Annotated in this window: 56 protein-coding genes, 1 tRNA gene and 1 pseudogene (2 of these 58 running past the window's edge); 15 read left to right on the top strand and 43 right to left on the bottom strand. The window is 42.7% G+C overall.

Translation table 11 applies throughout. The features are described from left to right. Nucleotides 1-102 carry the start of a sn-glycerol-1-phosphate dehydrogenase gene (locus KSP24_RS14935; RefSeq protein WP_216975599.1) on the bottom strand. Its footprint begins 1,050 nt before the window's first position, so 102 of the gene's 1,152 nt are visible here — the first part of the coding sequence; the start codon lies at nucleotides 100-102; its stop codon lies beyond the left edge, outside the window. Nucleotides 103-270: 168 nt separating this feature from the next. Between KSP24_RS14935 and KSP24_RS14930 the strand changes: the two genes are divergently transcribed. After that, nucleotides 271-474: a hypothetical protein gene (locus tag KSP24_RS14930; protein ID WP_216975597.1), complete on the top strand. Its 204-nt coding sequence runs from the start codon at nucleotides 271-273 to the stop codon at nucleotides 472-474. Nucleotides 475-583: 109 nt separating this feature from the next. Here KSP24_RS14930 and fabV read toward each other — a convergent pair whose 3' ends face one another. Both fabV and KSP24_RS14920 read right to left on the bottom strand, forming a co-directional pair. Then, on the bottom strand, nucleotides 584-1,762 hold the full coding sequence (gene fabV, locus KSP24_RS14925; RefSeq protein WP_216975595.1) for an enoyl-ACP reductase FabV: 1,179 nt from the start codon (nucleotides 1,760-1,762) through the stop codon (nucleotides 584-586). 211 nt (nucleotides 1,763-1,973) lie between these two features. Further along, the gene (locus KSP24_RS14920) at nucleotides 1,974-2,330 is read right to left on the bottom strand and encodes a winged helix-turn-helix transcriptional regulator (RefSeq protein WP_216975593.1); all 357 of its coding nucleotides are present in this window, start codon (nucleotides 2,328-2,330) and stop codon (nucleotides 1,974-1,976) included. A gap of 197 nt (nucleotides 2,331-2,527) precedes the next feature. Between KSP24_RS14920 and KSP24_RS14915 the strand changes: the two genes are divergently transcribed. Further along, nucleotides 2,528-3,058 (top strand): NAD(P)H-dependent oxidoreductase, encoded by a 531-nt coding sequence (locus tag KSP24_RS14915; protein ID WP_040101681.1) that lies wholly within the window; start codon nucleotides 2,528-2,530, stop codon nucleotides 3,056-3,058. A gap of 97 nt (nucleotides 3,059-3,155) precedes the next feature. On the opposite strand, the gene KSP24_RS14910 is transcribed toward KSP24_RS14915, so the two are convergent. Beyond that, nucleotides 3,156-3,240: transfer RNA gene (locus tag KSP24_RS14910), tRNA-Leu, on the bottom strand. Between the two features lie 381 nt (nucleotides 3,241-3,621). Here KSP24_RS14910 and KSP24_RS14905 point away from each other — a divergent pair. Then, on the top strand, nucleotides 3,622-4,062 hold the full coding sequence (locus tag KSP24_RS14905) for an N-acetyltransferase (RefSeq protein WP_040101682.1): 441 nt from the start codon (nucleotides 3,622-3,624) through the stop codon (nucleotides 4,060-4,062). Between the two features lie 97 nt (nucleotides 4,063-4,159). Here KSP24_RS14905 and KSP24_RS14900 read toward each other — a convergent pair whose 3' ends face one another. Both KSP24_RS14900 and KSP24_RS14895 read right to left on the bottom strand, forming a co-directional pair. Continuing rightward, nucleotides 4,160-4,669 carry a GNAT family N-acetyltransferase gene (locus KSP24_RS14900; RefSeq protein WP_216975591.1) on the bottom strand — a complete coding sequence of 170 codons (510 nt, stop codon included), beginning with the start codon at nucleotides 4,667-4,669 and terminating at the stop codon, nucleotides 4,160-4,162. 70 nt (nucleotides 4,670-4,739) lie between these two features. Continuing rightward, a complete protein-coding gene (locus tag KSP24_RS14895) occupies nucleotides 4,740-5,255 on the bottom strand; it encodes a hypothetical protein (RefSeq protein WP_216975589.1) in 516 nt (171 codons plus the stop codon). A gap of 295 nt (nucleotides 5,256-5,550) precedes the next feature. On the opposite strand from KSP24_RS14895, the gene KSP24_RS14890 reads away from it, so the two are divergent. Both KSP24_RS14890 and KSP24_RS14885 read left to right on the top strand, forming a co-directional pair. Beyond that, on the top strand, nucleotides 5,551-6,078 hold the full coding sequence (locus KSP24_RS14890) for a hypothetical protein (protein ID WP_216975587.1): 528 nt from the start codon (nucleotides 5,551-5,553) through the stop codon (nucleotides 6,076-6,078). Between the two features lie 270 nt (nucleotides 6,079-6,348). Further along, on the top strand, nucleotides 6,349-6,846 hold the full coding sequence (locus KSP24_RS14885; protein ID WP_216975585.1) for a hypothetical protein: 498 nt from the start codon (nucleotides 6,349-6,351) through the stop codon (nucleotides 6,844-6,846). A gap of 113 nt (nucleotides 6,847-6,959) precedes the next feature. Here the strand turns inward: KSP24_RS14885 and nspC are convergent, their stop codons facing one another. The 7 genes from nspC to KSP24_RS14850 form a co-directional block, all read right to left on the bottom strand. Further along, nucleotides 6,960-8,099, bottom strand: coding sequence for a carboxynorspermidine decarboxylase (gene nspC, locus KSP24_RS14880; protein ID WP_016819677.1), 1,140 nt, complete (start codon nucleotides 8,097-8,099; stop codon nucleotides 6,960-6,962). An 8-nt stretch (nucleotides 8,100-8,107) separates the two neighbouring features. After that, a complete protein-coding gene (locus KSP24_RS14875; protein ID WP_013370430.1) occupies nucleotides 8,108-9,307 on the bottom strand; it encodes a saccharopine dehydrogenase family protein in 1,200 nt (399 codons plus the stop codon). 314 nt (nucleotides 9,308-9,621) lie between these two features. Next, nucleotides 9,622-9,882: a bacteriocin immunity protein gene (locus KSP24_RS14870; RefSeq protein ID WP_216975583.1), complete on the bottom strand. Its 261-nt coding sequence runs from the start codon at nucleotides 9,880-9,882 to the stop codon at nucleotides 9,622-9,624. A 158-nt stretch (nucleotides 9,883-10,040) separates the two neighbouring features. After that, on the bottom strand, nucleotides 10,041-11,921 hold the full coding sequence (gene htpG, locus KSP24_RS14865) for a molecular chaperone HtpG (protein WP_040101687.1): 1,881 nt from the start codon (nucleotides 11,919-11,921) through the stop codon (nucleotides 10,041-10,043). A 181-nt stretch (nucleotides 11,922-12,102) separates the two neighbouring features. Next, nucleotides 12,103-12,726, bottom strand: coding sequence for an SMI1/KNR4 family protein (locus tag KSP24_RS14860; protein WP_013370427.1), 624 nt, complete (start codon nucleotides 12,724-12,726; stop codon nucleotides 12,103-12,105). A 156-nt stretch (nucleotides 12,727-12,882) separates the two neighbouring features. Next, nucleotides 12,883-14,196, bottom strand: coding sequence for a WD40 repeat domain-containing protein (locus KSP24_RS14855; protein ID WP_216975581.1), 1,314 nt, complete (start codon nucleotides 14,194-14,196; stop codon nucleotides 12,883-12,885). A gap of 52 nt (nucleotides 14,197-14,248) precedes the next feature. After that, nucleotides 14,249-14,722: a hypothetical protein gene (locus KSP24_RS14850; RefSeq protein WP_216975579.1), complete on the bottom strand. Its 474-nt coding sequence runs from the start codon at nucleotides 14,720-14,722 to the stop codon at nucleotides 14,249-14,251. 132 nt (nucleotides 14,723-14,854) lie between these two features. Here KSP24_RS14850 and KSP24_RS14845 point away from each other — a divergent pair, with 132 nt between their 5' ends. Next, nucleotides 14,855-15,985, top strand: a complete 1,131-nt coding sequence (locus tag KSP24_RS14845; protein ID WP_058829367.1) for a phosphodiester glycosidase family protein — start codon at nucleotides 14,855-14,857, stop codon at nucleotides 15,983-15,985. A gap of 130 nt (nucleotides 15,986-16,115) precedes the next feature. Here KSP24_RS14845 and KSP24_RS14840 read toward each other — a convergent pair whose 3' ends face one another. After that, nucleotides 16,116-16,568: a DUF6386 family protein gene (locus KSP24_RS14840; protein ID WP_216975577.1), complete on the bottom strand. Its 453-nt coding sequence runs from the start codon at nucleotides 16,566-16,568 to the stop codon at nucleotides 16,116-16,118. Between the two features lie 223 nt (nucleotides 16,569-16,791). Beyond that, complete coding sequence (locus KSP24_RS14835) at nucleotides 16,792-16,890, bottom strand: hypothetical protein (protein WP_014599622.1); 99 nt, start codon at nucleotides 16,888-16,890, stop codon at nucleotides 16,792-16,794. Between the two features lie 723 nt (nucleotides 16,891-17,613). On the opposite strand from KSP24_RS14835, the gene KSP24_RS14830 reads away from it, so the two are divergent. Further along, nucleotides 17,614-17,952, top strand: coding sequence for a helix-turn-helix domain-containing protein (locus KSP24_RS14830; protein ID WP_058712638.1), 339 nt, complete (start codon nucleotides 17,614-17,616; stop codon nucleotides 17,950-17,952). 166 nt (nucleotides 17,953-18,118) lie between these two features. Here the strand turns inward: KSP24_RS14830 and KSP24_RS14825 are convergent, their stop codons facing one another. From KSP24_RS14825 to KSP24_RS14735, 19 genes and pseudogenes are all read right to left on the bottom strand, one after another. Further along, nucleotides 18,119-18,373, bottom strand: a complete 255-nt coding sequence (locus KSP24_RS14825) for a YciI family protein (RefSeq protein WP_016819666.1) — start codon at nucleotides 18,371-18,373, stop codon at nucleotides 18,119-18,121. Nucleotides 18,374-19,273: 900 nt separating this feature from the next. After that, on the bottom strand, nucleotides 19,274-20,656 hold the full coding sequence (locus tag KSP24_RS14820) for a lanthionine synthetase C family protein (protein ID WP_058712041.1): 1,383 nt from the start codon (nucleotides 20,654-20,656) through the stop codon (nucleotides 19,274-19,276). Nucleotides 20,657-20,672: 16 nt separating this feature from the next. Next, nucleotides 20,673-22,538 carry an ABC transporter ATP-binding protein gene (locus KSP24_RS14815; protein ID WP_058712042.1) on the bottom strand — a complete coding sequence of 622 codons (1,866 nt, stop codon included), beginning with the start codon at nucleotides 22,536-22,538 and terminating at the stop codon, nucleotides 20,673-20,675. Next, a complete protein-coding gene (locus tag KSP24_RS14810) occupies nucleotides 22,538-25,723 on the bottom strand; it encodes a lantibiotic dehydratase (RefSeq protein ID WP_216975575.1) in 3,186 nt (1,061 codons plus the stop codon). The genes KSP24_RS14815 and KSP24_RS14810 overlap by 1 nt, the downstream gene beginning before the upstream one ends. A 448-nt stretch (nucleotides 25,724-26,171) precedes the next feature. After that, complete coding sequence (locus KSP24_RS14805) at nucleotides 26,172-26,339, bottom strand: hypothetical protein (RefSeq protein ID WP_216975573.1); 168 nt, start codon at nucleotides 26,337-26,339, stop codon at nucleotides 26,172-26,174. A 193-nt stretch (nucleotides 26,340-26,532) separates the two neighbouring features. After that, nucleotides 26,533-27,300, bottom strand: a complete 768-nt coding sequence (locus KSP24_RS14800) for a hypothetical protein (RefSeq protein WP_058712045.1) — start codon at nucleotides 27,298-27,300, stop codon at nucleotides 26,533-26,535. Nucleotides 27,301-27,312: 12 nt separating this feature from the next. Then, nucleotides 27,313-28,146, bottom strand: coding sequence for an ABC transporter permease (locus KSP24_RS14795; RefSeq protein ID WP_058712046.1), 834 nt, complete (start codon nucleotides 28,144-28,146; stop codon nucleotides 27,313-27,315). Next, entirely contained in the window at nucleotides 28,143-28,871 is a 729-nt protein-coding gene (locus KSP24_RS14790) for an ABC transporter ATP-binding protein (protein WP_058712047.1), read from the bottom strand. The genes KSP24_RS14795 and KSP24_RS14790 overlap by 4 nt, the downstream gene beginning before the upstream one ends. A gap of 156 nt (nucleotides 28,872-29,027) precedes the next feature. Beyond that, the gene (locus KSP24_RS14785; RefSeq protein WP_081317837.1) at nucleotides 29,028-29,201 is read right to left on the bottom strand and encodes a gallidermin/nisin family lantibiotic; all 174 of its coding nucleotides are present in this window, start codon (nucleotides 29,199-29,201) and stop codon (nucleotides 29,028-29,030) included. Between the two features lie 184 nt (nucleotides 29,202-29,385). Then, the gene (locus KSP24_RS14780; protein WP_254207831.1) at nucleotides 29,386-30,042 is read right to left on the bottom strand and encodes a response regulator transcription factor; all 657 of its coding nucleotides are present in this window, start codon (nucleotides 30,040-30,042) and stop codon (nucleotides 29,386-29,388) included. A 221-nt stretch (nucleotides 30,043-30,263) separates the two neighbouring features. After that, a pseudogene (locus tag KSP24_RS14775) lies at nucleotides 30,264-31,231 on the bottom strand (transcriptional regulator); the annotation flags it as partial. A 1,127-nt stretch (nucleotides 31,232-32,358) separates the two neighbouring features. After that, nucleotides 32,359-33,498: a serine hydrolase gene (locus KSP24_RS14770; protein WP_058829362.1), complete on the bottom strand. Its 1,140-nt coding sequence runs from the start codon at nucleotides 33,496-33,498 to the stop codon at nucleotides 32,359-32,361. Nucleotides 33,499-33,823: 325 nt separating this feature from the next. Beyond that, a complete protein-coding gene (locus KSP24_RS14765; protein WP_216975571.1) occupies nucleotides 33,824-34,963 on the bottom strand; it encodes a 5-methyltetrahydropteroyltriglutamate--homocysteine S-methyltransferase in 1,140 nt (379 codons plus the stop codon). 124 nt (nucleotides 34,964-35,087) lie between these two features. After that, nucleotides 35,088-35,990 carry a LysR family transcriptional regulator gene (locus KSP24_RS14760; RefSeq protein WP_013370387.1) on the bottom strand — a complete coding sequence of 301 codons (903 nt, stop codon included), beginning with the start codon at nucleotides 35,988-35,990 and terminating at the stop codon, nucleotides 35,088-35,090. A gap of 134 nt (nucleotides 35,991-36,124) precedes the next feature. Next, nucleotides 36,125-37,534: a glycoside hydrolase family 1 protein gene (locus KSP24_RS14755; protein ID WP_216975569.1), complete on the bottom strand. Its 1,410-nt coding sequence runs from the start codon at nucleotides 37,532-37,534 to the stop codon at nucleotides 36,125-36,127. Nucleotides 37,535-37,606: 72 nt separating this feature from the next. Then, complete coding sequence (locus KSP24_RS14750; protein WP_216975567.1) at nucleotides 37,607-39,487, bottom strand: beta-glucoside-specific PTS transporter subunit IIABC; 1,881 nt, start codon at nucleotides 39,485-39,487, stop codon at nucleotides 37,607-37,609. A gap of 182 nt (nucleotides 39,488-39,669) precedes the next feature. Continuing rightward, nucleotides 39,670-40,527 carry a BglG family transcription antiterminator LicT gene (gene licT / locus KSP24_RS14745; RefSeq protein WP_025676280.1) on the bottom strand — a complete coding sequence of 286 codons (858 nt, stop codon included), beginning with the start codon at nucleotides 40,525-40,527 and terminating at the stop codon, nucleotides 39,670-39,672. A gap of 244 nt (nucleotides 40,528-40,771) precedes the next feature. Continuing rightward, entirely contained in the window at nucleotides 40,772-41,107 is a 336-nt protein-coding gene (locus KSP24_RS14740) for a carboxymuconolactone decarboxylase family protein (protein ID WP_025676279.1), read from the bottom strand. Then, nucleotides 41,104-41,490: a tautomerase family protein gene (locus KSP24_RS14735; protein WP_064963214.1), complete on the bottom strand. Its 387-nt coding sequence runs from the start codon at nucleotides 41,488-41,490 to the stop codon at nucleotides 41,104-41,106. The genes KSP24_RS14740 and KSP24_RS14735 overlap by 4 nt, the downstream gene beginning before the upstream one ends. Before the next feature lie 112 nt (nucleotides 41,491-41,602). On the opposite strand from KSP24_RS14735, the gene KSP24_RS14730 reads away from it, so the two are divergent. Next, entirely contained in the window at nucleotides 41,603-42,511 is a 909-nt protein-coding gene (locus tag KSP24_RS14730) for a LysR family transcriptional regulator (protein WP_216975566.1), read from the top strand. A gap of 103 nt (nucleotides 42,512-42,614) precedes the next feature. Here the strand turns inward: KSP24_RS14730 and KSP24_RS14725 are convergent, their stop codons facing one another. The 4 genes from KSP24_RS14725 to KSP24_RS14710 all read right to left on the bottom strand — a co-directional run bounded on the left by KSP24_RS14725 (nucleotide 42,615) and on the right by KSP24_RS14710 (nucleotide 47,300). Then, a complete protein-coding gene (locus KSP24_RS14725; RefSeq protein WP_216975564.1) occupies nucleotides 42,615-44,543 on the bottom strand; it encodes a PTS fructose transporter subunit IIABC in 1,929 nt (642 codons plus the stop codon). Between the two features lie 67 nt (nucleotides 44,544-44,610). Beyond that, nucleotides 44,611-45,522 (bottom strand): 1-phosphofructokinase, encoded by a 912-nt coding sequence (gene pfkB, locus KSP24_RS14720; protein WP_040101700.1) that lies wholly within the window; start codon nucleotides 45,520-45,522, stop codon nucleotides 44,611-44,613. 2 nt (nucleotides 45,523-45,524) lie between these two features. Beyond that, nucleotides 45,525-46,271, bottom strand: coding sequence for a DeoR/GlpR family DNA-binding transcription regulator (locus KSP24_RS14715; protein WP_013370378.1), 747 nt, complete (start codon nucleotides 46,269-46,271; stop codon nucleotides 45,525-45,527). A 357-nt stretch (nucleotides 46,272-46,628) separates the two neighbouring features. Further along, nucleotides 46,629-47,300 (bottom strand): O-methyltransferase, encoded by a 672-nt coding sequence (locus KSP24_RS14710; RefSeq protein WP_040101701.1) that lies wholly within the window; start codon nucleotides 47,298-47,300, stop codon nucleotides 46,629-46,631. Between the two features lie 126 nt (nucleotides 47,301-47,426). On the opposite strand from KSP24_RS14710, the gene KSP24_RS14705 reads away from it, so the two are divergent. After that, on the top strand, nucleotides 47,427-48,314 hold the full coding sequence (locus KSP24_RS14705) for a LysR family transcriptional regulator (RefSeq protein WP_058829354.1): 888 nt from the start codon (nucleotides 47,427-47,429) through the stop codon (nucleotides 48,312-48,314). Between the two features lie 87 nt (nucleotides 48,315-48,401). Here the strand turns inward: KSP24_RS14705 and KSP24_RS14700 are convergent, their stop codons facing one another. Further along, nucleotides 48,402-49,484, bottom strand: coding sequence for an ankyrin repeat domain-containing protein (locus KSP24_RS14700; protein ID WP_216975562.1), 1,083 nt, complete (start codon nucleotides 49,482-49,484; stop codon nucleotides 48,402-48,404). 205 nt (nucleotides 49,485-49,689) lie between these two features. Here KSP24_RS14700 and KSP24_RS14695 point away from each other — a divergent pair, with 205 nt between their 5' ends. The 3 genes from KSP24_RS14695 (at nucleotide 49,690) to KSP24_RS14680 (ending at nucleotide 52,783) form a co-directional block, all read left to right on the top strand. Next, nucleotides 49,690-50,364 carry a Crp/Fnr family transcriptional regulator gene (locus tag KSP24_RS14695; protein WP_216975560.1) on the top strand — a complete coding sequence of 225 codons (675 nt, stop codon included), beginning with the start codon at nucleotides 49,690-49,692 and terminating at the stop codon, nucleotides 50,362-50,364. Nucleotides 50,365-50,439: 75 nt separating this feature from the next. Then, nucleotides 50,440-51,252: a DNA alkylation repair protein gene (locus tag KSP24_RS14690; RefSeq protein WP_216975558.1), complete on the top strand. Its 813-nt coding sequence runs from the start codon at nucleotides 50,440-50,442 to the stop codon at nucleotides 51,250-51,252. A gap of 394 nt (nucleotides 51,253-51,646) precedes the next feature. Then, nucleotides 51,647-52,783 (top strand): hypothetical protein, encoded by a 1,137-nt coding sequence (locus tag KSP24_RS14680; RefSeq protein WP_216975557.1) that lies wholly within the window; start codon nucleotides 51,647-51,649, stop codon nucleotides 52,781-52,783. A gap of 124 nt (nucleotides 52,784-52,907) precedes the next feature. Here the strand turns inward: KSP24_RS14680 and KSP24_RS25295 are convergent, their stop codons facing one another. The 4 genes from KSP24_RS25295 to KSP24_RS14670 form a co-directional block, all read right to left on the bottom strand. After that, nucleotides 52,908-53,210, bottom strand: a complete 303-nt coding sequence (locus tag KSP24_RS25295) for an ABC transporter substrate-binding protein (protein ID WP_254207823.1) — start codon at nucleotides 53,208-53,210, stop codon at nucleotides 52,908-52,910. After that, entirely contained in the window at nucleotides 53,204-53,932 is a 729-nt protein-coding gene (locus tag KSP24_RS25290) for an ABC transporter substrate-binding protein (RefSeq protein WP_254207822.1), read from the bottom strand. The genes KSP24_RS25295 and KSP24_RS25290 overlap by 7 nt, the downstream gene beginning before the upstream one ends. Next, complete coding sequence (locus KSP24_RS25285; protein WP_254207821.1) at nucleotides 53,911-54,888, bottom strand: AraC family transcriptional regulator; 978 nt, start codon at nucleotides 54,886-54,888, stop codon at nucleotides 53,911-53,913. Before KSP24_RS25285 ends, KSP24_RS25290 begins: the two co-directional genes overlap by 22 nt. 230 nt (nucleotides 54,889-55,118) lie before the next feature. Further along, on the bottom strand, nucleotides 55,119-55,997 hold the full coding sequence (locus tag KSP24_RS14670; RefSeq protein ID WP_013370372.1) for a radical SAM/SPASM domain-containing protein: 879 nt from the start codon (nucleotides 55,995-55,997) through the stop codon (nucleotides 55,119-55,121). A gap of 176 nt (nucleotides 55,998-56,173) precedes the next feature. Between KSP24_RS14670 and KSP24_RS14665 the strand changes: the two genes are divergently transcribed. The 3 genes in view from KSP24_RS14665 to KSP24_RS14655 are tightly spaced (each overlapping or abutting the next) and all read left to right on the top strand, a layout consistent with a single transcriptional unit that may run on beyond the window. Then, entirely contained in the window at nucleotides 56,174-56,968 is a 795-nt protein-coding gene (locus KSP24_RS14665) for a helix-turn-helix domain-containing protein (protein ID WP_216975555.1), read from the top strand. After that, complete coding sequence (locus tag KSP24_RS14660; protein WP_216975553.1) at nucleotides 56,949-57,614, top strand: GNAT family N-acetyltransferase; 666 nt, start codon at nucleotides 56,949-56,951, stop codon at nucleotides 57,612-57,614. The genes KSP24_RS14665 and KSP24_RS14660 overlap by 20 nt, the downstream gene beginning before the upstream one ends. Next, a protein-coding gene (locus tag KSP24_RS14655; RefSeq protein ID WP_216975551.1) for an alpha/beta hydrolase family protein crosses the window boundary here: on the top strand, nucleotides 57,598-57,671 show its start. The gene runs 931 nt beyond the window's last position; the window shows 74 of its 1,005 coding nt (coding positions 1-74); the start codon lies at nucleotides 57,598-57,600; its stop codon lies beyond the right edge, outside the window. The genes KSP24_RS14660 and KSP24_RS14655 overlap by 17 nt, the downstream gene beginning before the upstream one ends.

The raw sequence follows: 57,671 nt of genomic DNA, 5'->3' as shown, positions 1-57,671 counted from the left end.
ATCCCGTACCTCGATAAACAATTCAACCTTTCGGTGAGGATGATCAGCGTTACTAGCCTGCGCCTCTTCGTTCCACAGTTTGATTTGCTCATTCATATTCATTTCATCAGCCTCCTGAAAAAGGAATAATTTGTACAAGAATGATCCATACTAATAAATAGATTCCGTTTGAAAACGATTACTATTTAATTGTACGCACAAGTGTAGGTACAAGTCCAGAAAAAACGTACAAGTTACTATTCAATTCAACCATTCGAAAGGAACATGATTATGAAATTTGGAACGGACATTGCCTGCGCACTCGGGTTACTGGCAGGTACAACGTTTGGCAGTGGGATTGCTTTTTTGTTCGGTTGGCAAGCTTATCGCGCACTGACTTCTGTCACGGTTTTTGGCATTGCAGGGATTATCATTACTATTGCCGTTTTTCGCTTGCTGCACCGGAAGTTGCTTTCTACGTCTAATTCTCGATGAAATTTGTTGGTGAACCAACCCATTTTTATTTGCCTGCATACATAAAAAACGGGTCTCACAAGCCATCGCAGCTTGAGAGTACCCGTTTTTGACTTGGAACCTATTTTACTTAATTCGTGTGAACTTCTGGATCAATGTCCAATTCATAATCAATTTCATCAAATCCGAATCCAAACAATTGAAGGAAATCCAGACGGTATTGTTCAAGATCACCCAGTTCGGATACGTTTTCGGTAGTGATCTCAGACCAAGCCGCTTTAACAGCTTGCTGCACATCCTCTCTCATTTCCCAGTTGTCCAGACGAATGCGTCCCTCTTCGTCCGTTTCCACAGTGGACCCACTGTATAACGTCTCGAACAGACGTTGCGCCTGCTCAATACATCCCTCATGCAGTCCTTTTTCTTTCATGACCTTAAACAGTAAGGAAATATACAGAGGCACTACAGGGATAGCCGAACTGGATTGTGTAACCAAAGCTTTATTCACTGAAACGTAGGCCTTCCCATGATAAGACTCCAGTTGCTTTGTTAAAGTATGCGCTGTGGCTTCCAAATCATTTTTAGCTTGGCCAATGGTTCCTTTACGATAGATAGCCTCCGTAATTTCAGGACCAATATACGAGTAAGCCAGTGTGGTTACTCCTTCAGCCAGCAGATCAGCTTCTTCCAACGCTTTAAGCCATAAGGACCAATCTTCGCCACCCATGACTGTGATGGTGTTCTCAATCTCTTCCTGCGTAGCTGGTTCCAATGTGATTTCCGATACAACACCCGTATTCGTATTCACCGTTTTATTCGTAAACGGCTGTCCGATCGGCTTGAGAACGGAATTAAAGGTTTCACCTGTATCTGGATGGGTCCGCCGTGGTGAGGCGACACTATACACGATCAGGTCTACCTTGCCCAGTTTTTCCTTGACCAGCTTTAACGTCTCCTGCTTAATTTCATGGGAAAAAGCATCTCCATTAATGCTTTCCGCTATGTAGCCAGCCGCTCTGGCCGCTCTTTCAAAGGCCACTGTATTGTACCAGCCTGCCGATGCTGTGCGTCCCTCTGAAGCAGGACGTTCAAAGGATACTCCTATAGTGTCAGCTCCCATACCAAAGCTTGCAGCAATGCGGGAAGCCAGTCCATAGCCTGTGGATGCTCCGATCACGAGTACCTTTTTAGCTCCTTGTAATGCTGTGCTGTCTTTGATGTAGTCGATTTGACGATTAACATGAGCCGCACATCCTACAGGATGCGCTGTCGTACATATGAAACCACGTATTTTCGGTTTAATAATCATTGCAAGGGTCCCCCTACTTTGGCATTCATTTAATATTGATGGAATGGTTGTCCAGTCATAACTATATTACAAATCAGCTTGTGGCTCAACATATAACATAGTACTTGAAGGCAACCGATCCTATAACAGCCATTCCCCAACTACCTACTCTATGACAAAAAAGAAAATCGCCGTAAACATCATAGTCTCCAGCGCTCTTTCACTCCGCTATTCATTTTGACTCATTCTCTAGCAACTTCACATCTTCTCCTTGCTGTTGTCTTTTATTGATATTTGCTCTTCCCCAGGTACACATTAAATCAATTATTTCATTTGCTGTTATACCATATTCCGTTATATAATACTCCACTTTTGGAGGCATTTGATTATACACATGTCTGCCAACGATGCCATCCTTCTCAAGTTCACGAAGCTGCTGTATAAGAACCTTTTGAGAAACGCCTGGTATACTACGCTGTAATTCACTTGTCCTCTTTCTACCAGCCATTAATAAACATATGATTAAGGATTTCCACTTACCTCCGATGATCTCAAGTGTTGCTTCTATGCCTAAATTATATTGTTTCATACGACCACCTTTTCACCGCTAAAATAACTAAGTTGATCCAATTAATTCTATAGTCACATATCTTTACTCTAAGTACCATGCACACTTTCAAGTAACTATATTACTTTATTGTGTGTATTTACTTTTTTTATAGCGTACAGAATAATAAGACGTATCCCCAAAAAGCAAATGATGCTATGTAAGAAAGGTGATTTATGATGAAGACTCTCGTGATTTTAGCACATCCGAATATTGAAGATTCCAGAGTAAATCAAAGATGGAAACAAGAATTGCTTCAATATACCAATGAAATTACAATTCATGAAATTTATAAAGAGTATCCAAACTGGAATATTGATGTTTTGAAAGAACAAAAGTTACTTGAAGCACACAACAATATCATATTTCAATTTCCTTTATATTGGTACAGTTACCCTCCTCTGTTAAAAAAGTGGTTTGATGATGTTTTTACGCATGGATGGGCTTATGGTTCAAAAGGTGATAAGTTAAAAGGAAAGAAGCTAGGGATCGCCATGTCGATTGGCGATAAAAAAGAAAACTACTTATCTACTGGTTCCGTTACCTTTACGGTAGATGAAGTTATAGCACCTTTCAAAGCAAGCGCAGTACATGTTGGCGCCACGACATTACCCTATTTCGCTGTCTTTGGAGCCTCGTTTCAAGCAAGTGATGAAGACATTAACCAAAGCGCAAAGGACTATATTAAATATATATTCCAGTATAAATAAAATGGCTGTTTTACAACACGCATCTTAACCATATAAAAACAGGCTCTTGGTGGCATCCAGCCAATCCAAGAACCTGTTTTTATATGGTTAGGTATAATGCGGTCGAGAGGACTCGAACCTCCACGGGGGGTTAGCCCACACGGACCTGAACCGTGCGCGTCTGCCAATTCCGCCACGACCGCATACTATGTATTGATGGCAACTTTTTTAATCACCGTAATTAAGATTATATCTTGCATAGAATTTAAAAGCAAGCCATTTTTATATTATATTTTCTATGAATAATACTAGCAAATATAATAAAACCACTGGATATCACCAACCAGATATGGTAAGATGAACGCATCAGGAAAGGAGGTGCGTCAACATCAATAATCACATGTTGAGCGTATCCCTTACCCGGTCCGTTATTCTCTAATTTACAGAGTTGACGGAGGCGCGGGATACGGATCAAGGTTTTAATTAAGCGCCACGGGTAGAAAGGCCGTCTACGGACGGTCTTTTTTATTTCAGTATCATACTTAGTATAGATAAGATTACATAATGTGAAAAGAGGCGTTACAATGTCAATTAGATCTGCGAAAGTAGAAGAGTTGAAAGAACTGGTAGCCATCTGGCTGGATGCTTCTGTAGAAGCCCATCATTTTATTGCTCCACAGTATTGGAAATCTCAAGCTGCCGAGATGGAGTACAAGTACCTTCCCCTCGCTCAAAACTACGTTATCATACAGGATGATCATACGATTGGCGGCTTCGTTTCCATGTTGGATGGATACTTGGCTGCTCTGTTCATACGTGTTGATTCTCAAAGAAAAGGCTATGGCAAGCTACTATTAGATTGGGTTAAAAAGCAGCATGACGAAATTCAATTAAAGGTGTATCAGTCCAACACGAAAGCATTTAACTTTTATACTAAAAATGGATTTACCATTCAAGCGGAATCTGTGGATGCCGAAACTGAGGAGAAGGAATTTGTGATGATATGGACTAAACATTCATACTAATGAAGCACCCTTTAACTTTTTAGAGCAAAGGCTCCGCTCCCGTATCCATACGGCACAAGCAGAGCCTTTTACTTTTATCTACTAACTGTCTAGTCCCTTATTTAAGCCCATAAACCTCGGTATATAAAATCTCTTTAAAAGGAGCAAACGCCGATTCAGCCAACGCATATGGATAGCTCATAATTTGAAGCCGCAGATCCGCCTGTCCTTCTCTTAGAGGGGGCTGTACATATTCAAAATGGTTCAAACGGAACCCCAATCGTTCGTAAAAACCGATTCTTCTTCGTGACCATTCATCCACTGGCGGCTCAACCTCTAACACTACTGGCTGATCAGACCGTGAGACAAATCTACTCATAAGCTTTTTGCCTAATCCGCCACCTCGTATACGGGAATCTACCGCAATATGCTCTACAAACCAAAAATGCGCGAATTCCCAACCTGCCAAGAAAGCCACTATGTTCCCCTGCTCATTCTTTTCAGTCATGATGCGATAGCTAGGATGTTTTAGCAAAGCCTTTTGAGCCTCAAACGTCCTGCATTCTGATGCTGGAAAAGAAGACTCCATAATCGCATATATTTCAGAAAAATCGTGTTCATTTATCATATATCCCTAGCTCCTTTATCTCTAAATTCCCCAAATGACAGGCTGTCTTTATTAAGAGGAAAAGGGATGTTTAGATCTTGTTTAATTCCGTAAGCGTCAGCAACATATGTTCCAACAACTCTGGAATATCCTCCATCTGATCTTCGTTAATTTGCCTGGAAAATTGGAGTTCAATCCTATTATGGTATGTAGATGTCTTCTCTCCGTAAATCTGACTTAGCGTCTGTACTGGTCGAAGTTCAGGCTTCCAAATTTCGGCCAGTATTTTTTCAATCCGGCTGCATTGTGTCTCAATATCTCGAATCTTCATATCAAAATACAGCAATAAGCTACATCCCGGAGTTTGATCTTCCATTTCCAAAATTTCTGCAGCCAGGTTGTTTAAATCCATTTTTAGTTGAAGTTCTGCCGTCACACCCGGCTGTTCTCTCAGACTGAACTGTACACCAAATTCACGCGACATTACCGACATTTCCAATCTATCGATTCGCTGTGTAATGTTAATACGTGAATCCAGATTATCCAGATCATAAACCGCATTTTCCATAGCCACTTTTAAATTATCAAAAACGGTCGGGTCGAACACTTTTCTCACCCCCAGTTGTTGAGTATAACATAGCTTGTGTTACTCCTAAAATAGGATGCCCCTTTTCACGAAAGTATATTAAGACGGAATTCTATAGTATACAGTAAGTTGGCTAACTCTTAATTGAAAATTAGTGAATAAATTTGTAAAAACTCATAATTGTGACAAAAAAATATATATTTTGTTTATTGTTACATTTTTATCACAATTTACTGGAACATACTATATAATAATGGATGGGATTAGTAAGTATATTATATAAATCCCAAAATAAAAGAAGGGAAGAGATGATTAAATGAAAAAGGCAGTTTTTTCCACACTAGGTCTTGCATTTCTATTAAGCACATCCACCGCCGTTGCATCTGCTCAAGAAGCTCAAGAAGTAGCACCCGCATTACAAAAGGAATCTATCCAGCCTTCTAATTCTTGGTACGCCGACACAGAGCCTAATAACTGGTTTGATGAGATTACCAGTGAAATAACAGTAGGAGATGGAATCGATATCTATGGGAGCTTAGAAAGAAAAATCCCTGGAGGATATGCAGGCTATTATGACTTTGTCGATTATTATAAGTTTACAGCTTCTCAGTCTGGATTCTACGAATTTAATATTCAAGGAGAGATATATCCCAAAGCATGGATGAGGCTTAGTGTGGCTGACAGTAATGGAAGCGTCAAAAGAAGTGCAGAAGAGCGTCAATACCGTTTAGGTTTAAATCTTAAAGCTGGAGAAACTTACTACTTGTTAGTAGAAGCAACTGATGCTGACGTTGGTCAATTGTTTGACTATAGAGTTTTTTCTACGATTAAACAAATCAATTAGTAGTAAAGTTGAAGTATAACAAAAAACGCGATCCTTTTTACTGAGTTTACATCTTTGAACCCCTATTATCTTACGGCAAATATAGCTATATCGTCGTAGAAGAACTGACGGTTTTTTACGTTCATACCTTCTTCGTCTTATGGCTCGTTTGTACCTTCTACTTATTTTGTGTATATCCTTTTCTATTGAAGGATATATAAATAGTTCAAAAATAATTACTGATATATTCATATAAGAATATAACCCTTAAAAAGAGAGGTGTTTTATTTTATGAAAAAAATGTTGTTAGCTTCATTAGGTCTTACACTTATGCTGAGTACTACTACTGGTATCGCTGTAGCCGAAGAAACAAATCCTACAGCAAACAAGCAACTAATTGCTGTTCCAACCCTTACTGGAAATGAACAGGAACCAAATGGCACCTTCGAACAAGCTAACCCTTTTTTTGTAGGTGATTCTATCATTGGGACCCTTGGTAAAGAAGGAGTTCCTGGAGTCTGGGAAGCCTATGATGTATTTAAATTTAAGGCTTATGAATCGCAAAAAGTTCATTTTACAATTCAGGGAGACAGATACTCTGATTCCTGGTTGCAAATGACTGTTTATAATAGTAATCATCATAAATTGAGTCGTTCAAGAGACGATCAATATTTTTTAGATGTAGAATTTGAAAAAGGTAAGGAATACTACCTAGTCGTCGAAGCACCAGGACTTGAACCTTACACAGGCAGAGCGTTCTTTTATAAAGTCTCTACTGAACCTAACTAAAATTATGTATTTACTTAGTAGCTTAGATAATCAATAAATACTAATTACAAAAGCCGTGCCCCTATTTCAGGGACGCGGCTTCTTGTGTTAAGTCACTTTACATTATTTATTCTTTACGACAAACGCGAGCTAAAGTCCTCGTAGGAGAACTGACGGATTACCTTGATGCCCTCTTCATCGTTGTAGCTGGCGATGGCTGGCAGGTTGACTCCGTTGAACATATGGTTTTTGACCATCGTATAATGGGCCATGTCGCAGAATACAAGCTTGTCTCCCGGCTTCAATGGCTCTTTAAAGGAATAGTCACCAATCACATCTCCAGCCAAGCACGTAAGCCCTCCAAGTCTGTAAGTATGTGCATACTCACCAGGCTTGCCAGCACCAATGATATTCGGGCGGTAAGGCATAGCCAGCACATCAGGCATATGACATTCAGCCGAAGTATCCAGAATGGCAATGTCCATTCCGTTTTTCATCGTATCCAATACGGTTGCAACCAGATATCCGGTGTTCAGAGCGATAGCTTCGCCTGGCTCAAGATAAACTTGCACACCGTATTTATCCTGAAAATATTGGATACAGCGTACCAGTGTGTCCAGATCATAGTCTTCTCTGGTAATATGGTGACCGCCGCCAAAATTGAGCCATTTCATTTGCTTAATGTATGGCCCGAATTTCTCATCCACGACTTTAATAGTGCGCTCCAGCGTATCTGAATTCTGTTCACACATCGTATGAAAATGAATACCGTCCACGCCATCCAGATCCTCAGGTCTAAAGTTAGCCAGAGTCACACCCATTCTGGAGTTGTTGTAGCAAGGATCATACAGCGGCGTTTCGATTTCCGAATATTCCGGATTCACTCGAATGCCGATATCGATTTTTTTGGAAGTTACGCCTTGCACTCTGCTTTTGAAGCGTTTCAGTTGATCAAAGGAGTTGAAAACAATATGGTCAACATACTCCAATAGCTCATCAAATTCACTGTCAACATAAGCCGGTGCGTATACGTGAACCTCCTTGTCCATTTTTTCGCGACCGAGTCTTGCCTCGAACAACGAACTGGAGGTTACGCCTTTTAAGTATTTGCCAACCAGAGGAAAGGTCGAAAACATCGAAAATCCCTTAAGAGCAAGCAGAATACTGCAACCTGTACGCTCTTGTACGGAATTCAAAACCTCAAGGTTTTTGACAAGAAGTCTTTCGTCAACAAGATAACAAGGTGATGGGAGTCCGGTAATATCAATATTCATCGCAGACCTCAATCAAGCAACGTTGGCGAAAAGTTCTCTTGCCATGGCAATCCGTGTTTATTTAGTGCTTCCATGAATGGATCTGGATCGAATTCCTCAACGTTGTAAACGCCTGGCTTTTTCCAGAGACCTTTGATGATAAGCATTGCACCGATCATGGCAGGTACACCTGTTGTATAAGAAATGGCTTGGGAGCCAACCTCTGCATAACATTCCTCATGATCACAAACGTTGTAAACATAATAGGTTTTCGGCTTTCCATCTTTCACGCCTTGGATGATGCAGCCAATGTTTGTTTTGCCTTTTGTTCTTGGTCCCAGAGAAGCCGGGTCCGGCAAAATAGCTTTCAGGAATTGCAGTGGAATGATTTGTTGTCCTTCATAATCAATAGGCTCGATCGAAGTCATGCCTACGTTTTGAAGTACGTTCAAATGATTCAGATAATTGTCCGAGAACGTCATCCAGAAGCGGATTTTTTTCACGCCTTTAATATTCACTGCAAGAGATTCCAGTTCCTCATGATACAAAAGATATATATTTTTCGGTCCAATTTCAGGCAGGTCGTATACTTTTTTCTCAGAAAGTGGCTCAGTTTCAATCCATTCTCCGTTTTCAAAGTAACGGCCTTTCGCTGTAATTTCACGAATATTGATTTCCGGATTAAAGTTAGTTGCAAAAGGATATCCGTGGTCCCCTGCATTTGCATCCACAATATCAATCGTATGAATTTCATCAAAATAGTGCTTTTGAGCATATGCCGTAAATACTCCAGTCACACCTGGATCAAAACCGCTGCCCAGCAGAGCTGTAATTCCTGCTTTTTCGAATCTTTCTTTGTAGGCCCATTGCCAGCTGTATTCAAACTTCGGCGTATCCGGCGGTTCATAGTTCGCCGTATCAACGTAATGAACACCTGTCTCAAGGCAAGCATCCATTATCGTCAAATCCTGATAAGGGAGAGCCACATTGATAACTACATCCGGTTGAAAGCTTCGAATCAAGTCAATGACCATGTCGGTGTTGTCAGCATCAAGCTGAGCCGTTTGGATCTTCGTACGACCTCCACCCAGCTTCTCTTTAAGCGCATCGCATTTCTCAACAGTTCTGCTTGCGATACAAATTTCTTCAAATACATCTGGGTTTTGGCAACATTTATGCACCACAACGCTGGCCACGCCACCGGCGCCAATAATCAATGCTTTTCCCAAAATAAATAACCTCCTTATTCCATACGCTAATCGCTATTCATTCTTGCAAACAAAATGATTATAAAGACATCCCACCAAATAATCAAGAAAAACGACAATTTGCTGTGTCAAAATTCACAGGAGCATGTCACAAAAACTTTACAAATCCCAAAATTATGCATAAATTCTTTGTGAAGCGAGCCAAAAGCAAACATTTCCCCATACATTACAAGGAATCCAACACACCTTTAATGGAAGTTTTCTTGAATATAATGCTCATGTCTTAAAGAAATCATATTATCTTATTTTTGAACAAAAGACCACCCCTCCGCGTCCTATGAAGAAGATTCATTGGGTGGTAAAATAATGGGCTGATAGGCTAATGCTTCATCTACAATCTCTGCCGCACTCAAATCACGGTCATCCCAATAAATCAAATTACTAATCCCCGGATGAGGTGTATTTTGCATGACTTCAGTCAGCATGCTGTCAAGTTCCTCCTCCGTTCCCTCGCCTCTGATAATTTTGTCCACCAACTGTATAAGCTCACTTCGGTTTAACTTTTGGAGTTTCAATGGGTTTCGGTCCAGACTCATACAATCGCCCTCCTAGGTATGGATTATAGTCAACATAGTGTTGTAGCCTTACACTTCTAGTGTAAGCACTATACGACCTATTATGGAGCTTTAAGAAGTGTCATAATAAATAAAGCCGCCCCCGGTACGGGAACGGCTCTATATCGTAATAAAGCATATTAAACCATGATTTTGCAAATATCGTTCGTGAATTCAACCGGATCTTGCAGCGGCAAGCCCTCGATCAGCAAAGCTTGATTATACAGTAATGCCGTATAGAGGTTTACCTTCTCCTTATCCTCGGCAAAGGCTTCTTTCAAAGAGTTGAACACCGCATGGTTCACGTTGATTTCCAGCACTTTATTCGCTTTGACATCAGCGTTATTCGGCATGGCGTTCAAAATTTTCTCCATCTCAATAGTCACTTCGCCGTCTGCGGACAGACATACCGGATGTGTTTTCAAGCGTTTGGAGGCTTTTACACTGGATACTTTGCCTTCCAGCAAGCCCTTCATGTACTCGAACAACTCCTTGTTGTCGTTTTGTTCCGCTTCAGTTTCTTTCTCATTTTCGTCAGATTCAATCCCCAGATCGCCACTCGATACGGATTTGAATTCTTTCTCTTTATAGCTTAAGAGCATTTTAATAGCGAACTCATCAATATCATCAGTGAAGTACAAAATTTCATAGCCTTTATCGGCCACTAATTCGGTCTGCGGCAGCTTTTCAATACGCTCGTTGGACTCCCCGGAAGCATAATAAATATACTTTTGATCCTCTGGCATACGAGATACATATTCGTCCAAAGTAACCTGTTTTTTCTCTGTAGAAGAGTAGAACATAAGCAGATCTTGAAGGGTTTCTTTATGTCTGCCGTAATCGTTGTAGACACCAAATTTCAATTGTCTGCCAAATGATTTGTAGAATTGATCATATTTCTCCCGATCATTTTTGAGTAGTGTCAATAGCTGGCCTTTAATTTTACTTTCGATATTTTTGGCAATCAGCTTCAACTGACGGTCATGCTGCAGCATTTCTCTCGAAATGTTGAGTGACAGGCTTTCGGAGTCAACCATACCTTTCACAAAGCTAAAATAATCCGGCAGCAGGTCAGGAGATTTTTCCATGATCAGTACACCGTTGGCATACAACTCCAGCCCTTTTTCATATTCCTTGGAGTAAAAATCAAACGGTATGTTCTCAGGAATAAACAGAATAGCTTGGTACACTACCGCGCCGTCCGCGCTGACATGGATATGCTGGAGCGGCTTGTCGTAGCCATAGCGTTTTTCCGCGTAGAAGTTTTGATAATCCTCGTCGGTTAGCTCGCTTTTATTTTTTCTCCAGATGGGCACCATGCTGTTAATACGCTGTTCTTCTTTGTAATCCTCAAACTCGTTGTCGCTTCCTTCTTTCAGACGTTTGCCTGTAACATCCATTTTAATCGGGTACCGGATAAAGTCAGAGTATTTTTTAATAAGCGCTTTTAAACGGTACTCGTCCAAATATTCGTCGTAGGACTCATCCTCGGTGTTTTCCTTGATTTTCAGTACAATCTCGGTTCCGACCTCGTCCTTCTCAGCCGCCTCAATGGTATAACCGTCAGCACCTGTTGATTCCCATTTATAAGCCGTATCGCTTCCCAAAGCCTTGGTAGTTACTGTAACTACATCTGCTACCATGAAAGCTGAATAGAAGCCGACGCCGAATTGACCGATGATGTCATGACCATCCTTGGACTCATTTTCATTTTTGAATGCCAATGAACCACTTTTAGCAATGACGCCCAGATTATTTTCCAGTTCTTCCTTGGTCATCCCAATCCCGGTATCACGTAGCGTTAGCGTTCTATTATCCTTATCGGCAATTACTTTAATATAATAATTTTCTTTGTCAAAGACCAATTGATCGTCTGTCAGTGCTTTGTAATAAATTTTGTCAATCGCATCACTTGCGTTGGAGATCAGCTCTCTTAGGAAAATTTCCTTTTGAGTGTAAATCGAGTTAATCATCATTTCGAGCAGACGCTTGGACTCAGCCTGAAACTGTTTTTTCTCCATTCGGATATCTCCTTTCAAATATAAACCTATGTAAGGCCAGCGGATAAGAGCTATGCAAACGATTCAACTTTGTTAGCACTCCCACCATTCGAGTGCTAGCCTACCTTTTTTATAACATTCCTCATTTTTTATGTCAATATCTTGCTTAACCTGCACAGTAAAATTACATTTCAGGAAATCGCTAGTGTCTGATCTGCTTAAACATAACGTTAAACAGTTCGACAGAGGATGGAAACAGCCCCTGCACATGAGGAAGCAGATTACTCCTGATCCGTAGCTCATCCTCATCCAAATGCCTTAGATCCTCATGAAAGAACCAGACAATAGGATAATCTCCGTCCTTATGTCTGCTGCCTGCATTTAAACACACAGGACCCTGATTGTCTTCTGCAATTGCAAATGGAATATAGCCTGCTGACAGCAAAGGTGACCATTGATCGATCAAATCATAAAATGCCTTTAAGCCATGACCTATCGGCAGACGTGGAAACTCTACAAACGTACAATCGCTCCAGTATACTCCCGGAATAGATTCATTATCGAATTGTAAAGATACATAATGGTAGGACATGATAAAATTCCTCAGCAGAGGCGGCAATTCAAAATGGTATTTTTCTTCCATATCCCGAACTTCCTGTTCTGTAATCTGTGAAGGAATAGGTTTCCACTTGATCCATCCCTCCTCATCGACGTTCCCATCACGCATTTCGAACGGTACATTTTCTTCCACATCCATAAAAAAGGCTTCATTCATCTGTGCAAATAACTCCTTCATGGATGTGCGAATATCCGCTTTCTTGTCCATGTTCTCACACCTCTTTCCTTTTTATTCCCATTTTGCACCATAGGTGTATGCCTCATGCGTCTTTATATGAAAATAGCATTGCAATCATATACCACTACTCTTTTTATGTTCAGCTTATCAGAACTTGCTTTTTTCACCATTTGCGGAATATTAGTATTACCAGCGCAATGGCTCATAACTACGCCAGAGCAACCAACGCTCTGTCTCGTGAATTGGAGCAGTGCCAATGCTATATTCATCCTTTGAGCCACTCTGCAAATCAATCAAATGAAGCATACCGCCATACGTCCCAACCGCCAGCATGCCTTCATCAGGTGTAACTGCCAGCCCGGATATCGTACTGCCGACAAAATAGCGCCAAAGTTCACGCCCCTCTCTATCAATAAGACGGAGATAGCCGTAGGCATCACCTAGAATAGATCCTTGTGTCAGCGCTACTGCAGCGTATACTCGCATTTCTTCATTTATTATCGGCCATTCTTCCTTATTCTGAGCAATTCCCTGCTCCACTTCGGCAATTGGCACCTGAATGGTGGCACCGTTGTAGAAATGACAGGCATTGTACCAGACATCCATATCATCTTTGGAAAATAGGGCATAATGCGGATAGCTGGAGCCTGGCTCCAATGTATGCACCGTCTTACCGGTTAAGTCCATAAGCAAATGCTCACTCATCTGGCTGCCATATGCGAGCCAGCGTCCATCCTTCGACACAGCTCCATGCGCCATATCCACAATCGTGTCTTCCAGTCCCAATTCCCTTCGTTCAGACGCCGTGGGATGAATCAATTCCACCTGATCACCAGCCAGCAAATAAACACCGTAACCGCAAACCAGCAACAGAAGCTGTCCATCGCCAAAAGGAATCACTTCATCTAATATATCCTCAGGGTGCTCCTCATCCGCCAAGCATTCCAAGTCAGGAATAGATGCTTTTAAACGGGCTTGTATATCCTTCCACTGAAAATAGGCTGTCTCTTCCCCTTGCAGATTCCGATCCGGTTGACGAACAATCCGAATCCCATTTCCACCCACCAACGCAAAATAACTCCCGTCCGGCGAACAACCTACTCGGTGCATTCCAGGGATTTGCCTGATTCCATCTTTTCCCGTCACATAGATCTGTCCGCGTTCCCGAGGGTTGCCTGCATGTAGAATGACTTCATTGCCTCCATTTATAAAAGCCATCGGCCTAACGGCTTGCAAAGCCTCCTCAAACGCTGGTGTAAGCGGCCAGGATGCAGCCGGAATCTCCTGACGTAACTGCTCTATTTCCCCGGCCTGATTTGCCTCCTGAATCATACGAAAAATATCTTCGGCTAGTTTGGAGCGTTCGTCTTGCTTTGGCTCTGGCTGCTCCTGCTGCCACTGGCTTTCCATACCGATTCTAACAAATTCATTCACGTCTGCGGCATACCTTTTTCCTTCCTGTCGCCACTGTGCCGCCATTTCATGATCCAACCAACTCATCCTGCTCCCCCCATCCAGTGTATGTATGTCTTATTTGTTCTACAGGCTTTATTCATTCTGTTAGGTGGTTCCTCACCTTCGTCAACACAGACCACAGGTCTGTCACTGCCTTTACCTCGTCATAGTCCAGATAGGCATCGCGCTTGTCGTAATATTTGACCGCCACAATCACCATCTGAAGTGTTACTGGCTTTCCAGCAGCCTTAAGAACTTCTACAACACTTTCAAAGGTGGCCAGCTCAAACCAGGTTTGAACCTGACGATCTGATATCCATATAGGAATATACTCGTCCTGCTCGTTAGTTACAGCTGTACCGTCCTCTGCACATTCCTCCAGCCAATGCTCATCCAAATAATAAATCGGTGTATGAACAGAGTCTTGATCCCATTGATCCACATTCACATATAACCAGTTATTATGCAGTTGCCCCACGCTGCCCACCAATTCCTGCATTCCTTCAAAAACACGATAAGAAGGGCGCTCCCTGCGACGGTAATCCTCAAGTCTTGTCTCATACCTGCTCATCTCCAGCCACCCCGTTTCTGTATCATCCAAACACTCAAAATTCGCGTAACATACACTTATAACTCATAAAACCCGATATAAGTACAAGCACCTCGTCCCTAGTTAAGACTACATAAGGAGATTGATCTGTTCATGAAAAGAATCACCGCACTTATCATCCTGTCCATGCTCTTACTTGTAACCCCGATCTACGCTGCTTCACCAGCACCTATGCTGGTTTATGTGGATCAGAATAACCACTCCTTCATCCCGCTTCGCCTCCTGAACAGCTATGAAGGGATCACGCTCAACCTGAACCCAGCGGACAAAAAAATAGAAATAGCGCAAGGCAATACCCGGCTTACCTTATTTACGGGACAAACTGTTGCTAAAGTAAATGATCAAACGATTCGTTTGCAAAATGCACCTTTTACCGATAACGGCGCTACCTATGTACCCTTGCAGTTCATCAACCAATATCTAAATCTGCAAGTCTTATGGCAAAAAGAAACCTCAGCTGTGCGAATTACGCAGGGTACGAAGTCTGTTACGCTTCCGGTACTTACCGGCAAGCTACTCGGAAACACTACCCCCATCACGACAGCTCATAAGAGCTTCAAGGTTGGATCTCGTACCTTTTCCGCTAAGGTGGTCACCATCTCCATGCTCCATCCCAAGGTAAGTTTGGACGTAGCACTGGCAAGCGATACCCTTGGTAAAGTGGAGGACTTAAGCAGTCTTGCCAAACGCAATCAAGCGGTTGTAGCCATTAATGGCACATTCTTTGACGCTTATACCAAAAGCTCCTACAAGACGCCTTACGGCTATCTGGTCAGCCATGGCAAGCTGTTGAAAAAAAGCTCCGGTGACCAACGTACCGTCTTTACCTACGATGCTAACCATTTAGCCAAGCTTGTGTCGGGTTCTGCCTTTGAACAACAGTTAAGTCAAGGCAGCGTCGAAGGTGCTCTTCAAGCTGGACCTCGTCTGGTTACGAACGGTCAGGTTTCCCTAAATGTCAAAGCCGAAGGCTTCAAAGACCCTAAAATATTAACAGGCGGCGGCGCCCGCAGCGCACTTGGAATTACTAGGGATCATAAGCTGATCCTCCTGACTACAAGCGGAGCGACCATTCCGCAGCTCGCCCAAATGATGAAGCAGGCTGGCGCTTATCAGGCCATGAATCTGGATGGCGGTGCTTCCAGCGGATTGTACTACAACGGCTCTTACCTCACCACACCCGGCCGCCAGATCAGCAACGCTATTATTGTAAAGTATCAATAGACGAATAAAGGGCTGTCTTCACGGATATGTAAGCCGTGGGGATAGCTTTTTCTTTTTTCCCAGTCACGGTTATTATGGCTCCCCTGTGTTCGAGCGGTTTGTCTGATCCGTTACGGTTTGATCCTGCAACCTACAATCGAACCAGGCTGGTAAAGCTGTTACTGCCTTCGCCTCCTTTTTTAAAAGAAAGATAAATACGGTGGTTTTCTCCTCTGCTTGCCAAGCATTCATAAAGTCCGGGTTGCACAGACAGGAATGACCCTCCCCATACACAATCAGGTTCTAACTCACCACCTGTGGCTTCCTCTCCTGCACCAATAAATATGTTCCCTGAAGGAACCTTCAAAAACAGCCGCACCGTCGGCTGCTCGATATGATCTGTTATCACAACCTCATACGTCCCATCCGCTCCCAGGTTCAAGAAAGCAGCGTTTCCCGCATTTAACTCCCCCAGCTCATCTGCTTCGATAGACCACCAATCCGGCTCATCGTTCAAGCGATGCTTCAGAGCTTGCGTATCAAATAGGCAAAGAGTCGCCGTGTCTGTCGTAAATTGAAATGGACTGATTGCCATGTTCATCATACAATCCTCCTGATAATAGTCAGCGAATTTCCGTTTTCCCACGTCTTCCGCTATCCGTATTGCTATAGATTTGAGGGAAATTATCCCTGTATGTAAAGTATAACAATGCTTGTAGAACCAGACAACATACTAGAGCCACCATCCATTCTGCATTAAAAAAGCCCTCCCTCACGATGTCGTGAAAGAGGGTCGCTTTGTAAGTTTGAGCGATGCTAACCTAACGTTAGATCAGAAAAGATTTGGTGATAATCACCAACAAAATGAACAATACCAAAATCGCGCCTGTGGATGTCCATGCTCCACCGTAACCTACTTCACCCATGTCTAAATCCCTCCTTGCGTTAAAGCTTACTCTTATCGTATGTAGAAAAGTGGATAACGATCGGGCGAATCGGCAAGTTTATTTGCCATGGAGGAGATTCTTAGAAAATGGACTGATACGTTTCGGATGAATCAGTTATGACTCGGGATGACAACTGGCAGAGAATGTCGTCGGATCTACGCAACAGCCTGCTCACATCTTTCTGCTTCATCTTTTGAATGAGCGAGGTTTCTAGCTGGGATGAAAGAAATTGAGTGGTGCCTATAAATACAACAATATCCAATCCGGGGTTGGTGTCAGTATGTAATAAGTGCAACAAATCCGCCATGGACAAGAGTCCCGGAGGGAAAATACTATTAGTTTCTTTCATATATAGAGCTTTTACCATGGAGGTTAACGCCCTGTCACAGAGGATAATGCAGCATTGGAGTTGGTTATGCTTGTACAGAATTTGGGCTAGTTTCATGTGGTATTGGGATAGCGTGTGGAAATCGGTTATTGAATGATGTAGGTGTTGTACAGGTCTGGATGGTTGAGTGGGACTTGGAATACAGGTAAAAGAGCTTCTTTCATATCTATTCCTCCAGAGAATTTCAAGAATAGTCTTATTATACTCTAAAATAATACTTATAGATATAATTAATAACGAATATACGATTCTTAATCTCATGTTTACCAAAGAAAATCTTGTCTACGCTTTTTAGTATGAAGGGGTGTAGATGTATGCTGGACAAAGAAGTGTTAAAGCTAGTTGGGGCTAGAATAAGAGTTTTACGCAAAGAAAAAGGCCTCTCGCAAGAAGCACTTGGGGAAAAAGGCGGATTTCATTTTACATACATTGGGCAGATCGAACGTGGAGAAAAGAATGTTTCCTTGATAAATGTAGCTAAAATCGCAAAAGCACTAGACGTAAACTTAGTTCAGTTGTTTTCATATGTAAGCGAGGACCCCAAAATTGTGGAGTCTGATGAAGATATTATAGAAATTATTACAATGCTCAAAAAATCGAGTCCAGAAAAGGTACGTTTGGCGAGGAATGTGATACGGGAGATTATCAACTAAGAAGATTCTCAAAAATTGTGAGAGCAATCTCTTGGGAAATAAAAAAAGGACCATACTTTTCATTTTCAGAAAATCATAGTCCTCATTTTTTATTCAATACCAAAAAGGCACATTAGTTATTTGTCATGACCTTCTTAGATGGATTATCACTCTTTGCAGATGAACTTTAACGCAACAGCCATTCCTTTATTGTCAATGTAGAAGAACCATTTTGAATGAGCGGATCTAAATTCCCAATCTTTGTCGCCTCCTCAAGTGACGCTGCTTTTATTAAATAGGCTCCTCCCGTTCCATCGCTAAATGGACCATACTTTTCAAGAGCTCCCTCTTTCTTTAACTTTTCCAGATGGTCATAGTGCCCTTTGATATCATCAGTATTGAACTTGTTTGTTCGTGTAGTGATTAATAAAAAGTAATTCATTGATTTCCCCTCCATATTTCCCTTGTAATAAAAAATATCTGGCGTTCCTTTAAGAAGATATTACAGCGTTAGCTATTGTAATAAAAGTCCTTAAAGATGAAATGCAACTATAAGGGAATTTGGTCAATTTTAGTGGCTTTAACCAGTTGAGTACGCAAAGCGTGCGAAACAAAAAACCACCTGATGCAATCGTTATAATAGGAGTGTTCAAGCTACTATGTATAACGAAAGGAGAAGGTGGTTTTTGTGGCACAAAGCAGAGATGGCATGGCACATACCAAGTGGATGTTTGAGGCAACCATTAGAAAGTATATTCAAGAGCAGGAAAACCAGAGGCTTATAGCCTCAGAGCAACCACCCGTCTGACGGGTGGTTATGATTTGAAAACGTACCTACAGCACCTATAAAATATGCACTATTCTCTAGTAGTCTAAACGTCTTATTCACTACCACATTTTTCTTCGCTCATCGAACTAGGGTTTGTCTTCTAAAACAAGCTGAGATTCTCAAGGAAGAAGATCTGAAAACGGCGAAAGCGTATCACTTGAGCTCATTTTCGAAGTTATGGAAGCAGGAAACGCCTGAGAAAGCGAAAGTGTTTTGGGATGACTGGTATTTTTGGGCGACACATATGCGCCTTCTCAGTATTTAATGCGAAGGAGCTTTCGGGACCATAATACCAGCCCATAATCTCGTGAAAACCCATAAGAGGAATGTCCGTAATATACAGGAGTACTGCCTCTTTTCGACGTTGTCCCTCAACATTCTACGAATGCTTGAAAGCTCTAGCCAGACCAATGAAGAATCACATCGTTTGTGAACATGCATAAAGGGTCTGAAGATTTTTTCACGGACCCTTTTGTCATCAGTCCTGGCGGTGTCCGGTGGTGTGGTGTTAACCTATCGTATCAACAAAGCCTGATCCCAATCCGGGCTTTCCTCGCAAAGCAAAGAAGCTAGCACAAGTGCCACGCCCGCGGCACCCGTCAAAAAGCCCGCTTCATCCACTTGCTCATACTTGCCATTTACAAAATATTCATCATAATAACCAAACTTCGACTCTGCCGCATACTTATCCAGCACAGCCACAACTAGTTCATCACGAATCGCACCAAGCTTCACATGACCCGTATCCGAATACATACGTTGAACCATATGAAGCAGGCCTCCTATACCGTGACACAAGGTAGAGGCGGTGAGTCCTCCCATGGTCTGGATGCGATTCTCAATGTCTACATACGCCTGCAACCCAATTGCGCTCCATTCCTGATTATGCATCGCTTGCCCAGCTAGCCAGATGGATCGTGCAATCCCAGGCACCCCATAGCACCAGGAGTCCCACGGGTCTCGGATACTGCTCGGATGCAATTCACCCTGAAGTACCTCTTCAACAGCGACTCGCCCCGGCCATAACGTTCCTGCTTCACCGCTCACTCGCCATCGACATATCCACTCGGTGAGCCGCCGCAGATCTGCACGCATCGCTTCTGTTGTCATGCCCTGCAATTGCGATAGACTCAGAAAAGCCAGCGGTCCTGAGATACCATGGGATAGGCCCAGGTTAAAATTCCCATTTGGATACTGCACCTTTTCATGTTCGAGGAACTGATTCGCAGACAGGATATGCCAAGCAGGGATCCGATGTCCTTGATAATCTTTTTCCCCGCAGAAGATATGGAATACTTCAACAATCCGTTGCCAGATAATCTTCATCTGCGGTCGATCTGAGAAAGCCAACACAACTCGTGCAATTCCTGTCAAACCTTCGATTGTATCGTACTGACTAATACGCAATTGCCCTTCTTCCCACTGGTTTTTGCATATCTCTACATAATTTAACACAGCTTCCTCGAACCAACTAGCCAGTGTATCTAGCATGCCTTGGTAGCGCGTATTCTTTCGTGACAGAGCACGAACGCCTAGCAAAATACCCGCTAACCCACTGTATAGAGATAGAGTATGAATACCTTGCTGTTCGATTACCTGTTGGATCTTTTGCAGGTAACTATGCCCTACCATATCCCAACCGTTATCAGGATATAACTGATCCAGTTGTCCCATTAATACACAAATACCCGTAAATCCACCCGAGAAGCTTGTGTCTGACCATCGTGCTACCTGTTTCCCTTCAATCACTTGCCCAGGAACCTGCTTCATCTGGGCACGTACTTGATCAGGATCCTTATAACGCTGCACAATCGCCTGCAACACTTGTGCTACTTGCTTCCTAACTTCCCCACTTAAGGGGATCCATTGTGTCGATACCGCACTTGCCGCTTTCATCCTCAATCATCTCCTTCTAATTCACCGCAACTTCTTCTGCAAATGAACTTGCTTGCACTTGATACATCTGCGCATATACCCCACCTAAACGTATCAATTCAGCATGCGATCCCTGCTCAATGATCCGGCCGTCCTCCATGACTAAAATCTGATCGGCTAGACGCGCTGACGAGATACGATGTGTAATGAAAATCCCTATCGTGTCTCTCATTAAATGCATGAACAATTGTAGTAAGTCTCGTTCAGCCAATGGATCCAAGAACGAGCTCGGCTCGTCTAGAATATATACATCCGCACTTCGCAGAATGGCTCTTGCAATTGCAATACGTTGCCACTGTCCGCCCGAAAGTTGATGTCCTTCATCGAACCATTTGCCAAGTTGTGTATCGAGACCGTTTGGCAAATTCGCAATCACTTGGTCAATAGCTGCAACTTTGGCTGCATCCATCAATCGCTCATCTTGTTCGAGTTCAGCCAATGAGCCGAAGCCAATATTATGGCGAGCCGACATTTCATAGTGAACAAAATCTTGAAACACAACCCCCATACGTTCTTGGACTTTTTGCAGATCGTAGTCGAGAACATTACGGCCATTGACTTGGATGGTACCACGATAATCCTTGTACAATTGCATTAACAGCTTCATGAGTGTGGACTTACCCGAACCATTCTTCCCTACAATAGCCACAGTCTGCCCCTTCTTGAATGTCACATCCACTTCTCGAATCGTATCCGAATCTTGTCCTGGATAAGCGAAAGATACCTGATTGAACGAAATCTGTGTAATCTGGACACTTGCATTTGCGTGACACGATAGCTCTGTTGCACTGGGCAACTGTTTCTGTCGATTAACAGGATCCGACGTAGGCAATTGCAAGAACAAGAGCAACTGCTCCATGTAAAGATTGTTCTGTGAGAACTGGACAAGCCCCTGAATAACCCCATTCATCTGGTTCTGCGTGAGCATAATCGCCTGGATATACCCATACAAACTCCCGATCATCATCACTCCTATAAATGTCTCGTGAATTGCAAGCCCAATTAACCAGAACAAAGCTACCATTTCTAACATATCGTACAGAAAAGTAACTCGAATTCGCTTCAGTAATATGCGACGATCCACAAGGAAGAAGCCATGCAACAAATCGCGGTATCGGTTTAACAAGTAAGAACCCAGTTGGAATATTTTCACTTCCTTAAATGTACTATCGTTTGTTAAGAGATACGTCATGTACCACGATTCTCGATACTTCGGAGTACGATCCAAGTAGATTTGGAACTGTTCTCGATTGATTTTGAAAATCGAATAGATAGAAAACGTTGATATTATGAAAATCACGAGCACCACCCACCATTTCCACAGAACAAGTAGGATAGCAGATGAAATAAGTGTAATGATTCCAGAAGTTATGCCAGCCATCTGGCTATACAATTGATAGGGGCGATAAGTAGATTCTTGTGAAACCCTTTTTAATTGATCATTAATCGAAGCATTCTCAAAATCGGCCAATCCCAACGTGGTTGATTTCTCACAGATCATGACATTCATCGAATTGGAAATGACCGCCTGAAGGTTCCCCTCCACATAACTTTGGGCGACGTCGATGAAATTCTTAAAAACATAGATGACGATGAACCAAACAAAATGAGAAAGTACCCTGTATTCCCCTTCTTTCCATCCCACGGAAACACTATTCAACAAATTCTGTGTAACCATTAATGTCATCACAGGCACAGCGCCTTGAATGATGTGTAGCATCATACTTGGAATCATATACTTCTTATTCATGCGGAAAATCAATCGGAAGAGTTGCAGCCCATGTCGAACCGTCTTCCAGAGTGAAGCTAATTCATGCTGACATCCCTTCCAAATAAAGTTCATTAGCTCTTCCTCCAATATTGCAACAAGCTATTAAGGGCGTGACGAGCCATAATCATTACCTTACGTTCTTTATCTCGATCAACCCCAATCAAGCGGTTTAAGTACATATGAATCACACTGAACAGGATACTGTCTTTGTTGTTCATAAGAGTGCCCTGCCGCTCATGCTCAAGAAGTACTTGCTGATATCGCTTGACAGCCTCTTCCCTGTGCTGACCAATCTGATGAATCAGCTTACCTTCTTGATGCAATGGTGCTAATTCGGATGAATCCCTCCCTAACAACTGCAGGAATAAACGTCGTTCATTACGGAAGTCATCCAGATATTCTTTTACATCGAAGCGCTCATTGAGGAGCTCGTAAACCTTCTGCTCGTTGTAACCAAACTGAGTCATGTATTGTATCACACCACACACCGCCACGACCTCCTGACTTAGCTGGATCTGCTTAAATCGAAGCAACCGAACCAAATTCGCTGTGACATCGCTGTCACAAGCAAACATACGTTCCGCTAACCGCATAAGCTCAGGTCCACCATATCGTTCGATCTCTGGTTCATACGTGTCCACAACAACCTTATTTATCATTCCATCTTGAAGTAACATAGTCGTCCATTCATGGAAGATTGGGATGAACGAAGATATGTCATTACCGCTTGGCATGTTGAACCGTACTCGAATATGACGAGTTGGATCGGAGTAACGAATGAAATACGCTTGTTCAATTACACCTGCCTCACGGCATTTCTGAACAAAATCTCCCCACTGACGACCAATGAACTCATCTTGGCGACTGTCTATCCCATAGAACTTGGCATAGAACCACGATCCACCCGGCAACTGTACACGCTGCGATGCATCAACAACAGTCCGGCGAGAGATTTCTGTCTCCTTACTTACCGCCACTTCCGCTTGGGTCAGATCCATCTCTTCCGTGCGTCTAACGAGCGGGAAGACAAATTCCGCCGTCAAGGGCCCATCGCTCCGCTGGATCGGCATATCCTCGAATCCCCCTATATGCTCGATCAGCGTCACTTGACCTTTTGACTTCAAGTCTTTGCAGATCTCCTCCACATGCAGAGGATGCTCCATATCGAACAAGATACGATTATCGAATTGAGTCATATACACATACCGAGGTACTTTCCACTGCATACTAAATTCCCTAACCAGAAGCTCCAATTGCTCCTCGCTCTCGCGCTCAGATGTCTTGCCACTCAATTGTATACGCCATGTCGCTGGACTTAGCACGATGTTCCCATATCTTAAACGCGGAGTAAAGGGGGATTGATCCATTACTCCCCATTCTAATGTCGACCATTGTCGATACCCTTCCTGACTAACTTCCACCAGAAATCGGTACACATTCGGCGCACCCTGGTAGTTCAACATATGCCCAGCTGTCGGGATCACTTCGCAATTGTGCTTGCGTGACTTCAAATAAAATTTATCGTCTCGCACCCCAACCATCAAATCGGACACATGAATCTGTTGATCCTCTGGTACAGTGTGATTCGTGCCAATTCCGATTTCATAAGTGCGAAAATTTTCCGTGAGAACGACATTCGTCGATCTCGCTGCACTGGGTAAATACGAAATCTCTGCAAGCAGTTTACCTGGTGATAGGCGTTGCTCTTCCTCATGAATCTCATTGAACATGTTTTTAAACGAGACACCCATTAAATCAATAAATCGTCCGAACGTTTTCCCCGCGCCACTCGATCCAGGATTCGGTCCAAGTACCAACGTGTACTCTCCGCGATTGAGTGCTTCCCGATCCTGCACTACCATTAAAAAGTAGAGTTCCATTGACGGAGTAGGAATTAACTCACTGGTGGTTTTATCAGATTCATCCTCCAAGATCTGTTGAATCCTTTCGTTCGTGAGAACGATCTCTTGTTCACCCTGATGCATACACGAGACGAACCACTTGAAGAGTAATTGTTCACACTTCGTACTGAATGGCACACTCGGATTCTTTAACTGCCTATGAACGCTACTCGGATTTTGATAGGTGGCCGGTGGCCCTAGCCCAATCTCCTCATCCAGCAACTCCAAAATTGGTATCTCTCGATACGAGCCGTATTTCTCTATGAATTCATTGCAGTATTCCTCCAGGTGTCGGTACTTACGTGTAGAAATTCGACTAAACAATTGTGCAACTTTCTCAACATCCTCACGAACCTGATAGGGCAAGGTCACGGATCGATCTTCCAAGGACAAGTCAACCTGTACCGTCGTCTTCACCTCAGCCAAAGCATTCATCATCTGTCGCAACTGAAGTAATTGCTCCTCGCCCTGCCCAATTGATCGGTTATTGTACGAGCGAATATTCTGACGAATTTCATTGAGAGCAACCTTCCATTCATCTATACCCTCTACCCCATCCAACACAGACAGGATATGATCGAAGGGCTCTATACTCGTCGTCGGAGGTCGCAATTCCGAAACTAAGAATTCTTGTTCAAAAAGCTGCCAAATGTAGCGATGAATCGTATCTAATTCTGCCTCCATGAAAGCACTCTTAATCCGGGATACGAGTTCTAGGTACGGAATTGGATTTATACTAGCTTCCATCACCAGATCGAATACTGCAGAGGCTCGTACAGATACGCTATCACTTTCTCCGACGCCGAGATCGCCATATCTGGCTACGTAAGGAATTTTTGCTCGTTCGCCTTGCCGGTAGATAAGAGAGTTGCGCTGAATACGAAGCTGAACTACAACTTCACGTTGCTTCTCGATTTTATCAACAATCTTTAACAACCATTCCATATCTGGTCGCACGCGTTTGCGATACGCTGCGATGCCTTCTATGTTCATCTGCGACTGTTCGGCGAATTGCCCATAAGTCACACCGGAAAACAGGCCAAATGGTGTGGGACGCGTCATCATGCGGAGCAGATAGCGCATAAAACCTTTGATAGCCTGCGCTTTCTTCCGTGCATTCTGGTCATTGCCAAGATGAGAAAGTGACTCAAGCAAGCTCGGGCTCGCTACCGCAATCGCTTCGCGAATAATCGAGTCATTGGATAATTCGACAAGTTTATTTAGCGAAAAACGCTTAAGCTCTTCTTGGTCTTTCCAATCGGAAGGAAAACACTGTATAAACAAATTGAACGGCAAAACAGGCGTGCGAACCATAAAAAAATCCAATGCGCGATATATATTGGGTTCTTTTGTCATTTTTCCTCCTAGTTTTAGCGGACTGAAAATAAGAGATTTAGGGAGTAGTTATAGAGTCTAAATACTTGCAGACCTCTTTACATTCGACACATACCCGAAATCTTTTACAATCCTAAATTTTGAAAGCACGTAACAGCGGGAATCAAATAGAAGGATGATCAATGTTACCTATAATAAAATGGGTAAATACCCAAAAATGTCTGAGCTCGAGCAACGCATACGCCGAATCTTTTTTGGATTCGCGTCACCTTTACGGTAGCCGATAAAATCAAGGAAGCGCTAGAGCAGCAAGGCGTTTATGTGACGGGAAAAACCGTTGAGGACGCATCATGAAAGAACTGGGCTTGAAATCGCGAAACATCAAGAAGTATAAAGCAACTACAAACTCTAAGCGTAACTTCCCCGTACATGAAAACATGCTGGACCGCGCGACGAAGTTCTCCACCATTCAGATCGTGGTAGTCAATATGCCTTCCTGGAATACCAAGCACGATTGCAGAAATACGGGATAAAAAGCAACATGAGCCGCAATGGCAATTGCTACGATCACGCGTGTACAAGCCATGAAGAGCATATTCGAGTAATTACCTGCTTCTATAATGGCAAACGAATTCATTCTGCCATCCGGTACTTAACGCCCAGCCAATGTGAACATGTGTACCGTCCCACGGTGTAATCTTCTCAATTCTATGTGTCCAATCTATTCATCCACCTTTACTACACCCTAAAACAAACAGCGGATTATCTTTTTTCTGTCTTCCTTTCGTGGGGGCTTCTTCTTTTCATTTAATGGTTTCATATGCATGCTTTTACATTCCTCTCTTACTCCAAATCCAGAAACTGATGGTTGGACATATCACAACAATCCCGGTTAAATACACCCAGAAGATCATACTTCCTTGTCCGCAAAGTACTCTCAAAATACTGACAAACGGATCATGCAGAAAACGAAGTTCAGAGACGATGACATAACTGCCAAGCAACCCTAAAATGGTGCATGCATACACAATTGAAACTCGTGTGATAAGGATAGAAAAAACACTGCATATCACAAGCACCGCAATGCTAGTCAGCACAAGAAGGAAATCGTATTGGATCGTCAGCCACAATACATCGGCATATCCAATCGATTCTGGCACTAAGTACACCTCTGTCGATTGCGGATGAGAAAAGAACAACCATCCACACGCTAGCGAGACCAGCGTTGTTCCAAAGATAAGCGTGACAATCAAAACGATCTGTGTAAGTAATTTAACTAGCCAGTGCTGATAGCGATCGAACGAACGTAACATATATATGCGATACGCTCCCGAATGTATCTCATCAGCAAGCGACTCTACAAATAAGCCTGGCAACACAAACAATTGCAACAAGAACGACATATCCTTCATAATAAATATGGGCAGATTTAGTGCATCAACCGAAAACCACGGGCTTAGGTCAATTTGAATACCGCCTGTTAGACGTAAGAATCCAATATCGATCAATAGAGCGAGCAGATAAGCACATCCAAACGTTCGAATCCGCTTCCCCTTCCATATCCGTTCCAGTTCACTGATCCACAAGCCAGTGCTCACACGCCAACACTCCTAATTTAAATAATCTGCTCTCGTAAATTTTCTACGAGCAGCTACAATACATACGAAAAAGTAAATAACTAAACCCACTGCTATTGAAATTTGTGCATATTCATCGCCCGACAATGCCTTTTCGACACCAACAATCTGCATACCTGGAATCAACCCTGCATAAATCAAGGCAAGCAAGAATGCATTTTCCGTTATTAAAGGACTTCCCGGATCGAAAATACTTGTAGCAAACATTGATATAATGATATAGATCGTCGCAATACCAATTGTACGAGCCGCAGTCCTACAGTACATAGCAATCCAAATAAACAAACCGCCCCCCCCGATCAATGTAGCGAAATCAAGTGCATATTGTTTCAAAGTATAGAATAGTATTGCAGCATCTGTGGAAGGAATCCTATTCCCTGATATCATTACCTCTGGGGGAGATGGAAGTTTCATTACGCCAAAGATCGTAAACGATACGCCTAAAATGGCCATCATTAATAGGATGAATAAATTCATTATCATCCATTTGCTAACAAAGATTTGACCCCGAGAATAGCTTCTTAAAAAAAACATTCGCAATTTACCACCCTGAAACTCTTCTGTGTATAAGAGACCAGCCAACAGCGCAACCATTAAGTTCCCAAATAAATATATACTTTCTTTCATCCCTCTCGATGCCGACATGCTCGCAGCTACATAGAATGGGCTATCAGGTAAATGCCGCTGATCAACCCACATAAAATATGTTATCAATGCATAAGCAAATGGAATGCAAGAAACTAACATGAACCATGTCCATTTCTGGTGGATCAACTTCTCGAATTCAATCCTGATTAACACTTTCATGACAACATCAACTCCAAGAATGCGTCTTCTAGCCTCTGACCATCCACAATCAAATCATTCACATTACCCGTCCATATGACCACCCCTGCTCGAATAACAATAAGTTGATCACACATGAGTTGCAGCTCATCTAGAAGGTGGCTGGATACGAAGAATGATAAACCTCGTGATTCCCTCAGTTGGAGGATCAGATTACGAAGCTCCCGCATACCTAGCGGATCAAGTCCATTGGATGGCTCATCCAGAAGCAGCAGGTCGGGGGACCCTAACATAGCTTGCGCAATACCTAATCGTTGCTTCATCCCTAACGAATAAGTCTTCACTTTATCATCTGCTCGGGACTGCAATTCCACACTCTGGAGCAACTGATCGATGTGCTTTTCTCGATCTGCAGAGCGAATTTCAGAGTGCAATCGAGATAAATTTCGAAGCACCTGCCTTCCGGTCATATACTCAAAAAAGATGGGGGATTCTATAATCGCCCCTACATTAGCTAGTGCCTGTTTTCTCTGTTTTTGCACATCATATGTCCCAATGCGAATCGCTCCGCTTGTTGGCTGGATAAGCCCTGTCATTAATCGCATTAATGTTGTTTTTCCTGCTCCATTAGGGCCTATAAATCCGTAGATCATACCTTTTTCCAATTTAAAGGACGTCTCTTGAATAAGAGTCTTATTACCTATTCGCTTCGTCACACGATCCACTTCCAGAATCAGCTTGGTCATCAGTTCACACCTCTGTATGCTATATTGATTTCTCTCTTCATTTCACTACAAAAAAGTGCAGACCTCTGTCTTGCATTAGCCCACACGACTAACAACTAGACAGAAGCCTGCAGAACGTTAACATTACTGACTACATATGATCATACTTGGTTTTTATTAACAATATTTCGACGTTGTTTTACCACAAGGCACAGTTCCGCATTCACTAGATCCACAATTAGACCCAGTGAGACATCCTCCAGTGCAAGCAAACCAACTGGTAACTTGAGGCTCGATTTTGCCAACATTTTTGCTTACTTGTACATCAAGATCAAATTGATTATTAGACATAATAACTACCTCCTAAGATTTTCATTGTCTCTTGGTATTTCACCAAACTAGACAAATTCCCAATTAGAGAAGCAGTGATAGCAATCTATACCGGCGCCAATACAGATAGCGCGATCCAACTCCTCTATTACAAATTATATTATAGATTTCATTTTTTTTACTAGGGTGACATTTTTCTCCCCCCCTATCGCATAACGTAATTGTTGTCAAACAATCCTCGCCGTCTTGCTACTTTGACTGCGTCTTTGCAACTACCCACATCTAGCTTTGTGAGTATATGTTTCACATGCGTTTTTATTGTTTCCTGTTCAACATGCAGAACTTCGCTTATTTTTGATTTAGAGTACCCTTCGTGCAAATACGCGATTACTTGTCGCTCGGTCCGCGTAAGGGAGCATTTAAGCTCTTCCAATCTTAGTTTGCGGAACTCATCGCGCAGCACCCTAGCGGCATCGGGATGAATTGCTACGCGATTATGATACGCATCGCGAATAGCCGCAGCAATATCCGTATAGTTCTTCTTCTTAATATAATTGACGGCTCCAACGCTAAAGGAGTCTGCAATCACTTCCAAATTATCTTCTGAAGATAAAATAATAATGCTAACATGTTTTCTCATCAAAATCTCTCTCACTGCATCCAACCCATCGTACTGGGAAGAGGTCAGTGTTACATCCATCACGATAACATCGACTTTATACTGCTCTGCAAAATGAATGGCTTCCTTCTCCGTTGCTATACCTGCGATATATTTCATATCTGGCTGCTGCTTCACATATTTGCAGATTAAATCACGCCATACCGAATCAGTCTCCACATGTAATACACCGATATCCCCCATAATTTGCAATAGCCACGCAGTATTCCCAAATCTCATACCTAAAGGTATATTTTTTAGCGCAGCAAGTACCTCCTGTTCATTTTGTGATTTTTGGTACTAGACAACGTTTTCTTAAACGTATGGGCCTCCTTGAAATGCAACAATCAACAGCACCAGAGATGTTACCCATAAAAATACGTTCATCTACTAGAGGTGGTATCAGCTACGCTGGAACTACCTCATGTTGCAGCGATATATTCAACATAATCATGTAGTTCATTTATATCTTCTGATAAAAGCCTAAATGCGTAAGTATTACCTTCCGCCCATTGTTGAAACAAACCAATCCAGTGTGGGGTATCCTCATCAGTCTCTAAGACCCAATCTAAATCAGCGTAGTTATATGTATATTGTAGAGCTTGTTGATAATCGCCTTGGGCTTCACAGACACTAGCACACAATAGATCAGCATAGGTGATGTACACAAACATGGGACAACTTAGCTTCTTGGCAGAATCATCACGCCCTCGACTTTCTTGTTGATGTTTCATCAAATATTGAATTTTCGCTTTAGCCCTCATTTTCCTCGCCAATTCGTCAACCTTGTCCCATTTACGCAAAGACCTATATACATTAGCCAGATCCTTCAATGCGTTTAAGCTGCTCTATTTCATCCAGTCGTTCGACAAAAGCTTCAAAAACGGCTGCGCCCTGACATTTCGGCTTTGATTGTCTCCAATCTGAATCGTGAAAATACGGTACTGACAGACTGACAAGCGCTCGGAGTGCTGGTATTTTTCTACTTCTGCCACATTCTAATAGAGCATCCGTGCAGCAGCATGTTGTCGCTGTGAAAATAATGTCTCTGCAATTTGATATAGTCTGGGAAAGTACATAAGTCCAATCATTCGACGGATCGCTTCCAGCCTATTCAGCTCCGTACAAAGATATAACAATGGTTCAATTCGTCTCATGTTTTGGGAGAGGTCAATGATGTAGTTCTATGTATAGATCGTAAAAGTGACCTTCCGGTAAACCTATAGCCACAGTGATTCGATCAAGCTGCTGCACGGAAACAGAACGATGCGAATAATCCAATTACTAAGTGTTCTTTGATGGACAACTGAATATTCGCAAATTGAGCCAGTGTCATATCATTTTGTTTTAGATAATAATCAAACTTTGCCGAAACTGTAGGTGTATTGTACAAAAATAACCACCCCTTATCAGGAACATATAGAAAATCAACTCATGAAACGAGAACTACTGCAATCAGATGAATCGGATAGGTCTTTCCGCAATTTATCATACCATTTTTTAGAATAAAATCATATACATATCAAAATTTACTCACTATACCTATTTAGATGCTTTGCAATGATTTCATAATTAAGTAACGCCATTTTTATTATTTCAGCATTTGCATAATTCGATTTCCAACACTCATAGTTACAATATATAGAAAAACTAAAACGTTTCGATCTATATATTGCTGATTGGAAAACGCCCCTGTGCTATTAGACCGTAACCAGGCATGACCGATGCTTATCCGAATTTGCAACAGAAATGCTTGGTTTACATCAAAACGCCCAAACTATGCTTATCTGAAGAGCTTTTTCCAGCACCTTCGTGCAGAATTGTAAGTCGAGGTGCCCAAAGCAGCAAGAACCTCCCCTATGTACCCACAGAGGAGGAGTTAAAGCGATATTATGATGTTGTCTGGCAAGTGAAGAATTATCAAGTCATGATGATCGTTAAAACACTTTTGTATACGGCCGTTCGGGTCAGTGAACTGATTAATATCAAGTTAGTCGATGTTGATTTCCGTTACTGTCAGACCGCATTAATAGTGGCAAGGGGAAGAAGGATCGTATTGTACCATTCCCTTATTCGTTCAAGGAAATGTTGGCCGTGCATGCTGATTCCAAAAAGAAGAAACACACCGATTGGGGAGTCTGCAAAATCCTAACCAAATCTTCGGAAGCTGCCAGCATGACTCAAAATCTGTCTCCACAAAAGCTGCGACATTTTCTCTTAACCTGGCTATAAAAGTAAGGCACTGATGATGAACTCATACAACCGGATTCAGATCATGAAAGCCGTAAGTCATTAGAAGTCTATTAAACTGCAATCACTAATGATCAGGAGGAATACAATGAGGTAATTAATAGATTTCCCATTTGATAATATCTACTTTGCGGATGGTGTCAACTTCGCTGGTAATCTCCTAAATTATAAAAACCGTATAATCCCACCTGTTTCTTAAATACAGGTGGGTTCTACAACTACGGTTGTCTCCACACTCCAATATGATGAGAGACCAAATATATTACTGATTTACTGAATAAAACAATCACTTCTTCCCTTATCATATGTTAATTTGCTGCTTACCTCTTCTTGAAATTCAGTATCCGTCAATAATTTGTAAAAAAACAAATCAAGCTTCTGCTTGAGCCAAATATGATCCACCCCAGATTCATCTTGAATAAACATGGCTATTTGAAATTCATTTCCTTCTCGATCTGTGCAATATAAAGCCTCTGTTAAAACAGAAATGGTAGATCCACCTTTATTTCCAAACTCTATTAGCTTGGTGTTATCCACTTGTCGCTGAACTAACAGTTTTAAATATGGATTTATAGAAGAAGGAACTAGCTCCTCCTTGTGTATAAGCTTCATTATATGAGCATATTCCTTAGTTGTAGAACGAGGAAGCCTTCGCGATTCTAGAACTTGAAGCCTTCGTGCATAATTCTGCTTGGTGTTCCATTTCTGAATACATCCTATTCTCTCATCGCTATTTAATATTTGGTGTATTTCGATGGATTTTTTCATGTATTCCTCGTAGGTCATTTCACTTATTTTTTGTATTGATTCTTTAAAGCACATTTTTTCTGTTTCTTGTATATAGGAGGACATTAAACCCGCAGATGAAAAGGGAAAGATTTTATCATGTGAGGAAAGCGAGAGTTTTATTATATTATCATTTATCTCACTTAATCCCATTCTCGCTATCAAAAATTCTGTATTGGCATTGGAACTATACGCTAACATACCGCTAGCAATTTCAAATAACGTAATTTTCCCTTGAACCTCTTTATGGTTTGACTTAATCCATTTGATCCAGTTATTATGAGCGTTACCATCCGAACCAGGAATATAAAATTTATTTAGTTCCTCTAAAGCCACAAGTTCATGTTCGTCTACTAATTTTGCCGCTACTTGGCGAGCAAACTCAATAGCAATGATCACTTTTGCAGTGCTGGCAAGCGGCATTTTAATTTCTGAATTGTAGCTGATTTTCTCCATACCATTTTTGATCATGTATAAAGAAGCTTTTTTCGGATTTTCTATTAAAAAGTTAAGAACATCTATTTCTGTTTTCTGAGTATTCTGATGCTTCGCAATTAAAAAAAATATGATAAATATGAAAACAAATATTAAAATCATAGCTACTATAAATAAAATGATTATCATATTTTGCTCCTTAATGGAGACGCTTAGGATGAGTTTCACATAAGTCGTCTCGGTTCCCACAAGAATTACTGTTCTTTTAGAAGTAGGAGAATCATACACTTAATCGCCTATACGGTTTCCTCAATGAGGCAATATCATAGATATTGTGCAAACGGTTTAAGACTTTTATTAATTATAGCAAAATGGTGGTGAATAAGACGTTTAGACTACTAGAGAAGAGTGCATTTTTTATAGGTGCTGGAGGTAGGTTTTCAAATGCAAAAACACGCCCCCAAGTGGCGTGTTTTAATATGACGAGTCTCTTCAATTCAATTCCCCTAAGCCCTTACTTCCAAATCTCGTCCGCAATCTCTTTAATGAAAGCTAGCTTTTTCCATTGCTGCTCTTCGGTCAGAATATTGCCCTCTTCTGTGGAAGCAAAGCCGCATTGTGGGCTAAGGCAGATGTGGTTGATGTCCACGAATTGAGTCGCTTCCTTAATACGGTTGATGACCGTCTGCTTGTCTTCCAGTTCACCCCTTTTGGAGGAAACGAGGCCCAGTACGACCTGTTTTTCATCTTTCAGATGCTTAAGCGGTGTAAAATCACCTGCGCGGTCGGTATCGAATTCGAGATAGTAGCCGTCGATGTTATCGATGCCGAACAGGGTTTCAGCTACAGGTTCATAGCCGCCAGAAGATGCCCAGGTGGAATGATAGTTACCACGGCATACGTGGGTTGTAACGACCAAATCGGCTGGAAGATTCTTCACGGTTTCCTGATTCACGCGAGCAAACAGCTTTTTGGTATCCTCCACATTTTCACCCGCATGCTGTCTAGCTTCCCAATAGTTTTTATCACAAAGCATGCCCCATGTGCAATCATCCAGTTGCAGGCTGCGGCAGCCTTCATTATACAGCGCTTGGATCACGGATTTGTAGGCTTTGGCAATGTCCGTCACCAGTTCATCCAGATTGCTGTAATACGTATCGGTTGATTCTTTATTTTCTCCACGCAACAGCTCAGCTAGGAACTGCGCAGGTGCCGGAATCGTTTGGCGAGCGATAGCATCCTCTCCTGCGACTTGTTTCAGGAATTTAAAATCTTCAATGAAAGGATGACGGGAATGTCCAATTTTACCGGACAAACGTGCGGTTTCCGCTCTTGTTTCCACACCTTGGAATTGGTAGCCGTTTGCAAGCTGTACCTTTTCCACGCCGTCCAGTCCCCACATAAAATCAAGATGCCACCAGGAACGTCTGAATTCCCCATCCGTCACGGCTTGAAGGCCTACGGATTTTTGCTTTTCCACCAGCTTGATAATTTCTTCATCTTCAATCTTTCTCAGCTCGTCCGCAGAGATTTCATTATTTTGAAATTGAATTCGGGCGTCTTTAATCGCTTGCGGGCGCAAAAAGCTGCCAACCATATCATGTCTAAAAGGGGTCACTTTACGTTGGGATGCATTGTCAAGGATGCTGCTCATTAGGGTTATCTCCTTTTTCGCTTCAGTAGTGAAGTTGTTGTAAGAAAGATAACATACATTTTCAGCTATAAGGTAACTCCAATAAACTATAGCTAGTTATAGCCTAAGGCTATATCAAACTTTTTTATTCCCCTATTGCCTCATGCAACGCTTCTACATAGACAGTGGCCAGCTTGGAGAGCGCGACGTTTTTATGGCAAATCCATCCCACATTAATAGACTCATCACACTCCAGGGGGACGGAAATAATTTCGTTACCGTTCAGATCCGCACTAATCACTCCGGTAGAAATGGTATAGCCGTTCAAGCCAATGAGCAGATTAAAAAGGGTGGCCCGGTCATTGACGCGAATGCTTTTGGGGTGCGACAATGTACTCAGAATCTCCTCGGAAAAGTGAAAGGAATTGTACTCCCCTTGTTCAAAGGACAGATATGGGTAAGGATGAAGTTGGTCAATGGTCACGATAGACTGCCGGGATAGCGGGTTATTGGCACTGATAAATATATGCGGCTTAGCCGTAAACAGGCTGTTGAATTGCAGATTTGCATCTTTTAGCAGCTTGTTGATGACTTTGGCGTTAAATTCGTTCAGATACAGGATTCCGATCTCACTGCGTAGGCTTTTGACATCCTGTATGATTTCATGGGTTTTGGTCTCCCGCAAAGCCAGCTCATATTCATCCTGTCCATATTGATTCACCAGATTTACAAATGCATTCACTGCAAAAGCATAATGCTGCGTAGACACAGCAAAATGCTGTGGTGAAGGCTTGGCATCCAAATAGCGACTTTCCAGTAGCTCCGCCTGCTCAACGACCTGACGCGCATAACCTAGAAATTCCACGCCTTCCTTGGATAAAGAAATGCCTTTATTAGTACGCTCAAAAATGGTGATATGAATTTCTTCCTCCAGATCGCGAATCGCGTTGGACAGACTGGGCTGGGAAATGAACAACCGCTTCGCCGCCTCATTCATGGAGCCACGATTGGCAACCTCGATGACATATTTTAATTGTTGTAAGGTCAATGCATGATGTCCTTTCCGTTTGTGTTTCTTCTATTATATAATACATGATCACCCTCCTGGAAAAGGGAATAGAAACACCCCCTTAAAATGGTAACATCTATTTCAAGGAGGTGCTTTTTTCACTGCTGTATTAATTAACGAATTTCACCGTTTGTAGCGATCAGCTTTTGATACCAATAGAAGCTTTGTTTACGAATGCGGCGCAGATCTTTGAGATCAAATTCCTCACGATCCACATAGATGAATCCGTAACGCTTACTGGAGCCCTGATGTGTACTAACCAGATCAATCGCAGACCACGGACAGAAACCGAATACGTCTACGCCGTCTGTAATAGCCAATTGAATCTGCTCGATATGTTTCTTGAAGAAGTCAATACGATAAGGATCGTTCACTACATCCCCTTCTTCCAGCTTGTCAAAAGCGCCCAAGCCGTTCTCTGTCACGATTAAAGGCAGGCGGTAGCGAGAATATATCTGGCGTAATGTGGTTCTAAAACCAACCGGATCAATCTCCCAACCAAACTCCGTCGTTTGCAGGTTGGGGTTCACAGAACCTCGGTATGCTCCGGGTTCACCCACAATTTCATGCTGATCTCCTGTATGTGAAAAATCATTTCCATCATCCAGACTTTCCCCTACGGTTTGAGAGGTATAATAATTAAATGCGATAAAGTCCGGATTCCCTTTCGCTAATATATCCATATCCCCTTCTTCAATGACAGGCTCATAGCCCTTCTCCACCAAATAGCTCCAGGCAATATGATTGTAGCGGCCGAATACAGCCATATCTAGGTAAAGCCAGTTGCGAATGGCTGCATAGTTATCAGCCGCCAGCGTATCTTCCGGCTTGGAACTGGCTGGATAAATGACCCCAATATTCGGTGCTGGTCCAATTTTCGCGTCAGGCAGCATCTCGTGGCACAATACCATCGCCTTCGCCTGCGCGACTAACATATGATGATTTTGTTGATACAGTACCTTTTGCGGATTTTCCAGACTTGTATCCAATGTACCAATAGAACCGGGATGGAGAATCAGCATGTTCTGCTCATTAATGGTGAGCCAATATTTGACCCTGTCCCCAAAGTTCTCAAACAACGTTTTGGCATATTGTTCGAAGGCATCAATCGTCTCTCTCTTGGACCATCCGCCTTGTTGTTCAAGCGTATAGGGCAGATCAAAATGATACATGGTAACAATCGGTTCAATACCATATTTAATTAATTCGTCAATCAATGAGTTGTAAAATGCAATTCCCTTCGGATTGACTTCGCCGGCGCCTTGTGGATAGATGCGTGTCCAAGCGATCGAGAAGCGGTACGCCTTAAAACCCATTTCAGCCATCAGAGCTACGTCCTCTTTGAACATATGGTAATGATCACTGGTTACCTTAAAATCCGTCACCCCTTCAACGTGGTTAGCCATGTCAATGACAGAGGGTCCTTTTCCATCTTCGTCCCAAGCACCCTCTACCTGATATGCGGAAGTTGACCCTCCCCAGAAAAAGTTTTCAGGAAATGCCTTCAATTGATTATGTTTCATGCTAAAGTCCCTCCAGTTATCGTTATATCCTTCTAATTTCGCTTCATGTACGTGATGATGAGCTTTCCTGTATTACACCACCAAAGTTAGCAATACTTCATTTTTCTGAACCTGCTCCTGATTGGTCTCAAATACGTCCACTTTATGTTTCGTCAGGGTGACGATGACAGGGGTTACGATTTCGTACCCTGCTTCTATAATCTGCTCTCTGTCAAATTGGATTAACAAGTCCCCTTGTTTTACGATATCTCCCTCTTGAACGACCGGATTAAAATGCTTTCCTTTCAACGCAACGGTATTAATTCCAATATGAATTAATATCTCCGTACCCGCCTTGGAAGTCAAGCCGATGGCATGTCCTGTAGGGAACAGCGACGTTACAACTCCATCTATGGGCGCTACGACCTCACCGACAGACGGTTCAATGGCTAAGCCTTTTCCCATTGCCCCTGTAGAAAATGCCGAATCATTCACTTGGCTCAGTGGTGTCGTCTTGCCTGTGATCGGGCTGTATATCGTTTCTTTCTTGATGTCAACAGCCTTAGTTGCTGTAACAGTTGGTAGAGGTTCTTCCGTCTTAACGGCCTCAACAGTTGCCGCGGTCTCCCCCTTCACCTTGCTTTCATAGCCAAAAATAAGAGTCAGCACCGTGGCTACCGCGAACGAGCATGCAATGGCAATCACGTAAACCAAGGTAGGCGTATATACCGGAATCGCAAAAATGTTGTGAAACACATAAGCTGTCATTTTCACTCCAAAATGTCCATTGATGGCACCGCCTATCGCCCCTGAGATAATGACAATCGGAATGACTCGTTTAAAGCGAAGCACCAGACCATACACAATCGGCTCTGTCACACCCGCCAGCAAGCCTGTAATACTCGTGGAACCTGCAAGGGTTCTAAGCGTTTTATCTTTTTTCGCCTTCAGGAAGATACCGAATGCGACACCAATTTGAGCAAATACAGCCGTAGCCGCCATCGCCTCAATCGGATCACCGCCAACACCGATATTTTGAATCGTGATCGGGGTAAAGCCCCAGTGAAGTCCGAAGACGACCATAAAGGTCATAAAACCGCCAAGCACAATTCCTGATAAAATGCCGCTTACACCGATTAACCATGTCACACCCGAAGAAATCCAATCTCCTACCGTTGTACCGAACGGTCCAAATGCGATGGCAGATAGCGGAACCATAATCATTAAAGCCAGCATCGGAACTAAAAACAGCTGCAAATCCTTAAGAATGATTTTCTTCAAAAACTTGTCGACCAACGCATAGATGCTGATAGATATGAAAATTGGGAAAACACTCGCTGAGTAGTTCATCATGACCACCGGTATTCCTAAAAACGATACATCAGAGCCTTTGTCCATCAACCCCGTAAAGTTGGGTTCCAGAAGAGCCGCACCGATCACACCAGCTACATAAGGATTCGCTTTCAGCTTTATACCGAGCGTAATCCCCAGTAAAATCGGCAAGAAGTAAAAGACAGCATTCCCGGCAGCAGACAGGATCAGATAGGTATCACTCGTTTCAGACATCCAGCCCAGCAAGGTCAAAACCGTCAAGAGGGCTTTCAGCATCCCCGAGCCTGCCATCGCCGGAATCAACGGGGAGAAACTGCCGGAAATGACTTCGAAGATTGTGGATATGACCGATGTCTTCTTTCCGCTGGATTCGTTGGCCGTAGAGGTGTCTGACCCAAAATCCCTGTTTTTCATAATCTCTGTGTATACATAGGCAACATGGCTGCCAATCACGACTTGAAATTGTCCTCCGCTTTCAACAACAGTAATGACTCCCTCGTGTTTCTCAAGCGCTTCTCTTTCGGCTTTTCGTGAATCCTTCAGGTCAAATCGGAGCCGTGTAGCACAATGGACAAGCCCATTGATATTTTCTTCTCCTCCAACGAGCCGTACGATATCCTCGCCCATTTTCTTATGGTCCATGTTCATTCTCCTCTTGGGCAGATTGCCTGAAAACAAAAAAATACCTAAACGAAAGGCATGCATGATCATAGAAAATGATCACTGCCATTCATTTAGGTATCGCCTGCTTATCAGTAACAATCCTTAAATTTAAGTTGTGAGCCTACTATAAATCACTCCGAAATCGTTTGCAAGCTTTTTTTCTAAGAATCAGCCATATCGTTTCTAGAGGTTACACGCTGTATATGAATCGTCAAATACACTTTTTCATCAATCGACATCGCACTTTCATGCTTTAATTCCAAGTACTGATTAATTAATTGGGTACACTGAAAAGCCCTCTCGTATTTATCTTTGACTTGGTCATACAAGAAGTTATCCCCTGAAGCTAATTGCTCTTGCTCATTGCTTAGCAAGCGCTGGGCAAAGTACTGCAAATGAGTAATAAACCGCGAATAATTAAATGAGGTTTCATCCAGTGTAATCTGATAGTAATCGGTTACAATATTGAAAATGTCATCAATGACCTCCGTAATCTCAACCGTTTGTTTCATACCCTGACCGTCTTGTCTTGCATTGACAAAATGCATGGCAATAAAGCTTGCTTCATGCTCATCCATTTGAATGCCAAATTGAGCATGAATGATGTCCAATGCATTCATACCTATCATAAATTCTTTTTTGTAAAATTTTTTGATCTGCCATAACAGTGAATTTTTAAGCCCCACGGATTTTCTGTATCGAGAGATGGCAAATTGAATATGGTCAATCAAGGAAATATAGATATTATCACTAAAAATATCTCCCATTTCTTTTTTGGCGCTCCCTACAATTTCATCCGCCACCTTTAAATACTCTACAGATGTTTCCCCAATGAGATCAATTAATTTTTGCGGAATTTTATCCGACTTTAATACAAAGGTTTTTTCTATTTTTTCTTCATCGACCCTTTGACCATTTTTCTTTTTAAAACCCAGACCGTTCCCTATGACAACAAACTCATGACCTACCTGATTTTCGGCCCGAATGACATTGTTGTTAAATATTTGCCGGATGATCATCTAGCTGCTCACCTCATTGATGTAATGACAAAGTTTGTAATAACAAAAAAAACCAAATAACGACTAAGTCCATTAGTCATTATTTGGGTATCGCCTGCTTACCAGTAACAATCCCGAAGGGCACTTCACCCCTCATTCAATTACTCTTACTATACCGCTTTCAAAGCAGAATAACAATACAATCATACCAAAAAACCGCCAAACACTCGAAATCCTTGTGCTCAGCGGTAATTCAAGTTCATGGTTAACGTTCTTTTTCTTTACAAAATACGTCTTTGGCAACCTGAACTGCTGAGGCCGCCCGCGGCCATCCTACGTAAAAGGCTAGCTGTGTAATGACCTCAATCAATTCTTCCTCCGAAATCCCGTTTTCCTTGGCCAGATTCAGATGATAAGGAAGTTGATTCACATGCTCACCCGCTACCAGAGCGGCAACTGTAATAAAACTCCGTTCCCTAAGAGACAACTCACTTCTTCTCCATACATCTCCAAAAAGAACATCCTCCGTATAGCTTACAAAAGCGGGTGCAAAATCACCTATCGTTTCCCGAACACTCGATCTGATTAATTTATGCTTCATAAAATCATCTGGGCAAGTCCGTTGCCAAAGGACCAGTCCTCTAATTCAGTTTCTACCAGTGTCACAAATACATCCTCCGGTCTAACTTTACATTCAATAGAGATGAGCTCGGCTAACCTTTGGTAAAAACCCTTTTTTTGTTCCGTAGTTCTACCCGATCCCATTATAATTTGGATGTACAACAGCTTGTCTGTTCTGGATACATTCAAATAATCTGGACTATAATAAAACTCGCTCTGCTTATGAGCATGAAAAACCTGAAAATAATCTTTGGGCGGGACCTGAAAATGTTCAATCAAAGCATTCATGATACTGCAGCTAATGCCAGGCAGCTCTTGCTCGGTGTATTGCTGCTCCATGTAGCCTACTCTTACAAAGGGCATATCATTCTCTCCTATCCATTGGGGATAAGATGATTGTACTCTTCTCATCTTCATCTGTATAATTGAAAATAATCATAAATATATTCAATTTTATCGATAGGAATGAGTTCGCATGGATCTGAAAGAGTTAACTACGTTTCGTACTATTATTGAAGAAGGAACCTTCTCCAAGGCTGCCGCCAAATTAAACTACGCACAATCTACAGTCACGAACCAAATCCAAAGGCTGGAGAAAGAGCTGGGATTTCAGCTTTTTAAAAGAGGCTGGGATGCGGAATTAACTCCCTCAGGAAAAATTTATGCCGAAGAGGTAGACGAACTGATTCAGCATTGGAATTTTGTAATGGACCAGGCGAAGTCGCTGAAAAAAGAGGAGATTGGCACGCTCCATATCGGTGTGATTGAAACGGCTGCTGCTGCCGCATTGCCTTTGATTCTACGACAGTTTCGAGAGCATAAACCGAATATTACGTGCCATTTTACAGTGGGAAACACGGATGCACTCTCCAATGCTTTGGTAGACGGTACGCTGGATTTTGCAATTTCCGGGGAACCTCACTCGATTCCTTCCTTACAATTTGAACCTTTGTATTACGAACGAATTGCTTTTATCGTGTCCCGTAATCATCCCTTCGCGGCAAGAAGTGAGCTTCAGCTCGAAGATCTGTATGAGTATCCGCTTATCGTCGGAGGTAAGAATTGCTTGTACCATATACGACTGGAGAAAGAGCTTTCCGGCTTCCCGTCGATGCCGTTTTTTTATTCCATCAGTCAAATTTCGTCTATACCCTCATTCGTAAATACGATTCCATCGGTTGGAGTGGTTCTGTCGTCAATGCCTTTGCAGAAGGACCTAGTCACCATCCCTCTCCAGTTAACAGACCCGAATATTCCCATCGGACTATTACAAAACAATCAGCATCCACAATACCTGACTTCGGCCCGAAGGCTGTTTATGCAGCTGGTTAAAGAGCAATGGGAAAAGACTCCCATTGGAGCTGAAAATATTGAAATCCTATAAAAAAACCGCTAAACACATCGTTATACGAGTGTTTAGCGGTTTTGCTATGATAAGGCCAAGAGGAGTTCGGTTCCTCTTTTATTTTATACTCTTATGATACTCGTTATTTCGTTTCAACTGTTTTTTTCCACAGTCCCAGAATGAGCGCGGAAATCACGGAGCCAATCGCCACTGCAAGCAAGAACAGCAAAGCATGGTTGGCAAGAGCTGCTACAAAAATCCCGCCATGTGGAGCTGGAAGATTGATTTGCCAGAATTGCGTCAGACCACCAGCAATCGCTGAACCTACAATACAAGAGGTCAGGACACGCAGGGGATCAGCAGCTGCGAATGGAATGGCTCCTTCCGTAATGAAGGACAATCCTAGTACATAGTTCGTCAAGCCAGACTTGCGCTCTTGCTCGGTAAACTTATTTTTGAAGAACGTTGAAGCTAGTGCAATCGCCAGTGGAGGTACCATACCGCCTGCCATAACAGCTGCCATCATAGCCCCGTTTGTGTTACCGCTGGAAGTAAAGACACCGATCGAAAATGCGTAAGCTGCTTTGTTGAAAGGTCCACCCATGTCGATCGACATCATTCCGCCCAGAATCAGACCCAGAATAACCGCATTACCTGTTCCCAAATTGTTCAGAACATTGACAAGCCACGTATTAATACCACCGAAAATCGGATCGAACAGGTAGAACATAATCGCGCCTGAAATTAGGAGTCCAAATACAGGGTATAACAAGATTGGTTTTAAACCATCCAGAGCTTTCGGCAGACCTGCCAAAGCTTTACGCAGGAAGATAACTACATAACCGGCCATGAAACCAGCTGCCAGACCGCCAAGGAACCCTGCATTGGAGTTTACAGCCATCAGACCACCGACCATACCTGGCATCAGTGCCGGGCGGTCTCCAATGCTCATTGCGATAAATCCGGCCAGTATCGGAATCAGGAAGTGGAACGCACCTGTTCCCCCGCCAATCGTTTGCAGCAGTTGGAAAAGTACATTATCTTCTCCGGCCACTTGTTCGATCAAGAAGGAAATCGCTAACAAGATCCCCCCGCCGACAACGAATGGCAACATATGAGAAATACCGTTCATTAAATCCTTGTAAATTTTACTACCCACGCTGGTCTTCTCGGCTTTTGACTCTTCAGCGCTGCCTTTACCTTCACTACGGTAAATTGGCGCATCGCCGTTCAGCGCTTTGCGAATCAATTCTTCGGATTTACGGATACCGTCACTTACCGGTCTTTGCAATACAGGCTTACCGTCAAATCTGGCCATTTCGACCTTCTTGTCAGCTGCAACAATGACACCTTTGGCACGACGAATTTCATCCGCTGTCAGTACGTTTTGTGCGCCTTCCGAGCCGTTCGTTTCTACCCGGATATTTACACCCATCTCTTTCGCTTTCTTAATGAGAGCGTCTTCAGCCATAAACGTGTGCGCAATGCCTGTAGGACAAGCGGTCACCGCAACCACAAACTCGTCAGAATCCGGGTTGCCAACGATAACGTTCGGCGTTTGCTGTGCTTTGGCTGCCTCTTTCTTGGCCTCTTTTGCTTTCTTGGCAGCTTCTTCTTCCGCCTGCTTGGTATCAAACAACTCTGTTACTTCATCCGGTGTTTGTGTATTCATCAGCTTGTCGATGAAATCAGTATCAATGAGCAACCGCGAAAGAGCAGCCAGTGTGCGAAGATGCGTATTTGCTGCTCCCTCCGGAGCTGCAATCATAAAGAATACCTTCGCTGGCGCACCGTCCAGCGATTCGAATTCTACGCCTTTACTGCTTTTGGCAAAAACAACGGTCGCTTCATTCACGGCTTTCGTCTTCGCATGCGGCATCGCAATGCCGCCACCGATTCCAGTGCTGGATTCGGCTTCGCGTTTGTAAATCATTTCTTTAAACAAGGCACGGTCATTAATACGTCCACTTGCTTCGAGACTGGCGATGAGTTCCTCAATCGCCCCGTCCTTTGTCGTCGCCTGCAGGTCCATGATCATCGTTTCTTTAATCATCAGGTCTGTTATTCTCATTGTTCACACTCTCCTAAGTTCGATCAGCGTGTAGACACACGCATAATAAGCTCATGATGCAGCCGGATTACCGTTTTGAAATCGTGACTTGCGGCCGTAATTGTTCAATTTTCTCTCTTGTAGCCAGATCATCGGAGAACGCAGTTGCGCTTCCGGATGCCACTCCTGCACGGAAGGCTTCGATCGGATCGCCTTGAAGAGCCAGCGTACCCACGAATCCAGCAATCATAGAATCACCTGCGCCTACAGAATTTTTCACCGTTCCTGCTGGTACATTTGCGTGATACACTTCATCTGCCGTAATGAACAAAGCCCCTTCTCCTGCCATGGAAATGAGTACATTTTTTGCACCTGCTTCCAGCAGTTTACGACCGTAAGTGACAATCTCCTCCTCTGAATGAATAGTTACGCCAAACAACTCAGCCAGCTCATGATGATTGGGCTTAATGAGCAGCGGCTTATGAACCAAAGCCTTCATCAGCGCTTCACCTGTGGTGTCGATGACGAATTCAGCCCCGGTGTCCTGACACACGCGAATCAATCGCTCATAGAAGTCTCCTCCAAGAGATGGCGGGATACTTCCCGACAAGACGACAATGTCATTTTTCTGGAGACCCGCCAGCTTTTGTACCAATGCATCGGCCTCTTGCTCACGAATCACAGGTCCCAAACCGTTAATTTCTGTTTCATCACCATGCTTGAGCTTAATATTGATCCGTGTATCATCTTCGATCATTACAAAATCAGTTTTAATGGATTCTTCCCGCAATGTATCGTCGATAAACCTGCCTGTGAACCCTCCGAGAAAACCAATCGCCGTGCTGTCTGCTCCCAGCTGGTTCAAAATACGTGATACATTAATTCCCTTGCCCCCTGGCAGTTTTAGATCACGTTTCATCCGGTTCAAATCACCGAGCTTCAAATCGTCAACTTCCACGATGTAATCAATGGAAGGGTTCAGTGTTACTGTATATATCATTGTTATCCCTCGATTATCTTAGTTTTCTGAGCTATGGATCGGCGTGAACGTTCTGGCACCGATTCAGTAATAAGGATAGCTTCCTTGAGATCGAACAATTTGGCGAACGTTACTTCTCCAATTTTGCTGGAATCGGCCAACACATATGTTTTGCCGGACAGCTGATGGGCGCGCCGCTTGATCAGCGCCTCTTCAGGATCAGGAGTTGTATACCCCATCTCAACATCTACCCCGTTCGTTCCCAGAAAGCACTTGTCGAATCGAAAATTGTCCAGATTCTGTAGGGCAATACTCCCGATTACGGCTTTGGTATGAATTTTCATCATCCCTCCCAGTAGATAGCTTCTAATTCGTTTGCTTACCAGTGCTTCTACGTGGGAGAGACCATTCGTCACGACCGTCACGTCTTTAGCTTCAATGTAAGGAATCATCGCCATCGTTGTTGTTCCCGCATCCAGATAGATACATTCACCATCCAAAATTTCTTTAGCTGCCATACGGGCGACTGCGTTTTTTTGTTGAACGTTTTTGAACGTTTTTTCTTCCATGCCGGGTTCCTGACTTTTCTGATTCAGCAAGGTTGCCCCTCCATGAATCCGCTTTAACAACTGACGGCCTTCAAGATCTATCAAATCACGCCGAATCGTTGACTCAGAAGCTCCCAAGAGATCAGCCAATTCCTGCAACTTTACAACACCACGCTCTTGTAAGCGCTGTATTATTAACTTGTATCTTTCTTCCGTCAGCATCTTCATTCCCCCAACTGTTCTTATCGTACCACAAACCTAGCAAAAAACAATCATTTTTCTTCAAAAAGATTCAAAAAAATTCATTCCAACTTCATTTTTTTACAAAATGGTGAATTCCTACTCTAATCAGCATGATTGCGTTTACATTTTAAAGAAATTTCATCTGCTTTTATGTAAATTCATTCTTCTTACATGGAAATTCAGCAGTAAACGTTCAAAAACGTTCTGACACTTCAATTAGTAATATTTTACCATTCTACGTACCATTCGTCCCAACCTTATTTAGTCAGAAAAGAGCTAATCACCAGGACTTCGTCCTCAGTATTTAGCTCTTTGGACGCTTAACGTCCCTGACACTCACTCCTTAACGATTCCAATAACGAAACCATCATATCCCTTGCTCCCCACGGTCTGAATGGCTGTAGCTGTAATTCTCGATTCCTCAGCCAGCAAATCATAAAACTTTCTTACGCCCTGCACACGAGGGTCTGTGCTGTAAGCTTGAATGATCTCCCCTTCACGGACAACATTGTCCCCGATAATAACGGTGCCAGAACGTGAAAAACGAAGTGCCCACTCTAGATATAATGGATTATTGGGTTTATCCGCATCAATAAAAATGAGATCAAAAGGTGCAACGCTCTCATCCTTCATTTGTGTCAACTGCTCCAATGCGTCTCCCTCTCGAAGTTCCACCATTCCATCCAACTGAGCCAACGATATATTCGACCGAGCGATTTTAGCATGAACCGGATGGGCTTCCAGCGTAACTATTTTTCCATCTGTCGGCAACGCCCTACCCAGCCAGATTGTACTGTAGCCTCCCAAGGTACCAATCTCCAACACACGTCGTGCACCTTGCATTTGAGCTAAGATATTTAATAGCTTTCCCTGATTAGGCGACACATCATGCGGAGGTAATCCTGCCTGTTGGTTAGTTGCCAATACCTTTTCCAAGACAGCATCATGCGGAATAAGACGCTCCGAGATATAATGATCTACTTGTTCCCACGTATTCGTTGAATGCATTTGCTCCACTCTCCTTTGGCTTTAACTTACAATTTGATTGTAAATGAATTACTATTATAAAAATAATATATGTTTTTACTCTATTCATAATTTAAATGTATGAGTTAATTAGAAAGGAGTCCGGTCTTGAACCTGCATGCATTACGCTTATTTCACGTGGTCGCCTCTACAAGGAGTGTGACACGTGCCTCTGAACTATTAAATATTAGCCAACCTGCGATAACAGCCCAGATTAAAAAATTCGAAAAAGAAATATCCCTCACACTGCTCGTGCCCATGGGAAGAGGGATTACCTTAACCGATGCTGGTGAAAAGCTTGCTGTTCTCGCCAAACGGCTTTTTGCTGTCGAACAGCAAATCGAACAATTTTCGCAGGATTATCGTGACGGAGCCCATGGTCATATTCGGCTGGCTGCTACTTATTTACCGGCTCATTTTCTCATTCCGGCCTGGATCGCAAAATTCAAACAGCAATATGAACAAGTTGAAATGACGATTCATACCACGAACTCCAATGATGCCTTGCAGCAGCTATTGAATATCGAAGTAGATTTGGCGATCTATGGAGGACTGCCTGAGCAGTACTCCGATACGATTCAGACCGAAGAATTGTTTCGTGATGAGCTATGGTTTGTAGTAGCGCCGGATCATCGGTATGCGAATCAGCAGGTTTCATTATTGCAAATGATGCAGGAGCCCTTTGTTATGCGTGAGAAGGGAAGCTCGACACGAGAGAGATTGTTTTCCTTATGTCGAACCTACAATGCCCCTGCTCCCAAAGTCACACTTAACTTCACAGGGCTGCATGAGGCGATTACCGCAGTGATTGCCGGTTATGGTGCAAACTTTGTGTCCTCACTAGTCGTGCGTGAATATGTAGAACGCGGTGAGCTATGCCGGGTATATGTGGAGGGTGTCCAGCTTCTCAATTCAATCGCTATTTGTACTCGCAAAAATGAGCCACTATCAGCGGCTACCCAGAATTTCATCCAGCTTATTCGCAATCATTCTTGATAAGCATGGGATACCTGTGTACACTTGCGCCTTCTTTTAATAACAAGAGCCATGACTGCGTGCATACCGCATTCATGGCTCACCTTGTTATGATAAATATTCACCCTCAATCATCTTCTCCAGGTAATCTCCTGGCTGCGCAAGAAACTCAGCAAAGCTGCATACATCCGCATATTCCTGATGCTCTTCATCGTAATAGCCCAGACACTTGTGCTTGGGATTCCACACCAAAAGGATATCCGAATAGTTATCTACTTCTAGAGACAAACGCAACAGCTTTTGTCGACCTACTTTCATCTCAACCGTATCTATGAAAGAGAAGAACTCAACAAATTGGATACCCAAATCATTTTCTGGCAGGTCTACACGGCGCTGGTCTCCCATTAGAAAGGCTGTAAGATCCTTAGGAAGCTTGTAGCTTTTTAAAGCATATTGTTTATTCTCCAGATTATGAAACGCTGGCGGTTCCACAGACTTTAGATATTCGGCCATTTCCACGTTCTTATTGCTAACAGCAATCGTATATGCCCGATCTCCACCTTTTTCTGCCAGTGTCACGTCAGCACCATGCTCTACCAGGTACTTAACCATCGCAAAATCATTATTTCGTGCTGCTACAGTTATAGGAGTCGCTTTATAGGGATACACCATATCAGAGGCATTGTAATTAATATCTGCACCATGCTCCAACAGTAGTGCTACAGTGTTCAGGTCATGGTTACTAACTGCGTTGCGCAGCGTTGCTCCCCCATGCTGCTTTATATCGAGGCCAAGTTCGTGAATCAGCGGGATATTCTTTTTATTGCCATAATAGGCTTGCTCATAGGCACCAGATTTGACTTGGTTTTTTCCGTCCAGCTTGGCACCATGGGCCACCACATAGCGGACAATCTCTTCTGAGCAGTAGCGAACAGCTGTTAAAAATGCAGGGCGATCTTTTGCATTGAGTTGAACTCCCTGCTCCACCAACAGCTTTAACACGTCCATTCGCTGAGAAATAAGCGCAAGGTCTAATGGACTTAACGTCGTATGTTTGCTGAGTTTAATTTCTTGTTCTATATCCCAGCCTTCGGTCAGCGCTTGGCGTAATGCCGATATATTGCCTTCTACAATATGCATTGCGATTTCGGGAAGAACGTCAAATTTGCCAATATCTTTTAATTGGATCATTGTATACCCTCACTCTTTATGTATCTATTATCATGTAAATCTATTTTATACCAATCTCCCCTTTACATAAATCCGCCTGACTTCCCAGTTTATTTGCTCACTTTTAATGCAAACAAGTGAGTAGTATAGGTGAAAGTACCTTAGAGAAGCTATAATTGTATAGTATTATGATTCTGTATACTCGATGCAACGAAAAGGAGAACATATGAATAGCATTCAATACTTATCCCAATTCAATTTGCTACATAGTCTCTCACGAGAAGATTTGATTGAAATGGATCAAATGACCTCTATTACGACTATACAAAAAAACACATTTATTCAAACCCCGGATACCTTCTCCAAGGGGCTTTATTTTGTGAAAAGGGGAAAGGTACGTCTCTACAAGCTGAATGCCGATGGGAAGCAGTTCACTTTGGATATTCTCAGTGAGGGAAATGTATTCGGTGAAATGGACATGATTTCGCTGGGGACACGGGACATGTACATAGAAACGATAGAAGAATGCGATATCTGCTTGATGGACACAGACCGATTTGAACATTTTTTAATCCAGCATCCCCGGTTTATGGTGAACATGATTCAGGTACTAAGTGACCGGATCTCAGGAATGAGCAGTTTAGCCCAGCATCTGGCTTTGGGGAATTTACAGGATAAAATTATGTATGTTCTTTTAAAATTATGTGATCAATTTGCCCTTCAAAGTCATGATGAGTATTATAAAATTGATTTTCCGCTTTCTCACCAGGAAATAGCGAATTTGGTTGGGGCCACCCGTGAAGCTGTAACAACCGCTCTACAGGAGCTTGTCAAAGAAAAGGCCATTAAAACCGGTTTTAAGACAATTTACATCTATCGCCAAAAGCTAGCCAAGTTGTAAGCTACATTACATCTTTCCTCCTGACAAAAGAATTATCGTATACCTACCAGCAAATATACGATATGGAGTGATGAAATGTTACACCGCAAAGGAGCTCGCAAAGGAACAGATATCCCTACTGATGTACTTCAACTGCTACAGCAGGGACAGCTTGAGACCGTGAATCTTACCGAATGGCTGGCTGTGGATCATGTTGTTCTTCTGCAGAACGCTCTGGATGAGTTTGGATTGCAGCGATCATTCAATGTCTTCTTGACTGAATTGGATCATCTGAAGGAAAAAAAGATCATGAAAATGATACCCGCAATAGCACAAGCGTGGCTTCATGTGTTTGAGCAACAAGCGCTAGAAGAACGTACTCGACTCTTTGACGCGATGGCCTCCCATCTTTCAGACAGCATTCGCTGCTGGGCTGCCTACATCATCGGGATTGATTCCCGTTTAAGTCTAGAAGAAAAATTAGCTGGCATTCGACCATTTGCAGCGGATTCCCATTTCGGAGTACGTGAAATAGCCTGGATGGCAATGAGAGAACCTATATTCTTGCAACTGGATGAGGCGCTTGCGCTGTTAAACAGCTGGGTGCGAAATGAGGATGCTAACATACGTCGTTTTGCTATTGAATTAACCCGGCCACAAGGCGTTTGGGCCAAGCATATCCCTGAACTAAAAGAACATCCCGAGCTGGCCCTTCCACTTTTGGAAGCGGTTCAATCCGACCCAGTCAAATATGTTCAAGACTCGGTGGGCAATTGGCTGAATGATGCCAGCAAAACTAACCCGGAATGGGTAACTCAGGTTTGTGATACATGGCTGATGACTTCTGATACAAAGGAAACGAAGCGAATAGTAACTCGGGCCCAAAGAAGCTTGAACAAAATGAAATAAATCGAAGACTCCTCCCCATCCAATCCATATCTAAAATATTCACATAGACTATGAGATACATCTGGAATATTAGGAGTGGAGGAATTCCTATGTCTATTATCCGAATCTATCTGGAAGCTGACAGTGTTGTATCTGGGAACGTTGCAGCGAGACGGGTTAACGACACTTTCTCCTACTAATCTAATCATATATACTGGCTTATTAGTTGGCGCTACCGTAGTTGTTGAGGTGATCAATTTTAACACCAGCGCTTCCTCAACTTCTGTCAACAACGTCACAGTGACGACCACAATAAACGACTGAGCTACGTAAAACAGGACAAACGCCTCTTTTTTATGATTTTATAAAAGGGTAAAATTCCCTTTATAAATATGAAACAGAGGGAGTTATTTCCATGCAATTCAGTTTTGCCTATTTTCGATTTTATATTGTTACACTTATAGCACTATTCATTCTTACCAGTTGCAATTCCAAAAATGCTGTAACTACAGTCCACACGAATTCTAATGTAGACAATACGACTCATAATACAGCCGTTGTGGACAAAGAAAGTCAGCCTGTCCCACACGTTACAGAGTCGTCGGCTCATACCGTTACCTCGGATAAGGATCTTGTGGCTCTCACCATTCCCGCTGGCTGGCGTAAATTTAAACAAGGACAACTGGATTCGGTGCTTAGTGTTTGTGACAAAGAAAAAAAGAACGTAGGTCTGGTTTTCCGTGTCCCCAAGTCTGCTTTTGCAAATAATATGACGCTCGACGAATTCGTACAGCAACGTGAAGAAATCTCCTCACTGGGCCTAGAAAACTTTAAGGCTGTGGATACTAACCCAATCCAGATTGATTCCACAACCGCCAGAACAGCCGATTATAGTGGGAATTTCAAGGGCCAACAGGTCTATTACTTCAGTGCCATGTTTGAGAGCAAACAGCATTATCTTCAAGTATTGATCTATTCAAGGGGAGGCTCAGCTATAGAAAAACATCACGAATTTGCGACAATAGCCAGCTCCTTGAAAATATTAAGCGATTCACAAGTTGAGCCTGATCTTCGTTCAACAACTATTTTAAAAACTTTTAAAAGCGAAGATGCCCAGCAACGAATCCGTCTCCCTTATGTATGGAAGTCTGGTTTAATTCTTAATCCAGATGCATTAATTCAAGCCTGGTATGAAAAAAACGATGCGTACATGGCGGTCATCAAGGATTGGAAATCTGAACTGCCTTATGAGAAATCCTCAATGATCACATTAAAAGAATACGCTGAGTTTTCAGCTCAATTAGTACTTAAAAGGTCTGGAAAAGGGATAATATTGACGGGACCAATAAAGGTCAATATTAACGGGAATCAAGGTTTGCAATACGAAGTATGGACAGAGAGCGATAAAGTGAAAGTTGTATATTTAATCACTTATTTGGAGCATACCGATTCGTTCTCTCAAATTATTTTGTGGACAAGAGCAGATTATTACGATGATCAAAAATCTGAATTTCAAAGATATACCAAAACATATAGAGAAGAAGAAATATAGACATAACAAAATCCGCCAAACACTTAGGAATCTTGTGTGAAGCGGATTTTTCTATATGACTTTCGCAGATTGAAGTCTTAAAGCTTCTCCCAATTAGTATACAAAGATGTTACTTGTATTTCCTTTATTTTTTGTGGGCTAATAAGAGATTAACTATGGTATCCAGTTGAAGCTCCAGCGAATAGGGGTCTTCCATCACAAACTCATCCCCTTTATTGCTGAATGAACCGTACATGTACACCTGTCCTTTTTTTACAGCCGGAAGACCTTTCCATAGCTCACTATGCAGGATCTGATTGGCCCCCTCATCTTTTGAGCCATATACAAAAATATGATCTCCCATATACTCGGGTAAAACCTCAAGTGAAATATTTTCAAATCCCTCTTTCATATTCAATGCTTTCTTTGTGGGTGGCAGCTTTAGCATTTGATATATGGTTGGGCTTCCGTAGTTGCCGCCTTTCGCCGCCAAAACATATATGGATTTATGGCGACTTGTACGATCGAAACCATCTCTCCATCTTTAATGATACCGTCAATTTTGGTTCTGGCCTCTGCAACTTTCTTCTCATATTCAGCGATCCACTGCTCGGCTTCTTTCTGTTTGCCAAAAATTTCACTGATTCTGCGGAATTTATCCAGTGGTCCCGCTGTAGATTCACCCTCCCAATACGGCAGGAACACAGTCGTTCCTATCTTTTGGTAGCTGTCGATGTTCTTTTCAATTGAGCCGATAATTAAATCGGGTTGCAGAACGGTCAGTTCCTCCAAATCCATAGGAAAATCCCCGAGATCTTTGATTCCGGCTAACTTCTCCTTGGGATATCCCGATGGATCAATCCAAGCCTCATTAAGCATATAGCTTCTGACCCCTACTGGAATAATCCCCAGTTTTAAAAGATGACCCATATACTGATCCGATGCCACTCGTTTCGGGTTTGCAGGTACTTCTACATCGCCTTTTAGTGTCTTAACCGTTCTTGTCTGCGTTTGTACTGCCGCTTGTCCATCGCTGTTAGATGTTGCCACTGTATGATTAGCCTTCGTCTGCGAGCTTCCATGTGTATTCGTCGAAGCTGAGCAGGCCCCCAGCATCAATGATAAGCACAACATGATCATCATAGCCGTCATTTTGCCTCTACCGTGCATGAAAAAATCCCCTTCCGCATGATACCGATATTGATAATCAATATCAGTATAACGTGTGAAGGCTGTCCGCTGAAGGGCATATTTAAGCTTCGTTTGGGGCATACCTGATCTTGTCCCTGGATATGCTGCTGCCGTCCTTTTTTGAATCGTATAGGAGATAGTCCCTTATATTTCTTGAAGCTGCGACTTAATGAATGCGCATCTGGATATCCCACACGCTCTGCGATCTCCTGCAAAGTGGCATCCGTCTGCATTAGCAGCTCTGCCGCCCGATTCGCCCGTATCTGACCCAAGTAATGAATTGGACTGGTATGCATTTTACTTTTGAACAGCCTTGATAAATGTCCGGTACTGCACTCTAGGTCCTCCGCAATAGATTCTAGTGTTATAGGCCGACTAAAATGCTCACGAATATAGGTTACAGCTTGCGCTACCAAGTCAGGCTTAAGGGGCTGAATACCTTGTCGATCCAGTTGGTGTAACAACTCGAATACAAAATGATGAAACAAAGCTTTGACATGCAGTTTACCAAGTCCCGATCCCTTATGCCATTCTTGCTCCAACAGCTTCACTTTATCATACAGGGGCAGCGGGTAGTGAGGTGCGAAAGCATGCTGATTCTGAAAAGGATTTTCCCTTTCCAGCAATTGTACAAGCTCCTTACGACTGGGCAGGGCCAAAGTTGCCTTGTACAGAATGATATAATATTCAAGCACATCCTCTGTCAGGACGCTCAAGCACATTCCTTTTCCCCCATGCAGGACATGGAAACGATCCACCCTATGAACACTGTCATCCAGCCATACTCGTGCACTTCCGCGCACCGTATATAAAAACGCACTGACCGGAAGTCTATAGCTCCTCAATTCTTCCCCTTTATCCATTTTCTTATGGCGAACATCCATCACCTGTATAAACACATGATTCCACAATACAATGTGATCGTTCAACTTCATTACTACCACTCAGCCCCTATCCAAACCGATGTGTTGCTTATCCCGCCCAATTTATTAGAATAAATTTATTATAATTGATAATCATTCTCACAAGCAATCATTACGTCTAACTTCCTCTAGATCGTCAAAGCCGCTGATTATCCCCCTATGCAAATATAAGAAAAAGCCCTGTAAAAGGGCTCTCTTTCTTGTGATCCATTCTATTGTCGCTTAAAGTTCCACCTCTATGATTAGGTTCCAAATCGTTTGCGATACCCGCACTTTCGGCACAACTCTTCTACTGCTTCTCTTCTGGAGAATCCAAAGTACAGACGGTTTGCACGCTCACCTTCCACGATCTCGGAAAAAGTTTGCTCATGCACATTTCCTAAGTTAATGACACCTTCTCCATCAAGACAGCAAGGGACCACTGTTCCATCCACCAAAACCGCCGCCTGACTGCGAAGCGCGTGACAAAAGCCTTTTCCGTCATCTTCCGGAGCACTCAGGCTAGGCCATTCAAATTCGTAGTCCTGATTCAAATATACATTAGGAGCGATTTTGACCCCACTGCCCGGTATTACTTTTTCCTCAATCCGATAATCCAGCCCAAACTCTTGCTCCAATTGCTCCAGTGTCTCCCGGTTGCGCTGACGCTGCACATTAGTCAAATTATCTTGAGTCAGATTCCAGAGACGGAAGGAAATAATGATATTGTGCTTCACAGCTTCTCTGACAAACGTGAAAATATGACCCAAATAACCTTCTCGATCCACAGAACCTTCATGCCCGTCAAAACTATGAAGAGAAAAATTCATCTGCCGTAAGGCTGGCTGACCAAGCAGCTTATGTCCGGTCTTCGGCAGCAAGGTACCATTGGTGGTAATGTTGACCTTTAAGCCTTTTTCATGCGCACTCTCCAGCAAAAGATCAATTTTGGGATGGAGCAAAGGCTCTCCTTTTACATGCAGATAAATGTAATCCGTATGCGGCTTGACCTGATCAAGCACATTCCGAAAGACTTCCGGATCAATAAATTTTTTGACACGTTGTGTCTGAGGGCAAAAACTGCATGCAAGATTGCAAATGCTTGTTATCTCAATGTATACCTTCTTAAAAGTCTTCAACATGATTTCCCCATTCTAACCTTCATCCTGAACAATTGGTTTATACTCACTAATCTTATGATTATAACGGGTTATGAACGAGAGGTAAACTCTGCGGATATTTTCTATTGACCTTAGGTCTGACCTAAGGTTTATAGTGAAGTTATTCAATTATCAATTATGAGTAAGGAGACCTGTCATTGAAAAAACACATAACGATCAGCCAGCTTGCTCAGCTCATGAATGTATCTGTACATCAGCTGCGGTATTTTGAGGAAAAGGGGATCCTTTATCCGTTATACACAGATGAAAATCAATATCGAATGTACGGACTTCATGAAATTTATCAACTTTCCCATATTTTAATGCTACGTAAACTAAACATCCCTGTCGGTCAAATTGAAGAATGTATGACTTCCTACACTGCCGATGATTACAACCAGCTTTTAGAACATTCGTTACAGAAGGTACAGGATGAAATGGCTAACTTAAAGTTGCTCGAACAGTTTATTCACAAAGTGCTAAAAGAACATCATACCCTTACCCAGCAAAACAATGAGTATCGACTCAAGCTGCAGGGCACTCGACATTTAAAGCTGTGGTTTGCATTGGAGAGTGATCAAGAACTCACGGCCAGGAATCTATTTGAACAGCGGCCTGCCCCGCCACAATTATTTGAAAATGATCTACATTATCTATCTGACTCTGGACAGGTGAAGCTATACTATGAAACGACATCAGGAACAGCTGACTACATTCTGGAAGAAGGTACCTATCTCTACAAGCATTTCTCCGCCACTGAAGACGCTGAGATAGAACACCAAGTCCAACAACTGGAGCATTATGCGACCCAACACCAGTATGAATGCTTGAGCAAGATCATTGTGGTGGAAAAATCCTATCTATCCATATTTGACAGCAACGAGCTGCAATATGAGATTCAAGTACAAATTTCTGATAGCAGGAGGACGTTACATGAGTCCACAATCCTATGACATTGTTGCTTATCAAGAGCAAGACCATGAAGCCGTATGTAAGCTCTTAGTGGAATCGTTTAAAGCAAAATTTCAAGCTCTTGTTGCACTGGAGGATCAAGATATACAGCCTTTATTAATGCAGGTTTGGGTTCAAAATGCTAATTCTATATCTATGAAACAATTTGTCGCCAAAGAGAACGAAGATGTTGTTGGTGTCCTTTCGCTCAAATGGAAGGCTCCCTCCTCTTCACTTCCTATAGCCAATCTCATTTCTTTGGCTCCGCTTATAAAACAGTTTGGCTGCTTTAATGTATTTAAATTTTTGACAGGCATGCATGCGCTGGAATATAAGCCCGCCATAGATGAGTGTTACATAGATCATTTGGCGATTCGCTCAAGTCATCGCAATCAGGGGATCGGGCGACGTTTTCTAGCTTTCGCACAGCAGTTTACGGTTGAATCCGGTTTCCATGCGTTGACACTTCATGTAGCACATAAGAACCAGCAGGCTATTCGTTTGTACCACAATCTAGCGTTTGAAATAGAGCAGTCCCAATATAATTATTGGCGGCATTTTTGGTTCAAGGAGCCTGTATGGCATCTAATGAGCTGGAAAGAACGAAACTGCAATCGAGGAGAGAACAGCATTGAAAAAAACATATAGGCTTACCCTTGGTATTGTGGCAGGTCTGGTTGTTGCCTTGATATTGATTGTTTTATA

It is taken from the genome of Paenibacillus sp. AK121 (assembly GCF_019042715.1).
Taxonomy (GTDB): domain Bacteria; phylum Bacillota; class Bacilli; order Paenibacillales; family Paenibacillaceae; genus Paenibacillus; species Paenibacillus polymyxa_C.
The sequence above is the reverse complement of the archived record's forward strand: the minus strand, read 5'-3'. Positions and strand labels throughout refer to the sequence as shown.

Coding starts and splice junctions, on each gene's coding strand:
- KSP24_RS14765 (WP_216975571.1), bottom strand. CDS start 34,963: ATGAGCAGCATCCTTGACAATGCATCCCAACGTAAAGTGACCCCTTTT.
- pfkB (WP_040101700.1), bottom strand. CDS start 45,522: ATGATATATACAGTAACACTGAACCCTTCCATTGATTACATCGTGGAA.
- KSP24_RS14770 (WP_058829362.1), bottom strand. CDS start 33,498: ATGATAATCATTTTATTTATAGTAGCTATGATTTTAATATTTGTTTTC.
- KSP24_RS14785 (WP_081317837.1), bottom strand. CDS start 29,201: ATGTCTAATAATCAATTTGATCTTGATGTACAAGTAAGCAAAAATGTT.
- KSP24_RS14780 (WP_254207831.1), bottom strand. CDS start 30,042: ATGGGGGATATCGGTGTATTACATGTGGAGACTGATTCGGTATGGCGT.
- KSP24_RS14795 (WP_058712046.1), bottom strand. CDS start 28,146: ATGAAAGTGTTAATCAGGATTGAATTCGAGAAGTTGATCCACCAGAAA.
- KSP24_RS14825 (WP_016819666.1), bottom strand. CDS start 18,373: ATGAATTACTTTTTATTAATCACTACACGAACAAACAAGTTCAATACT.
- KSP24_RS14930 (WP_216975597.1), top strand. CDS start 271: ATGAAATTTGGAACGGACATTGCCTGCGCACTCGGGTTACTGGCAGGT.
- KSP24_RS14920 (WP_216975593.1), bottom strand. CDS start 2,330: ATGAAACAATATAATTTAGGCATAGAAGCAACACTTGAGATCATCGGA.
- KSP24_RS14670 (WP_013370372.1), bottom strand. CDS start 55,997: ATGTTGAAGACTTTTAAGAAGGTATACATTGAGATAACAAGCATTTGC.
- KSP24_RS14725 (WP_216975564.1), bottom strand. CDS start 44,543: ATGAGAATAACAGACCTGATGATTAAAGAAACGATGATCATGGACCTG.
- KSP24_RS14840 (WP_216975577.1), bottom strand. CDS start 16,568: ATGATGAACATGGCAATCAGTCCATTTCAATTTACGACAGACACGGCG.
- KSP24_RS14885 (WP_216975585.1), top strand. CDS start 6,349: ATGAAAAAAATGTTGTTAGCTTCATTAGGTCTTACACTTATGCTGAGT.
- KSP24_RS14835 (WP_014599622.1), bottom strand. CDS start 16,890: ATGGGTGAAGTAGGTTACGGTGGAGCATGGACATCCACAGGCGCGATT.
- KSP24_RS14710 (WP_040101701.1), bottom strand. CDS start 47,300: ATGCATTCAACGAATACGTGGGAACAAGTAGATCATTATATCTCGGAG.
- KSP24_RS14755 (WP_216975569.1), bottom strand. CDS start 37,534: ATGAAACATAATCAATTGAAGGCATTTCCTGAAAACTTTTTCTGGGGA.
- KSP24_RS14855 (WP_216975581.1), bottom strand. CDS start 14,196: ATGAGTTGGTTGGATCATGAAATGGCGGCACAGTGGCGACAGGAAGGA.
- KSP24_RS14820 (WP_058712041.1), bottom strand. CDS start 20,656: ATGAAAGCGGCAAGTGCGGTATCGACACAATGGATCCCCTTAAGTGGG.
- KSP24_RS14850 (WP_216975579.1), bottom strand. CDS start 14,722: ATGAGCAGGTATGAGACAAGACTTGAGGATTACCGTCGCAGGGAGCGC.
- KSP24_RS14870 (WP_216975583.1), bottom strand. CDS start 9,882: ATGAGTCTGGACCGAAACCCATTGAAACTCCAAAAGTTAAACCGAAGT.
- KSP24_RS14735 (WP_064963214.1), bottom strand. CDS start 41,490: ATGCCCTTTGTAAGAGTAGGCTACATGGAGCAGCAATACACCGAGCAA.
- KSP24_RS14830 (WP_058712638.1), top strand. CDS start 17,614: ATGCTGGACAAAGAAGTGTTAAAGCTAGTTGGGGCTAGAATAAGAGTT.
- KSP24_RS14915 (WP_040101681.1), top strand. CDS start 2,528: ATGAAGACTCTCGTGATTTTAGCACATCCGAATATTGAAGATTCCAGA.
- KSP24_RS14750 (WP_216975567.1), bottom strand. CDS start 39,487: ATGGACCATAAGAAAATGGGCGAGGATATCGTACGGCTCGTTGGAGGA.
- KSP24_RS14890 (WP_216975587.1), top strand. CDS start 5,551: ATGAAAAAGGCAGTTTTTTCCACACTAGGTCTTGCATTTCTATTAAGC.
- KSP24_RS25295 (WP_254207823.1), bottom strand. CDS start 53,210: ATGCTAAAGCTGCCACCCACAAAGAAAGCATTGAATATGAAAGAGGGA.
- KSP24_RS14900 (WP_216975591.1), bottom strand. CDS start 4,669: ATGATAAATGAACACGATTTTTCTGAAATATATGCGATTATGGAGTCT.
- KSP24_RS14905 (WP_040101682.1), top strand. CDS start 3,622: ATGTCAATTAGATCTGCGAAAGTAGAAGAGTTGAAAGAACTGGTAGCC.
- KSP24_RS14695 (WP_216975560.1), top strand. CDS start 49,690: ATGAATAGCATTCAATACTTATCCCAATTCAATTTGCTACATAGTCTC.
- KSP24_RS14790 (WP_058712047.1), bottom strand. CDS start 28,871: ATGACCAAGCTGATTCTGGAAGTGGATCGTGTGACGAAGCGAATAGGT.
- KSP24_RS14730 (WP_216975566.1), top strand. CDS start 41,603: ATGGATCTGAAAGAGTTAACTACGTTTCGTACTATTATTGAAGAAGGA.
- KSP24_RS14680 (WP_216975557.1), top strand. CDS start 51,647: ATGCAATTCAGTTTTGCCTATTTTCGATTTTATATTGTTACACTTATA.
- KSP24_RS25290 (WP_254207822.1), bottom strand. CDS start 53,932: ATGCACGGTAGAGGCAAAATGACGGCTATGATGATCATGTTGTGCTTA.
- KSP24_RS14815 (WP_058712042.1), bottom strand. CDS start 22,538: ATGAACTTTATTTGGAAGGGATGTCAGCATGAATTAGCTTCACTCTGG.
- KSP24_RS14845 (WP_058829367.1), top strand. CDS start 14,855: ATGAAAAGAATCACCGCACTTATCATCCTGTCCATGCTCTTACTTGTA.
- KSP24_RS14715 (WP_013370378.1), bottom strand. CDS start 46,271: ATGCTGACGGAAGAAAGATACAAGTTAATAATACAGCGCTTACAAGAG.
- KSP24_RS14810 (WP_216975575.1), bottom strand. CDS start 25,723: ATGACAAAAGAACCCAATATATATCGCGCATTGGATTTTTTTATGGTT.
- fabV (WP_216975595.1), bottom strand. CDS start 1,762: ATGATTATTAAACCGAAAATACGTGGTTTCATATGTACGACAGCGCAT.
- htpG (WP_040101687.1), bottom strand. CDS start 11,921: ATGGAGAAAAAACAGTTTCAGGCTGAGTCCAAGCGTCTGCTCGAAATG.
- nspC (WP_016819677.1), bottom strand. CDS start 8,099: ATGAATATTGATATTACCGGACTCCCATCACCTTGTTATCTTGTTGAC.
- KSP24_RS25285 (WP_254207821.1), bottom strand. CDS start 54,888: ATGAAGTTGAACGATCACATTGTATTGTGGAATCATGTGTTTATACAG.
- KSP24_RS14690 (WP_216975558.1), top strand. CDS start 50,440: ATGTTACACCGCAAAGGAGCTCGCAAAGGAACAGATATCCCTACTGAT.
- licT (WP_025676280.1), bottom strand. CDS start 40,527: ATGATCATCCGGCAAATATTTAACAACAATGTCATTCGGGCCGAAAAT.
- KSP24_RS14700 (WP_216975562.1), bottom strand. CDS start 49,484: ATGATCCAATTAAAAGATATTGGCAAATTTGACGTTCTTCCCGAAATC.
- KSP24_RS14740 (WP_025676279.1), bottom strand. CDS start 41,107: ATGAAGCATAAATTAATCAGATCGAGTGTTCGGGAAACGATAGGTGAT.
- KSP24_RS14660 (WP_216975553.1), top strand. CDS start 56,949: ATGAGTCCACAATCCTATGACATTGTTGCTTATCAAGAGCAAGACCAT.
- KSP24_RS14860 (WP_013370427.1), bottom strand. CDS start 12,726: ATGGACAAGAAAGCGGATATTCGCACATCCATGAAGGAGTTATTTGCA.
- KSP24_RS14805 (WP_216975573.1), bottom strand. CDS start 26,339: ATGAATTCGTTTGCCATTATAGAAGCAGGTAATTACTCGAATATGCTC.